Source organism: Flavitalea flava, from assembly GCF_054461575.1.
In genome coordinates, this window is sequence record NZ_JBTLQH010000044.1 from 1 (window position 1) to 52120 (window position 52120).

A 52120-nucleotide genomic window follows, 5' to 3' on the forward strand; every position below is an offset into this window, starting at 1 on the left:
AGGTTTTACCCTGGCCTTCCCAGAAAAATTTATCGCTGAAATGCTCGTTTCGTATTAACTTGCACGTCGCATAAAAGTATTGAATAAACAATAATATGGAATATAATAAAATCATTGCTGTTACCGGATTACCAGGATTGTACGAAATGTTAAACAGTAAAACCGATGGAGCGATCGTTCGCTCGCTGGATGACAAAACCTCAAAATTCGTTTCGAGCCGGATCCATAATTTTTCTCATCTGGAGAGTATCGAAATTTATACGGTCCGCGAGAACGTGAACCTGATCGATATTTTAAAAGCAATGGACAGCAGCAAAGAAAAATTACCGGATGAAAAAGACAACGCTGCCGTAAAAGGATATTTTACGAAAGTATATCCCGATCTGGACTTTGAACGCGTTTATAACAGCGATCTGAAAAAGATGGTGAAATGGTTCACTGTCCTTAAGAACAATAATGTCGAACTTAAGCTCTCCGAAGCTCCGGAAGATGTTCAGGAAAATACGGAGGCAGAAAGTGCCGGAGCAACCGTTGCAGAAAAGTCGGTAAAAACTCCTGCTAAAGCACCGGCTAAAAAGGCCGCCCCAAAGGCTGAGCCGGAAGAGGACAAGGAAGCAGAAAAACCTAAAGCGAAAAAAACGGCAAAGAAAAAAACGTCCGAAGACGATAAAGAAGCGGCCGCAGTAGCAGAGAAGCCCAAAAAAGCCGCTCCTAAAAAGAAAAGTTAGGAACCAGGTCGCGGGTTAAGCGTCAGGTCTCTTTTCCCCTTTTAACATAAAAAATGCAAGTCTGCTGTCTGCAGCAGGCTTTCTGATCTTTTACTATGAACTACTCCGCCGATATCCAAAAGCCCCAAAGACATTTTTTACCGGAGACATTCGTCCTTACGGATTGGACGGGATTGGAGCCCTATTTCCAAAACCTCGAACAACGGAATCTGGATTCCAGTGATGCTCTTGAGAAATGGCTGCACGATATGAGTGAGCTGGAAGCCGTGGTGAGTGAAGATGCCTGCTGGCGTCAGATCCGTATGACCTGCGACACGGAAAACAAACAACTGGAGGAAGCTTTCACTTATTTCTGCATGGAGATCCAGCCAAAGATACAGCCCTATGCAGACCGCCTCAACCGGAAATTGGTAGAAAGCCCGTTTACGCGGGACCTCGATCAAATTCAATATTTTACCTATCTGCGTTCCGTAAAAAAAAGGATCGAACTCTTCCGGGAAGAGAATATTCCGTTACAGGCGGAGTTAAGCGTACTTGCCCAACAATTCGGGGTCATCTCCGCCAAAATGACTATTTCTTTCGAAGGTCAGGAATACACCTTACAACAGGCCTCCAAATTCCTGGAGAACCCCGATCGCCTCATCAGAGAAACCGTTTACCGGAAGATCCAGGAAAGAAGGTTGCAGGACAAAGATGCCCTCGGCGACCTTTATTGCCAATTGATTGCCCTGCGCAACCGGACAGCCCTGAATGCAGGCTTTGCCAATTACCGTGATTACCGTTTTGAAGAACTGGGTCGCTTCGATTATACAAAAGAAGATTGTTATCATTTCCATGACTCCATAAAAGAATATGTATTACCGTTAGTAAACAGGATCAACGAAAAAAAGAAGAAAAAACTGGGATTGGACAGCTTGCGTCCCTGGGATACCGAAGCCGAACCGGTGGGAACCGAACCCCTTCGTCCATTTGCTCATTCGGAGGAGTTGATCACTAAGACGATCTCCTGCTTCGACCAGCTGGATCCATTCTTCGGCAATTGCCTTCGCACCATGAAGGAGATGGGCAGATTCGACCTGGAAAGCAGGAAAGGGAAGGCTCCCGGCGGTTATAATTGCCCGTTAGCAGAAACAGGCGCTCCTTTTATATTCATGAACGCGGCAGGTCAGATGGGCGATCTGACAACGATGGTCCATGAAGGCGGTCATGCTATTCATTCTTTTCTCAGTCATCCGCTTGAATTAAGCGCATTCAAGGAATACCCCATGGAAATTGCCGAAGTGGCGAGCATGGCCATGGAATTGTTCAGCATGGATCATTGGGAATTGTTTTTTACGGATAAAAACGATTTAGCCAGAGCGCGTACTCACCAGTTGGAAAGAGTGATCACTATTTTTCCCTGGATTGCCACTATAGACAAATTCCAGCATTGGATATACGAAAACCCCCAGCACTCTGCCGAAGAAAGAACCCAAAAATGGATGGAGATCCTTGCGGAGTTCTCTTCTCCGGTGATGGACTGGCAAGGCTTGGAGCTAAACCGGCTCTTTGGGTGGCAAAAACAGCTTCATTTATATGAAGTGCCTTTTTATTATATTGAATACGGAATCGCACAGTTAGGAGCTATCGGCCTTTGGAAACAATATAAAGAGAACAAAAAGAAAGCTTTAGAGAATTATACGAACGCACTTAGCCTGGGAGGAACACGTACTTTACCGGAATTATACGATGCTGCGCAGCTGAAGTTTAACTTTTCGAAAGAACACGTTAAACAATTAATGGATTTTGTCAGCGAGGAAATGGAAAAAATTTGATCCTGAAAAAAAACTAAAAATACCCGGAAAGTGGTATGCCTACCTCTTGTTCGTATGCTTTTTTCCGGCTATATTTGCAATGAGCAAGTCAGATACGTTCGGGTGGAGAGCCACCTGTCAACATAAAGAAGCTACTAATCAGAGCCTTAACCAAAAGTCCCGGTGTTTCTACATCGGGGCTTTCTTTTTTTATGGATAGTCTGAAGAACAGCGATCCGGTGAGTTCAGGAGAAATTAAACCGGATTGACAGGGAATTTTGATGGAATATTTTTTTATACACTTCTAATTTATGCGTTTTGCGCATGATATTATGCATTTTACGCATTGCAGCTTTTACACACCCCGCTAACCAGCATTTCTACCTGTTCTGCCGTAAATCCGGCTGGGAGCGTAATAGCGGGGATCACGACCTCTTCCAGGCATACCGTATTACCGCAGGCATTGCAAATAAAATGGACATGCTCATCCCGGTGATGCCCCGCCGAACAATTGTCTTTGCACAACGCATAACGTATAGAATTATCCGCAGTGGGTATGGTATGAATAAGCCCCCTTTCAAGAAAGACCTGTAACGTCCTGTAAACGGTCACTCTGTCAAATTTTTCTCCGGCTTTTTTTTCAATATCGCCATGTGACAATGCCCCCTCCTGGTTCAGAAATAATTCCAGGATTTTTTTTCGCCCGCTGGTTACGCTCAGTTGGTTACGTTTAAGTATATCGTTTATTTGTTTTTCCATAGTTGATCCTTATACGAAGTTGGACATCTCCCCGGAAGAAGAACATTTTTTCCTTTTGAAAAACCGGGTTATCCGGGGTTGTTATTAAACAGGGAGTTGGCAAAACGCGGGGCTGGCGTGGCTTCCCTTAACAGTACTTTTATATCTTTTTCCAATTCGTCCAATTCGTCTTTTTTGAGGCTATCATAGATCTTCCGTACGCGTCCTCCTTTATCTACCAATGCAACAAACTGCGTATGTATGAATTGTTCGTTTATATTTTCCCGGCTGTTCTTTGGATCGTCCAGTAAATAACTTCCCCTTGCCAGATTATAGAGGCTGTCCTTCCTGCCGGTAAGGAACCACCACCTTGCCGGATCGGCACCCAAAGAGTCGGCATAACGTTTCATGCGCGCTACCGTGTCCGTCTCAGGATCCACGGTATAGGACAGGATGCGAAAATCAGGCTCATTTGCATACTCCTGGAATATCTTTTTCACATTACCATTCATTTTCGGGCAAATACCTTTGCAGGTGGTAAAAAAATATTCTGCTACAAATACTTTTCCTGCTACGTCCTTTTCGGTAATCACTTTTCCCTCCTGGTTGGCAAAAGAAAAGGATTGCACGTAGCTGAGCACGGGTAATTTTACCTCTCCAAAACCCGGAATGATCCTGGTCAAAACAAAATAAAAGCCGACAAACAGGATAATAAAGAATCCAATCAATAAAACCCCTGGTTTTTTACTCATATACTGCAAATTTAAGCTTGTATGACCTAAATGCCTCTGTGCCAAAAAAGATAACATTTTTATTGCAACATTGTTGCGTTTAGCGTATTTTTGCCAACTATGCGGATTAAGATTAACTGGGATGCCCTGGGCATAACCACCTCTATACTTTGCGCCATACATTGCGCTATTCTTCCTTTGCTGGTCGCCAGTTTGCCGGTCTTTGGGATAAATATCGTCGATAATACCCTCTTTGAATACGGCATGATCGGACTCGCCTTTTCGATCGGCTCCTGGGCATTATGGCATGGATTCAGCCGGCACCACCGCCGTCTGGCACCCTGGCTCCTCTTTACCGGCGGGATTCTCTTATTACTGGCCAAGCAATTCTGGCATCAATATCAATTCCGTCTTCTCCCTTTTGCCGTCATCCTGATCGTGATTGCCCATATTATCAATTACCGGCTAACCCCCCGCCCCCTAAAGGGGGAGTCCCCGAGCCATTCAAGGCAGAGTCCCCTAACCCCATAAGGGGTCCGGCGTACAAAATTTAATTCCCTCTTTAGGGGGTTAGGGGGCATGAATTAGTTAAATTTGTATCATAAATGGATTTGTTATGATTAAAACAGGTAATCCGGTTATCAGTATTTATACGGAAATGACCCCCAATCCGGAAACGATGAAGTTCGTTGCCAATAAGTTATTGTATCCTGGAAAAAGTATCGATTTCCCAGACGTGGGTAACGCAAAACCTTCCCCGCTGGCAATCGAATTGTTTGGATTCCCTTTTATTAAAAGTGTTTTTATAGCCAGCAATTTCGTGACGCTTACAAAGACTCCCGATACCGATTGGAATGATGTGATCCCCGCGATCCGCCAATTCCTGAAAGAATACCTGGAAGAAGGAAAGCCCGTTATCAATGAGGATGAGGTCGTTATTGTCCGGAAGGAAGGGAATACTATCGATGCGGATGATGATGATGTGGTCAAACGTATTAAAGAATTACTGGAAAACTATGTCAAGCCTGCTGTTGAAATGGACGGAGGCGCCATACAGTTCAAGAGTTATAACGACGGGGTCGTAAACCTTATGTTACAAGGATCCTGCTCGGGCTGCCCTTCTTCTATGATCACGCTCAAGGCGGGGATTGAAGGCATGATGAAACGTATGATCCCTGAAGTGAACGAAGTCGTGGCTGAAGCGGAATGAGTTTACCTGAAATCTACCATCAATTTTTCCTGGATATACTACAAACCTCCTGGCTGGAATTTATTGCCGTTTTTGCAGGTATTTTAAGCGTATGGTTCAGCAGACTGGAAAATATATGGGTATACCCGACCGGCCTGGTCAATACGATCATTTATATCTACCTTAGTTTTAAAACAGCTTTATTGGGTGAAGCCAGTGTAAATTTTTACTACACGGTTTTGAGCGTGTATGGCTGGATCCTATGGAGAAAAAAGGACCAACAACAGCAACACGTTTTACATATCACGTCGTCCTCCGGCAAAGAAATTTTACAACAAATTGTTTTTTTCGGAGCGTTCTATGCCGGCGTTTTTTTTGCCCTGACCTATCTGAAAAAAGATTTTGCACCTCAGGCCATTCCCTGGGCCGATGCCTTTGCCTCTGCCACAGCCTACACAGGCATGTGGCTGATGGCCAGGAAAAAGGTAGAGAGCTGGTATTGGTGGATCGCCACTAATATTGCCTCGATCCCCCTGTATTTTGTAAAACACTTTGTTTTTACCAGCATTTATTATATCATTTTATTGATCATGGCCATATTTGGATTAACCGAGTGGGCCAAACGGGTAAAAAACAACACAAATCCGGCAAAAGAAAAAAACTATGCCGCTTAAAAAAATTGTTGTCCTCGGGCCGGAGTCCACTGGTAAAAGCACAGTTTGCGAACAACTTTCCCTACATTATAAAACCGGCTGGGTACCAGAGTACGCCCGTGAATATTTGCTTACGCATGGGCCCGGCTACCAATACCCGGATCTGTTAACTATTGCAAAGGGACAGCTTGCCCTGGAAGACAAGATTGCCGCGGAAATCCTAAGCAGGGAAAAACAGGGTCCCCTGTTCATAGATACGAATATGGTGGTGATGAAGGTATGGGGTGAATTTGTATTTGGCAAATGCGATACCTGGATACTCGACCAGATCGTCGCCCGGCACTACGATGGATATCTCTTATGTCAGACGGATCTTCCCTGGACACCAGATGAATTAAGGGAATATCCCGATCTTATCTCCCGGGAAAAACTATACCGGATGTACAAGGATTGTATGATCAATCAACATACCCCCTGGACGGAGATCAGCGGAAAAGCCGATCTGCGGCTTGAGATGGCCATTGAAGCCGTGGACAGATTATTGTAATAGTTTCTGAATATCCGGGTCGTCCTGCAAATGGTTCATCTGACCCAGGATCCAGGGATAACGGCTCAGGACATGACGATGTAAGGGCTTGATGGTATAAATCCTGGGGTTCGGGAGACAGGCGGCTATCATGGCGCATTCCTGACGCGTCAGGTTTTTAGCAGGTTTGTTAAAATAATGATGCGCTGCCGCTTCAATGCCATAAATTCCCTTGCCCATCTCGCTAATATTCAGATACATTTCCAGGATTCTTTTTTTTCCCCAGATCCATTCGATCATAAATGTAAAATAGACTTCCAGGCCTTTTCGGAAAAACCCTCCCCCCTGCCATAAAAAGACGTTCTTGGCAACCTGTTGACTGATGGTACTCGCTCCATGCAGGGATTTGCTTTTTTGGTTGTGTTTGATCGCCTTTTCAATGGACTTAAAATCGAATCCATCGTGATCGGGGAACAACTGGTCTTCTGAACAAATAACAGCCAGTTTTGCATACGGCGAAATAGCCGCCATCCCCTTGTAATCCCTCTTTAGGCCTTCCCCCCTGAACACGCTGACCAGTTGAGTAAGCGTAATAGGAGGATTGACCCATTTCAGCAGTAAAATATAAAACAACTGAAAAAAGAATAAAAAAATAAAAATCCGTTTGATCAATCGCCAGGCTCGGGGAATCAGTCCTTTAGTCTTAAGAGGCATCCATTAGTTTTACAATTGCAATATACTGAGACAGTCTTTAAACATCTTAGTGATCTGGTTTATTGCCCGGTCAGGTTCGTTCTTTTCCGGTCGGTTCATTTACTGACCGTCTTTTCTGTTAGGATTCAGGACCAGGTAATCGAGGGTGAATTTATTGCCGATCCGGTAACTGCCCCGTCGGGTTTTGGTGAGTAAATAACCTCCTGCAATCAGGGCCCCGCCCGTGATCAGACCCGACGTAGTGTACCAATCCTTTGATTTGTCACCACGGTACAGCCCATTAAAGGCGCCCAGGACAAACATGCCCGCCCCGGCCACCATCATGCCTGCAGGCAAAACGGTGTTACTAAAATGGAGGTGCATCTCCCGGATCTCGGCAATTTCCCTGTAATGAAAAGGCTGGCCATTGAGAAAAATGCTATCGTGGCGCATATTGGTTATCGTTCCCTGAAACCATTGATTGTAGATCGTTTTCATGGTCAGGTCGCTGCCGGGAGTATAAGTTTTGACTTGCATTCCCTTCTTTTTCAGGATCAGCAGGTCATTTTGAGCCTTCGATAGGAGAGGAATGAAGAAAATAATTATAATTATACGTTTATTCATAGAAAAATGCTGGTACCCAAACTTACAAATACAGAACGAAACCCGGATGTTAATCTCAGGGTATTCCTGGTTTGCTGCTATTTTTTAATCTTAGGATGGAAAAAAATAACGCCCCATAACAAGGCAATACCAAAGCCGATCAGGATCGTTCCTGAGATCCTGTTGATGATGGATAGGGTGCGTAAGGTAAGTTTATTACGAAGCTTGCCGGCCATCATTACCTTGCCAACATCTGCACTCATATTCACCAGCAGACATACGGAAAAAATAATAATGCGTTCCTGTAAGGTGTGTGTAAGCGATAGAACGGTGGCATTTCCCAGCCAGAAGAGAATGACCCCGGGATTAAGGGTATTGATGATGAATCCGGAGGCGAAGATCCTGGCCATGTCCCTTTTACGAAACCTGAGCGCATTTCCTTCGGCGTCCGTAGCGAGATGCACTTTCTTAAAAAACACGAAGTAAAGACCCATAACGATCAGGAAAACGCTGCCGCCAAAAGCAATTCCCCTCGTATATTCCATAAGCTGCGCAACGAGTGCGGTGAACATATTGCTGAGAAAGACCAGCAAAAAATCACTTACCCATACACCGGCAACAAAACTAAAGCCTCCTTTATGGCCGGTATCCAGGCTTTGTTTGATAATGGTAAAAATGATCGGCCCCACGGAGAGAGCAAGAACAAATCCTAACGCCAGTCCTTTCAATATGGCCTCCATCATAAGAATATCTTTTGTAAGGGGTGAATGATCGGTTCACCATTTGTCTTTTTTTTGTCAAAGCGTTCCTGTTTCAAGGAATTTCTGCCAGTCCTCCAGCATTTTGCCTTTGAGTACCCTGGGAAACTTATGTTGCCCCCCTACCTTTCCTTTTAACCGCATGAATTCCATAAAATTTTCCTCGGTCAGGACCTTCACATAAATGTCTTTCAAAGCACTACTCCGTTCCACTGCATAATCGTCATTCAGCTCTTTGAGTTTGTCATCAATTTTTTGACGCAGGATGTCCGGATCGGTCTGGTCATTACTGGCTAACCACCATTGATGTGCAAAGAACAGGCCATGGGGAACTCCCGCCACAGTGAATTCCGGGATCGAAATGTTCAGTTCTTCACTGACCATCTGGATGGCTTTGTTCATATTATCAACGCTAAGATGCTCTCCAACCAGGCTCAGGTAATGTTTGGTACGACCGGTAATTATGATCTGACAACGTTCCTTATCAGTAAATTTTACGGTATCCCCGATCAGATAGCGCCAGGCACCGGCACTGGTGCTCAGCAGGATCGCGTAGTCTTTACCTTCCTCTACCTCGTGGATCATATAAGCCTCAGGGTCCGGGACCAGATTCCCCTCGGTATCGAAATTCCTGTTGTCAAATGGCACGAACTCCAAAAAGATGTGTTCATTGGTCACCAGACGCATTCCTTTTGAGTATTGCAGATCCTGGTATGCGATAAATCCTTCTGAGGCCAGATAGGTCTCGATATAAGTGATGGGCTTACCCAATAATTTCTCAAAGCCATTTTTGTAGGGTTCGAAGGAGACTCCCCCATGTACAAAAAAACCAAGATTCGGCCAGATCTCGTGAATATTCTTAAGCTTGTACTTCTCGATAACCTTTTCCATGCACATCTGTATCCAACCGGGAACTCCGACCACAAAACCAATATCCCATTCCGGCGCAAGCCTTACTACCTCTTCCAGTTTTTCTGCCCAATCTCTGGTCCGGGCGATTTTTTTACCCGGCTTGTAAAAAGGCTGAAACCAAAAAGGCACTTTTCTGGCTGTAATCCCACTCAGATCTCCTGAATAATACCCGGAACCTTTTTGAAGATCAGTGCTCCCCCCGATCATCAACCAGCCCTTTCCGATACTTTTTACGGAAATGTCATGGTAGTTCCGCAGGGTAAGTAATTGTTTGATCATCACGATACGATTCCCACGCAGCAGATCATTCGTAATCGGTATAAACTTGCTGCCAGCCTCCGAGGTCCCGGAGGAAAGGGCATAATATTTTATTTTTCCCGGCCAGCAAACATCGGCTTCTCCTTCCAGGGTCTTGTCCCACCAGGATGCGTAGATCTTGTTGTAATCGAAAGTTGGAACCAGTTCCTGAAATTTTTTTCCGGGATGTTTGCTCATCAGGATTTCATCAAACCGGTATAATTGACCGAATTCAGTGAACCTTGCTTTTTTAAGAAGCTTCCGCAGGACTTTCAGCTGTTGCCGCCTGGGGGATTTTTGGGGCAACCGCAATGCCCTTGCCAACGATTTGGGTAATTGAATTTCAATCAACGCCATGGAGTAACAGGTGCCGTTTGGTAGCGGCCAAAATTAAGGTTTTGGAGGGTATTTTTCCTACATTTATTTAATGAAGATCAAACTAACCCCTCTTTACCTTTTGTCTTTCTTCTCCCTGGTGTTCCTGGTCCATGAATTGCACGATTGGGCACACACTATAACCGCCTGGTCCGTATGTGGCTGCTGGGGTCCAAGGGCTTTCGATTTTTGGGATTTTTGCTCCAAATGCACCGCCACTTTGCCATATCCCCGCGTTCTGGCCTGGATAACAGGGCCGTTGGTCAATTATATCCTCATCTGGGCAGGTTGGGGACTTATGCATCCAGAAAATCCATTAGACAAAAGGTCGTTGGGATTTGCGCTGGTGTTTGCCACCCTTCCCCTTGTGCGAATAATGGGCGCACTCGCCGGAGGAGGGGATGAAACTTTTGCTTTGCGACAACTATTCCAGCATGCAGACGGCAGCAACCGCCATAATGTGGCTATCGCAGGCCTGTTGATCGTGCTGATTCTCAATTTGCCGGCGCTGGTAAGGGCCTTTTTGTTGTTTCCCGGCTGGTTAGGAAAGATAGGCGTTTTTGCAGCCTTCCTTATTCTCCCCGGTCCGATTGACCGATGGGTGAATAAGGGCATGAACCACTTAATTACTCTGCCTTCCCTTTCGCATCAATGGATAACCGGTACTTCCTTTTTAGTAGTTGCATGGTTCTTTATTTTGCTTATCCTGTTCTTGCTCACCTATAAACGGCTGGAAGTACTTTTTGAACATGAGGATCTGCCCCTATAAGCTCATGCCCTTATCAGGCGACTACAGGACGACGATTTCTCCCAACCCGTCTTTTGATCTGCTGCCTACAGCTGAAAAACTTCCTGATGCGTGGACTTTTAGGCTTACCCCTGCAGGAGCCTGCTCAAGGGCGATGAGGCAATCCTTAAATGAAAAATCTTTTCCTTCGCAAAAGATATATTCATTGGCCTTTTCTTTTTCCGTTGCCATTGATCTGTTTTTTGCTGCGCTATTACCTGCACTGTTACCTGCAGCCTTTAAGGCTCCCCGCATCCGTTCTGCAGCCTCCGGATCCCCACCAATCCAGGTTAAACAAGGAACGGCCCCTGCCTCATTTCCGGAAAGTCTGTGGTTCAGCCATTCAGGACTCCAGCCACGTTTTATTTTGTTCAGGATAGCCCTCCAGGCTCCCGTAGCCCGGATGGCAATTTCCAGCAGGGTATTAAAAAAAAGGGGGAGACCACCGCTGAAGTGTTTACGGCGGAATTGGCTCATCGCCTTATAAAACAGTTTTATCCTGTGGGAATCCTTAGGCGTGCTTTCCCCTTTAAAATGAAGGATCGTGGTATCAGCAATATAATAATTGATGAACCCTTCCCGGGTTATCCGGTAACTGAGATCAATGTCTTCGGCGTACATAAAAAATTGTTCGTCAAATCCCCCGGTCTTTTCCAATACTTGTCTTTTTGCAAAAAGGAAAGCCCCTGAAAGAACCGCAACCGGATTGTTTTGATTTTCCGGTAAATGGCCTTCGTAATATTTAGCCAGCCATCGGGAATCCGGGAACAAACGGGTCAATCCCGACATTTTGCAAAATGCTGCCCAAGGGGATGGAAATCCCCGTTTGGATTCTTTCAGATAACGCCCGCTTCCATCTACCATCCTGACTCCTGCCGCGCCGGCATTAGGGTTTGCTTCCAGAAAAGAGATACATGTGGAAAAAATATCCTCCGGAAGGATGGTATCCGGGTTTAAAAATATGATGTAACTCCCTTTTGCCATTCCGAGAGCCTGATTGTTGGCCCGGGAAAATCCGATATTCTCCTGATTGGCCAGAAAATGAATTTCCGGAAAGCCCGGACGAAGGTATTCCAGGCTGCCATCCCTGGAAAAATTATCCACTACAAATATTTCTCCTTGAATATCAGCTATTTGTATGGCTTTTTGGACCGAATACAGACATTGCTCCAAAAAATATTTAACCTGGTAATTGACTATAATAACGGATAGCACCATGCATCTGGGTTGTGTTCGTTTTGTTGGGTTACGAAGTAAGCCCTTTTGCCCAATCCCGCAAAATGTTAAAAAGGACCTTTGCAGGCAGAAAGTTGGGTGGGACGCTCAAAAATTGATACATTTGCATTCATCAATGTATCATTGTGAGTCTAACCATTAAACAAATCGAAAAAATATCTAAGGCACTGGGCGATAAACATCGTCTTAATATCCTTCAGTATATTTCCAGTAATGGAGGATGCGGCCAATGTTCGAAGATCCAGGAAGTGATCGATCTTGCCCAACCTTCCGTCTCACATCATATAAAAATACTTATAGATTCAGGACTTATAGATGATGAAAAAGAAGGAAGGAATCATAAATATAACCTGAACAGTGCTTTAATGAATGATTATATCGGGGCTTTAAAAAATCTTCAGTGCGAATTGGGCAACCCGGTTTCAAAGTAATGGGTAGCCGCCGCCACCCGTTATCCCTTATCTTTGCGCCATGCTTAAATCAACCCTCATTAGGGCAGCAGAAGCAGGCGCTGCCGTCATGAAACAATATTTTCAGGGAGAGTTTACCATTTCCAACAAAGAAGGCATTAATAACCTGGTCACTGAAGCCGATCATGCTTCAGAAAAAGCCATTTTTGAAATGATTAGAAAGGACTTTCCGGACCATTTTCTGTTAAGTGAGGAAGCAGGAGAGATCGTTACCGACTCAACGTATAAATGGATCATCGACCCGATCGACGGCACGGTGAATTTTGCCAATGGGATTCCCCTCTGCTGCGTATCGATTGGTGTTGAACGTGACGGGGAGATCATTTTAGGCGCCGTATACAATCCTTTTATCAATGAGTTCTTTTTTGCTCAAAAGGGATACGGAGCCACACTCAACGATAAAAAGATCAAAGTGAGCGCACAGACTTCCGTAGCCAAATCCTGCCTGGTAACCGGTTTCCCCTATACTTACCTGGACGAGGTCTATGGGCCAATCGAAGTGTTCTCCAAACTCATACGCAGCGGAGTTCCTGTCCGGCGTCTGGGGTCGGCAGCCATGGACCTCTGCTGGGTTGCTGCCGGAAGATTCGACGGGTTTTATGAGCATAAATTGCAGGCATGGGACAGCGCCGCAGGGTTCCTGATAGTGGAGGAAGCAGGTGGAAGAGTTTCCGATTTCAAGGGCAACCGCTATTCTCCGTATCAGCCGCATATCGTAGCCACCAACGGAAAAATCCATGACGAATTGGTTAATGTGATCAGAGATCCGGGTCATATTCTGTAAATTCAAATTGCAAAAATATTCCATTACTATTATGAGTGAAATCAGGACAGAAATATCATCCCTTGGGGAATTTGGATTGATCGAACACCTTACCAGGAATATTGAAATAAAAAATGCCTCCACCATTGTGGGGGTTGGGGATGACGGCGCCGTTATCGATCATTTCGGTAAACAAACGGTGATCAGTACGGATCTTCTTATCGAAGGCATTCATTTTGACCTGATGTATACCCCGCTCAAACATCTCGGCTATAAATCTGTGGTGGTGAACCTGAGCGATATATACGCCATGAATGCCATTCCCACACAGATCACCCTAAGCCTGGGTTTCAGTAACCGTTTCAGTGTCGAAGCTCTGGATGAGTTTTACGAAGGGGTCTATTCTGCCTGTGAAACTTATGGGGTCGACCTGATCGGCGGAGACACCGCCTCATCCCAAAAGGGGTTCATTATTTCCGTCACCGCGATCGGAGAAGTGACCCCGGACAAATTCGTCAAACGGAGCACGGCTAAAAAAGGGGACCTGCTTTGTTGCACAGGAGATCTGGGCGCGGCTTATTTGGGTTTGATCATATTGGAAAGGGAAAAAAAGATCTTTTTGGAAAGCCCCGGGGTTAAAGCCGATCTGGAAGGAGAAAAATATGTGATCGGCCGTCTCCTTAAGCCTGAAGCCAGAAAAGACCAGATCGAATTTTTCCAGCAATCCGCCATTCAGCCCACCGCGATGATGGATATCAGTGACGGGCTGAGTTCGGAGATCATTCATCTCTGCCGTCAAAGTGAACTGGGTTGCGTGTTGTATGAAGAAAAGATACCTGTTTCCGAAGATACCCGGAATGCCGCTTTTAAATTTGAACTGGATCCGACAGCCTGCGCGCTCAGCGGAGGGGAAGATTATGAATTGTTGTTCACGATTTCTCAGGAAGATCATGACAAACTGGTCATGAATGAACAGATCAGCGTGATCGGTTATATGACGGAACCGGAGAAAGGAAAAAAGATCATTACAAAGGGAGGTAACACGTTTGACATCACTGCTCAGGGGTGGAATGCTTTTGCGCCCAAATGACCTCTCCATGAAGAATTTTCTACTTTTCTTTTTTTGCCTTTTCCAGCTTTTTTGTATTTCCTGCCGGACAACAAAAACACCTTTCGATGCCGGAAAAAAATTCACGGCCGGGCAATTAAAAGAAGATTACAGTTTATTCCGGCATATCCTTGAAGATTTACATCCCAGTCTTTATTGGTATACCCCCCGTGATAGTATGGATGTTTTTTTTGAAAGGGGTTATTCTGCTCTGACCGATTCTATGACGGAGCCACAGTTCAAGACGCTGCTCAGTTATGTTATTTCCCGGGTCGGATGCGGACACACCGCCGTCAGGTATTCCAAAGACTACAGCCGGTATCTGGATACGGCCCGGTTACAACAATTTCCCCTGATACTGAAATGCTGGCAGGATACCATGGTGGTTGCCGCCAATCTTAACCGCAGGGATTCCATACTTAAAAGAGGAGTCGTTATCAACAGCATCAATGGCCGGACTGCCAGCCAGCTTCGTGACAGCCTGTTCCGTTTTTTTGTTACGGACGGATATAATTTAACGGGAAAATATCAATACCTCAGCACCGGTCTGAATTTTAGCAACTGGTATAGGAACGTCTTTGGTTATCCCGCTCAATTTACCATCGATTATCTCGATTCGAATAATACGCTGAAGGAGTCGGTAATTCCTGTATATAACCCCCTCGCTGATACGGTTAAACGTCTTTTCCGGCGGCAAGCCCCGGGCCCTGAAACAGAACCCGGCGGGAAGGGTCGCAAAAAAAGAGAGGAGTTCTATACCCGCAACCTGGTGATCGACAGCGCGACGAACACCGCGTTTATGAGCCTGAATACTTTTGAGCATGGCAATCACCTGGTCAGGTTCTTTCGTGAATCGTTCAGGACCCTCGATGAGAAACAGGTGGCCAATCTTGTGATCGATGTGCGGTCGAATGGTGGCGGGGATGCCTCCAATTCCACCCTGCTGACCCGGTACATTATTGATAAAAAATTCAAAATTGCCGACTCTCTTTATGCAATCAGACGCCATAGCGGGTATGACCGGTATATTGAAAAAAGTTTCTTATATCGTCTGCTGATGATCGTGCTGACCAGCAAAAGGTCCGATGGCCGGTACCATTATGGTTATTTCGAACGTCATTATTATAATCCGGTACGAACCCATCATTTTAACGGCCAGGTCTATATTCTGACAGGCGGCAATTCTTTCTCCGCAACGAGCTTGTTTGCAGGAGCCTTAAAGGGTCAGAAAAATGTAACCCTGGTTGGTGAAGAAACCGGTGGAGGATATTATGGCAATACCGCCTGGATGATTCCGGACGTTGAACTTCCTAATACGCATATTCGTTTTCGCCTGCCGCGGTTCCGCCTGGTGGTAAACAAAACCCGGGAGAAGGACGGCAGGGGCGTTCTTCCTGACGTTCCGGCATTGCCTACCGTGGAGGCCATCCGCAAAGGCCTTGATTTCAAAACAGCCAAAGCCAAGGAATTGATCCAAAAAGAACGGGTCCAAAAGGAAGCGATCCAAAAAGAAGCCGGAGAGCTGGAAAGACAGGGGAAAAACAAATAAGGGTGTTTTATTCAGGCAAGGTTATTGTATCTTTAAAAGGCTTTTTACATCGATCTTAAATCGATCTTACTATGAATCGCCTTAAGAAAATGACAACTTGTATTTGCCTGACCCTGCTGGCCTTTCCGGGCTTCGCGCAAACTTCTCTGGATTCTGTAAAACTAAAGACCCTGCGTGGAGCCATCATATCCTTTTCAGCGGCGGCCCAAAAAAATACGGTGATACTCATCTGCTTCTGGTCCATTAATTCTGAAAACAGTATCAATGAACTAAATGCCATCAACGCGCATTATGAGCAATGGAAACAGGGAGCTGCTTTCAAATTAATGGCTGTATGCATAGACGCAGGGAATAATCTGAACAAGATGCGCCCAACTGCCAATATGAATGGCTGGACCTTCGATATATATGCGGACATCGATGGTGATCTGCGAAATATTCTGAAATCGAACAATCTTCCCCAATCTATGATCCTTTCCGGGGGCAAGGTAGTCTATCAGCAATCCGGGTTTGATCCCGGAAGTGAGAATTATCTTTTTACTAAAATCCTGTCTTTGACAGGCGGCCAAAACAAAAGGGAGTGAAATTATACGATCACGGATTGTCCTTTCTTCAATAAGGCCCATTTTTCCACTTTATTGACCAACTCCTCCAGTTTAATCGGCTTGCCGATAAAATCGTTCATTCCGGCATTCAGGCACTCTTCCTGGTCGCCTTCCATAATATTGGCAGTCAAGGCAATGATAACAGGTTGTTTTTTCAGTGTCTTGCGAATGATCCGGGTAGCTTCAAGGCCGTCGGTCTCGGGCATCTGCATATCCATCAGGATAAGGTCATACTGCTTTTGGCCAGCAGCTGTTACCGCCTCTTTCCCATTTTCAACAAGATCCGGCCGGTAACCCAAGTTATTCAAAATATGCAAAATCACTTGTTGATTAACCGGGTTATCTTCTGCAATCAGAATCACCAATGGATGTTTTTCAGAAAAATCAGCTGGAAGCTTTCCCGGAATGGTGTTTCCTTCCGATGAAGATTTCTGCTGCCGTTGGAGTCCGTTAAGGATATGTTTGCTCAGCACGTGCTGTTTAATTGGCTTGGTCAATATGGAACTGAACAGCTGCTGACTGCTTTTGGTGTATTCATCGCCAATCGAGCTAAGCAGGATAACGGGGATTCGAGGGTATTGCTGACCAATGGATTGCGCCAGCAAAACACCATCCATAAAGGGCATTTGCATATCGGTCAAAACCAGGTCAAATTGTGGATCATTGGATAAGATCCGCAGCGCTTCTTCTCCGGAACCAGCCAGCACAGGCTCTAATTTCCATTGTTCCAATTGGCTTTTCAGGATAGCCCGGTTTGTTAAATTATCGTCTACGACCAGTATTTTTTTCCCTTCCTGGTCTGACATATTATAATGTGTATATGGCTGAAGGTCCCTGGTGCCCGCCCTGGTTTTTATGGTAAATGCAAAAACAGATCCGGATCCGGGTTTGCTTTTCACCCTGATCTGGCCTTCCATTAATTTCACCAGCTTCTCAGAGATAGCGAGCCCGAGTCCCGTGCCTCCATATTTGCGGGTAGTGGAAGAGTCAACCTGGGAGAAAGCCTTGAACAGGCGTTCCAATTTATCGGCCGGAATGCCAATGCCCGTATCGCGCACTTCAAACTCCAGTTCTAACCATCCGTCCTGCTCAGGTCTAAGCAAATGTACCCCTACAAAAACTTCTCCATCCTGCGTAAATTTTATGGCATTGCCTACCAGGTTCATCAGGATCTGCCGGAGCCGCAAATTGTCTCCAACGATCTGCAAAGGAACATTTTCATCTATTTTGTAAACCAGGTCCAGACCTATTTGTGCAGCATTCTTACCAAAAATATCCAGTATATCCTCGATGCAGCTGCGCAGGTCAAAATCTTCCTTTTCGAGTTCCATATTACCGGACTCAATTTTGGAAAAATCCAGAATATCATTAAGGACTTTAAGCAGGCTTTCACCACAAGTAGCAATGGTTTCCGCATACATCCTCTGCTGATCCGTCAAATGGGTTTCAGCCAGTAGCGAAGACATGCCAATCACCCCATTCATGGGAGTGCGGATCTCATGGCTCATCGTGGCCAGAAATACATTTTTTGCCTGATTAGCCTGCTCGGCATCCCGCCGGGCCTTATCCATTTCCCAGTTAGATTTTCTTAGCCGTTTGTTCGATCTTTCAAGGCTCTCTTCATTCCGCTTTCTTTCCTTATTAATAAGCGCTTCTTTTTGCATCCTTCCCATTTCCATGGTTTGAGCAATCTGTATTTCGCTGTATTTTTTTAGCTGGTAAGCCCATAAGCCGCATATAAAAAATATTATGGCTGCGAGTATGATATGTATGATGAATGTTTGCAGGTCAAAATAATCCAACCGGGAGAAATATATTTTGTCAAAACCGATGTTCTGCAAATAACCGAAAACCCCATGATGCACTACCACAATTGCCGTTATCGGAATTTGTAATTTCCAGTTCTGGTAGGTGATAAGGGTTGCACTGCCGATAAAAGCAAAAAAATGCATTTCAAACAACCCGTGCATCTGGTAAATGTACTGGGCCATGAAAATGCCTAATACAACACTCAAGACATATTGGTACAATGTTGAATGGGGCAAGGCTATTTTTGCAGTGTAATAGGCAAGCAGAGACAAGCCACCCACTCCACAGGCTATTAACCAGGTATCAAAGTAAAAGGAGAACACCAGCCCTCCCAGAAAATAACTGATAAGAAAATAATTCATTAACTTATCAGATCTAATTTTTACCTCCTTTCTTAAGACTTCCGTATGCTGTTCCCGGTCAGGGTCCAGGATGGTTTTCACGATAGCTTCCATTATTTGCTGCAATTTGGTAACCGGCAACCATATGCCGTTAATGCCTGCCGGTCAAAAACAATATTGGTTTTCTTATTCAGTAATCCACCCAATGCAATTTGCGCGTAATTACTTTTCTTATCCGTACAATAACGGTTTTTGTTATAATTACCCCTAAAATACAATCTGTGGTTTGTGTCAATGATTACGGCTTGCGGAGTAGAATATACACCACAGGAAACGGCGATAGCACTGTCAAAAAAAACGGGAACGTTTAATCCGAATCTTTCCTGTATCTCTTTTCCGGTAAAGGGTTTTTTACTCATGACTATGATCGCAAAATCGACCTCTTTGCCGTATTGTTTTACCAATGATCCGAAATGCGGCATATTGAACCGGGAACAAGGACAGTCCGGATTAAAAAAATGCAGGAATAAAGGTTTATTGTTTTTGCTCTTCATTTTCCAGGCAGACCCGTCGATAACTGATCCGGAATTAACGGCAGCATAGTTTTTGGGGATTGGGGTGGGCAGACTATATACCCATTCGTTGTACCAGAACAAAGCAATTATCCCTATGAATAAAAGAGTCAGCCAAAATATCACTATCGCCTTGACCATTTCCTGATTTTGTCACTTTTAAACGGTTTTTTTCAGGAAAAATTCTGCTTATTTCATAAAACTTTAATTGTTAAACAGACATTTCCAGGAAAGGCAGACAAATAAGCGATTTTTTTGGCGTAACGACGAAGGAAGACAAAACGAATGAAGGTTATCTACCCTTCTCCCTCCACAATCACCTGCATCAGGTTCAACTGTTCGTCCAGCAACACGAAATCGGCCTGGGCACCGGGCTGTATACTACCCCATTTTTTATCAAGGCCCATTAACGCAGCAGGATAAAGCGAGGCCATTCTCAAGGCTTCGGGCAAAGGAATCCCTACTTTTTCCACCCCGTTCTTTACTGCCTGAAGCATTGTCAGGGCCGAGCCGGACAGAGTTCCATCAGGCAGCGTGTATCTGTCTCCTTTAAAGACATGGGAATATTCGCCATATTGAACTTCAGCTACCGCATCCGTTATAAAGAACAGGCGGTCCTGCATAATTTTTTTACTGATCCTGACTGAATTAAAATCGACATGGACCCCGTCACAAACGATACTGGCCCGGACATCATTGTGATCATAAATTGCTCCAACCATTCCGGGTTCACGCCCCTGAAGGGGAGACATGGCATTGAACAGGTGAGTTGCGGCGGGGATTCCCATATAAAACCCATCTGTGGCCTGCCCATAGGTGGCATTACTGTGGCCGGCGGAAACGACGACCTTATTTTGCAGCAGCAATTCGATACATTCTTTTTCACACTGTTCCGGCGCGACAGTCATCATTTTGAAAACGCCTTTCCCTTTTTCAAGAAGCATCCTGATCTCTTCGGTTACAGGTTTCTTAATGAATTTTTCCAGGTGCGCCCCTTTTTTCACCGCGTTAAGATAGGGGCCTTCCAGGTGTACTCCCATCAGACCCTTACCGCCTGCTGCCTGGTATTGTTTAACCACTTCTATTCCCTGAACAAATTTTTCAATGGAACTCGTGGCCATGGTGATCAGGAATTGTGTACAACCTCCCTGCAGACAATATTCATAAACGGCTTCCAGGGAATCGGTGGTCATTTCCGCGGAAAATAATTTACCGTTTCCCCCATAGATCTGAAGATCCATAAATGCCGGTGCCAATAAGCCACCCCGGAGTTCCTGCCGTCGGTAACCCGCCGGGATCGCCGAAGCCTCCACTAACGCTGCTATCTTTCCGTCTTTAACCAGGACTGCCATTCCAGTCTTTATTTCCTGTCCCGTAAAAATTTCACGGGCGATAAATGCCGTTGCCATAAAGTTGTTTTAATATCAGGGTTCTATTGAAAAATGATCGGCATCCTGCCAGAAAGGAAACCGGGTCCTTATTTCCTCAAGGTCCTCTTTCCGGAATGTATGCGTATAAACGGCTTCTTCTCCTGAATCCTGGTGCAGCACTTCTCCAAGGGGATCAACGATCAGGGAATCACCAGAGTGAAGGATATTATTTCCATCAATTCCAACCCGGTTCACGCCTATTACATAAGCCTGATTTTCGATGGCCCTTGCCTGCAACAACGTTTTCCAGGCATGACTCCGGCGTTCCGGCCAATTGGCAACATAAAGAAGCAGATCGTATTCCAGACTGGAAGTCATCTCCGGTAGGGCTGCCGGCGGAACCGCTGAAGGAGTATGATGTTCAGGACCATTCCTTAACGCTGGCTCTGCTCCCTGCGTCTGCCGGCTCCATACGGGAAAACGCAAATCATAACAAACCATTAGGTTGATCCTCCATCCTTTTACCGAGGCGATCAACCTTTTGTGCCCGGCCGTATAGTGTTCGTTCTCGCCCGCGTAAGCAAAACGATGACGTTTATCATAATAACCGAAGGAGCCATTGGGCAGCATCCAGATGAGGCGATTGTAATAATTTCCCTTTTCTTCGATGATCATACTCCCGGTAAGAACAGCCCTTTTTTGGGCAGCCATTTTTTTCATCCATGCCAGGGTTGGGCCGTTCATTGGTTCTGCGAGGGTCTCCGGCCGCATACTAAATCCAGTACTGAACATTTCGGGCAGAATCACTACCTCCGTATTTTCCCGGATGTTACCAATCTTTTCTTCAAAACGGCGCAGATTAACCGCCTTGTCTTCCCAAACAAGATCTGCCTGTATGGTTGTTATGGTGAGTGTGGACATTCCCGTGCAAAATAAGAAGGATAATGTTACCTGAATATAAAGCAGTCTGATTTATTTTCCTTTCCTTATGAAATGTTTTGTAATGTCTTGCTTTTCCCGATTTTTTACTAAGAAACAATTACGTTTCGTTATTTCATGAAACTAATCCGGTATGTTGATCTCTTTTAAAACCGCTCCTGTCAGGCTGGATTCATATCCCTTCTGCAATAAATAGTCCTGTAATTTCCGTTTTCGTAAAAAAATCGCCTCCTCCCCTTTTAATGTTTCCCATTTTTCATCAGCCAACTTCTCCAGGGTTTTGATATAGTCCTCTTCCGGTATGGCTGCCAGGGCTTTTTTGATACAATACTCCCCTACCTGTTTTTGCTTCAGTTCATAACGTATTTTGACCCGCCCCCATTGTTTCATCCTGAATTTGCCTCCGGCAAATTGAATGGCAAACCGCTCCTCATTGAGATAATTCTCTTCAATCAGGGTAGAAATCGCCTCTTCCACGTCTTTTTTCCAAAGACCGAAAGAGTAGAGCTTTTCCTTTACTTCGCTGTGACAGCGCTCCTGGTAACCGCAATAGTACCTGGCTTTCTGCAGGGCCTGTTCTTTGGTCAGGTTTTGTTTGCGGATCATCATTTCGGGTCCTGATTTTTGTCTGAATAGCAAATTTACGAACAAACAGGGGGAGGAAACAGGGTTTAGTCACAAGAAATTAACAATTAGAGCGGGGGAAAATAATAGCTGTCCTTAATGTCTTGGCGATTACCCAATGAATCAGTAGTTTCGCCCCAAACACACATTCCATGAAGTTTATCGTTTCGTCCTCGGCTTTATTGAAACAATTGCAACAAATCAGCGGTGTGATCAATGCCAATACCGTTCTGCCCATTCTGGAAGACTTTTTGTTCGAAGTGGAAAAAAATAAACTGACTGTGGTCGCCACCGATCTCGAAACCGTGATGAAGGTGCATATGGAAGTAGAAGCCAAGGAGAGCGGGAAGGTCTGTATACCGGCCAAGATCCTGATCGATTCTTTGAAGAATATTCCTGATCAGCCGCTCACCTTCAATATCGATAAACATTTTGCCGTTGAACTGACCAGTGATAACGGAAAATATAAGGTCATGGGAGAAAACCCTGATAACTTTCCCAAGGAGCCTGCTACCGATGAAACGACTTCTTTCACGATGACTTCTGCGGCTTTGGTAACAGCGATCAATAAAACCTTGTTTGCCGTCAGCAGCGACGATCTCCGTCCTGCCATGACCGGAGTTTTCTTTGAAATGGATAAAAAGGGGCTTCAGTTCGTGGCTACAGATGCACATCGACTGGTCCGTTACAAACGTACAGATGTGAGCTGCCCTAAAAACGATACCCTGATCGTACCAAAGAAGCCTTTAAATCTCCTAAAATCTGCCCTTCCCTCCAATAACGACGAGATAACGATCAGTTATAACAGCAATCACCTTTTTGTAAGCCACGGCACCACCCAGATGAGCTGCCGGCTGATCGATGCCCGTTTTCCGGATTATAAAGTGGTCATTCCTGCAGACAATCCGTATAAACTACTGGTTGGCCGGAGCGATTTTCAAAGCGCCTTGCGTCGTGTCAGCATTTTCAGTAATAAAAGCACTAACCAGGTCGTCCTGAATATTCAGGGAAGCGAATTACAATTAGCCGCCCAGGACGTCGACTTCTCTTTTGAAGGGAACGAACGCATGAAATGCCAGTATGACGGCGAAGATCTGGCCATTGCTTTTAACGCAAGGTTCTTAATTGAGATGCTGGCCTCTACGGATTCCGACGAAGTCAGGATGGAACTCTCCACCCCTACCAAGGCAGGTATCATCAAACCTACCGAGCAGGACGAGAATGAAGAAGTCCTGATGCTGGTAATGCCGCTGATGCTCAATAGTTAAGTGTGAATTAATAATTATGGTGCTGTTGTAAATGATTTAGTATCTTTCTGAGAGGACCGGACTATTTTCAAAACCGGAAATCCTATGCAACAGCTTGTCCATTATTTCAACCAGATCCCCTCGTGGCAACGAGCAGCGATTCTGGCAGGAGGGATTCTCTTCTTTTGGATCCTGGAAGGGTTTCTTCCCCTATTCCGGTTTCGCTATAAAAAGATCCGTCATGCGGGATTAAATCTGTTCTTTACGTTCACCACCATCCTTATCAATTTCGGGTTTGCGATCCTGATCGTACGAACGAGTCAATATGCCAGCTTGCACAAAGCCGGCCTTTTATATTTGTATTCCATGCCTCTCTGGCTTTTCGCCTTGCTGGGGCTTTTATTGATGGATCTGATCGGAGCCTGGTTCATTCATTGGTTACAACACCAGGTTAAGTGGATGTGGAAATTCCACCTGATCCATCACAGCGATACCTGGGTGGATACAACTACCGCCAACCGGCATCACCCCGGCGAAAGCGTGTTTCGCGCCTTGTTTACGCTCCTCGCGGTTGCCATAACCGGTGCACCTCTCTGGCTGGTTTATCTTTATCAGTCCTTATCCGTCGTATTTTCACAATTCAACCACGCCAATATTTCTTTGCCAAAATGGCTTGATTCGGCAATTGCCTGGATCATTGTCTCACCGGACATGCACAAGGCCCATCACCATTATACACAACCACTTACGGACACGAATTATGGCAATATTTTTTCTTTCTGGGATCGGCTTTTTGGGACTTATGTATTTGTAATGGACACCCGGGAGCTACACTATGGGATCGACACGTATCCGGACGAAACAGAAAATAACCGTATGGGCCCTTTATTAAAAATGCCTTTCGGGCAGTACAGACCTCCTGTTAACGGGAAATTCGGAGATTTGGGTAATAAAGGTTAGGTCCTACTGTTGCTGCTGTTGCTGCTGTTGCTGCTGTTGCTGCATCATTTCCTGGTAACGCCGGTATGAGTTCTGTTCTTCCCCGTTCTTTTCCGGCTGAGGAGAAAGGACGGTTTCCGAAACCTCTTCATTTGTTTTTCCGTCTTCATAGGAAACCGATACCCCTACTTCCAGTTTCTGTCCGGCCGATCCTTTATAGGTACCTTTTACCGGCGAGCAGTCATAGAAATTGCGTCCTACAGCCAACCGGACATAAAGATCGCCGGCGAGACAATTATTGGTGGGGTCCAATCCGACCCATCCGTTGCCAGGAATATACGCTTCAATCCAGGCATGGGTCGCACCTTCACCCCTCATTCCATTCCTGTTTGGGCAAATATATCCGCTCACATATCTTGCCGGCATCTGGATCATACGCAGGAAGGTCAATAATATATGGGCAAAATCCTGGCAGACCCCTGCCTTCCCTTTCCAAATTTCATCGGGAGTCGTTTCTACCGTGGTGACTCCTTTGATATACTGGAAATTATCATAAACATACGTTTTTAATTTTTTTGCGGCTTCCAGTGGAGTGAGGGTCTTTATTTCATCCAGGCGGACCTCTCCCAGCACTTCTTTTATGGCCTCGAAGGGTTCCTGTTTTAAAAAGTCAATATAGGGTACCTGGAAACGGATCTCTTTGAGATGTTCCCATTGTTCGGCGGCACCGGATTCATCGACAGGCAATGGTCTGGGTTTGGTGATCACTTCTACTTTTGAATCGATAATCAGCAAAATATGAGGTTCCGCATGCGTAAAGGACCCCGCTTCATTGCCATAATAATCCTTGTGTATATCGACCAGCGGGTCTCCTGTAATCGATAACTCCTGTTTCAATACCTCCTGAAAGGCATCTTTGATCGGGAACAGAACGATCTGGTTCGCGCTGTCCCTCACAGGGCCTTCGTATGTATATTTTGTAATATGATGGATATTAAAGCGGGGCATCCGGTTAAATTAAGGAGTGAAAAGGATCATGGAAGGGGTAAATATATGGATTATGAATAGGCAAAATAACCCTGGTTAAAAGCAACCCCCACCCCGTAAAGATCCTCTTTTATTCCTTTCAGGAAAGAATGAAGACCCTGTTCCAGGATGGATTCCACCGTCGAATATTTCACCTTGCTTTTTATCTTCCCGATCATAAAATCAATTTCCCGGTAGGCTTCTTTATTCCGTTCCCCTTTCAGCCGCTCAAAATAATGATGCATCTGGTTGACAGAATAGATCACCGAGCGAGGGAAATCTTCATTCAGGATCACCTGTCCAATGACATTCTTTGCATCAAAACCACTCCGGTAGGTTTTCAGATATAACTCATATCCGGAAATGGATAAAAGGAGATACTTCCAATAGGTCGTATCGGTTTTGGTAAAATCATAATTCCGGTCGCTGAATTTTACGTCGAGTATGTCTGCCGACTGAACTCCTCTTTCCAGGAATTTACCAATATTAATGAAGGCATATCCCTCTCCTCTTGCCATAGTCACATCCGTGATACCGTAATACAATAGACCCTGGCGGATCAAAATATCCAGGATCGTCACCGGATCTTCTTTATCCAGTTCACGAACCAGTTGTTCATCCCGGATCGTATGATAAAAGTCGTTCAGACATTGCCAAAGCTCCTTGGTGATATGGTCCTGTACACTCCTCGCATTTTCACGGGCCAGGGTGATGATATTCAGGACCGAGTTGCTGTTCTCCTTATCGGTGACCATATACTGAAGAACAGATCTGGAATACCGGGCAATGCTGGCTGCTTTTTCTTCATCCAGATAGGTAAAGGTCCGAAGGACCGGTTTCCAGGAAAACTCCTGTACATCATCCTGGTAAGATGCGTAATTTATTTTGAGCATTCGCAAAATCCCATCCGTCCGTTCAAGATAACGGCTCATCCAATATAAACTGTCTGCGACCCGGCTTAACATGCTTTCTTAATTGATTTAATTTTCAAATCCTGTCATGACTCTTTTTAATTCGCCCCGTCATTCATGATTTACCCGGCCAGTACCCAGGTGTCTTTACTTCCGCCTCCCTGTGATGAATTAACGACCAGGGACCCTTCTCTCAGCGCCACCCGGGTCAGACCTCCCGGTACGATCTGGATTCCGTCGGGGCCGCAAAGGGCGTATGGCCGAAGATCAACGCGGCGGGGTTTTAATCTGCCATTCATATAACAGGGGGCTGAAGAAAGATTGATGATCGGTTGGGCGATATATTGACGAGGGTCTTTTACGATCTCTACCTGGTAGCGCCTGATCTCTTCCTCACTGGCTGTATGTCCCATCAGCATGCCATAACCGCCGCTCTCATTGGTTTTTTTGATGACCATTTTATCCATATTCCCAAAGACATGCTCGCGCTCATCCAAATTTCCCAATTGATAGGTGGGTACATTCTTGAGGATGGGCTCTTCATTCAGATAATAACGGATCATGGCAGGAACATAAGTATATATAGCTTTATCATCCGCCACACCATTTCCAACGGCATTGACAATAGCCACATTGCCTTTCCGGTATGCGCTCATGATTCCCGATACGCCAAGCATGCTTTCCGGATTAAAGACGAGGGGGTCAAGAAATTCATCATCCACCCGCCGGTAGATCACATCAACCTGCTGTAATCCTGCGGTCGTTTTCATGTACACCCGGTGATTGTCCACTACCAGGTCTCTTCCTTCCACCAGTTCGACTCCCATTAATCTCGCCAGGGTGGTATGTTCGAAATAGGCAGAATTATAAATTCCGGGTGTCAGTAAAACTATTGTTGGGTTTGCCGTCTGCCGGGGAGACAGCGAGACCAGGTTACGGTGAAGGATATTGGGATATTCCATTACCGTCCTTACATTATTCCGGGGCAGCAGATCGGGAAAGATCCGTTTGGTGATCTCACGATTCTCCAGCATATAACTTACTCCGCTGGGGGTGCGGAGGTTGTCTTCGAGAATATAGAAGGTCCCGTCATTGTTACGGATGAGATCGATCCCTGCAATATGCACATATATATCATGCGGGACAGGCATCCCATGCATTTCCCGCAGAAAATGGGGGCAGCTGTAGATCATCTCCGTCGGAACGATCCCGTCCTTCAGGATAAACTGTTCATTGTATACATCTTTGAGAAAAAGGTTCAGCGCTTTGAGCCTCTGACGTATGCCGGCTTCAATATAACTCCATTCGGCGGCCGTAATGATCCTGGGTATGATATCGAAGGGGAATATTTTCTCGATGCCCTCTCCGCTGCTATAGACAGTAAAGGTTATGCCCTGGCTCATAAAAAGCCTTTTGGCCAGTTCTTCCTTTTTGTTCAGCTCCTCTATGCTCATTTGCTGCATAAAATCCACCACTCCTTTATACTGTTCCCTGACGGCGTGGTCCGTGTACATTTCGTCCCAGGTATTGGGATCGGCCGGATAACTATTAAGCAGTTCACTGGTATGCATAAATAAGGGTTTTGGTAGCAGGGAAATAATGCAGGCAAACAGAGAACGTTAGGTACTTTAAATATAAATAAAAATGCCGGTTAAAAATGACAGCTGCGGTTAAAAAACTATTTTTACGGGCATATTCAGTAAATAAACATAATTATCCCAAGCCCAACACGTTATAAATCCAGTTTTCCCTGAAAAAGATTTACTAAATGAAAAATAGCCATATGAATGAAAAGCCTGTCCGGAGAATCTGTTTGATCCCCGCCCGTTATGATGCCAGCCGCTTTCCTGGTAAACTGCTGAAGCCCTTGGCCGGCAAAACGGTCATCCGCGCTACTTACGAAAGGATCGCATCCTATAAGCTTTTTGACGAGGTGGCCGTTGTGACGAATAGTGAAGAAATAAAACAGGAGATTGAAAACTACGGAGGAAAAGTCTTTTTTTTCAAAGAACAACATACGAGCGGTACAGACCGGATCGCCCAGGCGCTAAAAACGATCGACGCCGATGTCATCGTGAATGTTCAGGGGGATGAGCCTTTCGTAGATAAAAAGCCCCTGGAAGATCTTTTGGCCGCCATCGATCCTAAAATAAATCTCCGGATGGTCGGCAGTCTTATGCGACCCATGGACGACAAGGCCCAGATTGAAAGCAGGGATTTTGTAAAAGTGGTTTGTGATAAAAACAATTTTGCCCTCTACTTTAGCAGGAGTGTGATCCCTTTCGTAAGAAATCAAACGCCGGCTGCCATTCATTATGAGCATATAGGCGTGTATATTTTTACAAGAGCGGCCCTGTTGGAGTTCGCTGGATTGGCGCCCACAGCCCTGGAACAGACCGAGAGTGTCGAATGTCTGCGGTTCCTGGAGAACGGTATCCCTATAAAGATGATAGCGACCGATTACCTTGCCCTGGAGATCGACACGGAAACAGATCTTAAGAACGCAGAGGAGCTGATCAAATCCGGAAAGTTGTCTGTTTAAAAATTGCATTTGCAGACGAGTCGCGTTACCCGGATCATAGTCGTATTAAAAAATATTATTTTTTCAATCCCGGCTGAACTTTTTAAAAATGCTAAAAAGGGGATTTCTTACATTTAGCATCATAATGATACCTGAGCATCATAATCAGGTATCATTATCCGGTTTTTGTTGTTTTGAACATATTCATTTTTCATTTCTTTATTCTTTCCTGCATGAATCAAGCATTATGGGGCATTGACCTGGGTGGTACCAAAATAGAAGGTGTTATCCTGGAGTCCATCGACAGGCCCGTTCCTCTTGTCCGTACCCGCGTCGATACCGAAGCATCCAAAGGTTATGATCATATTTTGGGGCAATTCGCCAAACTCGTGACCGAGCTGGAACAACGATCCGGTCTGAAGCCAACCGCTATCGGTATAGGTACTCCCGGCGTACTGGACCCTACGCTCCAAACGATGAAAAACTGCAATACCACTATTCTGAACGGAAAACCCCTGCAAAAAGACCTGGAAGCGGCTCTTCAATTACCGCTTGTCATGGCCAATGATGCTAATTGTTTTGCACTGGCAGAGGCGCATTGGGGCATCGTGAAGGAAAAAGCACCCCTGGCGAAAATGGTTTTCGGCATAATCATGGGTACTGGCGTCGGCGGAGGCATCGTTATGGACGGAAAGATCTGGAACGGACGGCATGGCATCGCCGGTGAGTGGGGACATAACTTCCTGGATGAATCGGGAGGGCCATGTTATTGCGGTAAAACGGGCTGCGTAGAAACCGTCATATCCGGTCCTGCATTGGAAAGATTTTATGCCGGACTTACGGGCACTCCGGTTAAGCTTAAAGAAATAACCGCCAGGCATCTTTCAGGTACCGATGAGGCTGCCACCCAAACGATCCGGCGGCTCTCCCATTTTTTTGGCAAGGCCGTTTCCGTGATCACGAATCTGCTGGATCCGGATGTGATTGTAGTTGGCGGAGGTGTGGGCAATCTGGATATCCTTTACTCCGACGGAGTGGATTCCCTCGGGAAATTTATTTTTAATAACCGGGTGGAAACTCCCTTGTTAAAACCCAGTCTGGGTGACAGTGCCGGTGTTTTTGGCGCCGCAGCCCTGGTAAGTTAACAATCCCTTATTTTTGCATCTTATTTAACGTAGCTGATAGCTGAAAGTCAAGGTTTGTGCGTTTTACCGGACCAGATGTTGGTGTACAAAAAAAGACAATTATGAGCGTGAATAAGTTTCGCAATTTTAAGATGGTTGGTTATGTCATCTATGGCAGGGGAAGTTTTAACCAGCTGGATGAAATTTTAGCTCCCAGACGAAAAGGGGATGCTCCTGTTATTTTTCTCTTAGACCATTTTTTTAAAAATAAGCCCCTGGCCGATCGTATTCCGCTGCGCGGAAAAGATAAGCTCATTTTCGTGGATGTCAGTTACGAGCCCAAAACCACCTATGTCGATAAACTTGCCGGAGATCTCAAACAGGAGTTCGGTACCGTTAGCGGCATAATCGGCATTGGTGGTGGGTCTACCATGGACCTCGCCAAAGCCGTTTCCCTGATGATGACCAATCCGGGTTCTTCAGCTGATTATCAAGGCTGGGATCTGGTGAAGTTCCCTGGAGTTTATAAAGCCGGCATTCCCACGCTGAGCGGAACCGGGGCGGAAGTTTCCCGCACCACCGTACTTACCGGGCCAACAAAAAAACTGGGGATGAATTCTGATTTTACCCCATTCGATCAGATCGTACTGGATCCGGAATTGACAGCTAATGCTCCTGCGAACCAACGGTTCTATACGGGTATGGATTGTTATATTCATTGTATTGAAAGCCTGCAGGGAACCTTTCTTAATGAATTCAGTAAATCCTATGGTGAAAAAGCCCTGCAATTATGCCAGGAAGTCTATGTAAAAAAACAGGGATGGGATGATGCAAGTGATGATAAACTGATGATGGCTTCCTATGCCGGTGGTATGAGCATCGCTTATTCACAGGTGGGGGTAGCTCATGCGGTAAGTTATGGTCTTGCTTATCTGCTGGGCACCAAACACGGGATCGGGAATTGTATCGTATTCGATAAACTGGAAGAGTTTTATCCCGATGGGGTCTATGAGTTTAAGAAAATGGTTGAAAAAAACAAGATCGATATTCCTCAGCATATTACAAAAGGGCTTTCAGACGAACAATTCAATGCCATGATCGACGTTTCTTTTGTAATGAAGCCTTTGTGGGAAAATGCGCTGGGAAAAGACTGGGAAAAGACCATGACCCGCGAAAGGCTGCGTGCTTTATATGAAAAATTATAATCTTAAAAACCGCTCTTTTTCTGCAGCCTGTTTTTGCAGGCTGGCAGGATGCCTAAGCCTTTTATTGATGGGGGTGGTTTCCTGTACACCAACCAGCAACCCGGAGAATGTCAAACTCACGCCTCTCCAAACCCTTGTCAACACGGATACGACGCTGAGTTTTTTTCACCGGATGCTCTTGCAGGGAAATGACGCCGCATTGCTGGCAGATAAACCCATTACCTGGTTAATGCCCACCAATACCGCTTTTCGTGCAGCTGGTTATACCGACGCCGGTATCGATACGCTTAAAGCCAATTTTGCTAATAATCTGATCCGCTATCACTATATTCTTACCCTGATCACCCTGAACAACGGCATCTATACTGGCTTCATGACCAGCCGGGGAGACTCCGTTTACGGGATGCCTGACAATGGTCAGATCTGGTTCAATGGAATTCCGGCTGCAGGCGACCCTGCTACGGTTGGTAACGCTCTTGTATACCGTTTGAACCAGGCCCCTCTCCCGTCTGCGGCGGATTCGCTGGATCCTTTATTGGCCGGGGATTCCAGCCTGAGTCTGCTGGCCCAGGTTGTCCGGCGTCTTCCGGCGATCGACAGTCTTCTTTCATCCGGCGGGTACACTTTGTTCGCCCCGGTAAACAGCGCTTTTATGGCTGCCGGTTATGCCGATACCAGCATGATCAATGCTGCAGACTCAGCCAGTCTCGTTTTATTGGTTAAGAACCAGGCCAGCCAGGGAATATATTTTTCCAATACCCTGCTTGGCCTGACAAGCCTTACAAATCTGGAGGGCGGAGTCATCGGGATAAGTACCCAGGGAGGCACAAATTTACAGTTCAAGGGCAGTAACAATGCGGTGCCGGCTAATTGGCTTAGCGGTAATCAAACAGCCGGTAGTCGGCTGGTTGTCCACCGGATCGACCAGGTATTGTCGTCTGCACCTTAGCGCCTTAGCCCCCCAACTCCCTAAAGGGGGAGTAATAATCCTGGAAGAAATTTATATAACAAGACCCGGTTCTGTACTTTTGACGTATGCTAAACCTGAACGATATCAAAAACCTGCTGCAACATAACCGCATCACGGAGTTTGTAAAATTGAACAAACTTACTCCGAGGGATATTGTTGATTTTACCAATCGTTATAGCAAATTAGCCGTTCAATTATTCCAGCATCTGGATACAAAAACTGCGGCCAGGGCCTTTAAATTTCTCCGCAGAAAAAAGCAGGAAAATATAATAAAGTCCCTGCCTGAAGAAAAAGCAGCCGAGTTGTTAAACGCCCTTCAGCCGGATGACCGTACAGCTTTTCTTTCTATGTTGCCCGGTAATGCGGTAAAGGAATTGCTGAAAGTCCTTACTCCTGAACACCGGGCAAAAACCCTGGAATTACTGGGTTATGACGAAGGATCGGTAGGTCGTTTGATGACACCGGACTACGTGGCAATAACACCGGCTGAAACCTGTCACCAGGTATTGGACGTTATCCGGCAACGCGGAAAGGCTACGGAGAACCTGAATTTTTTATTTGTGGTGGATGAAAAGGGAGTTTTGGTCGATGATATCAATATCAAAGATTTTTTAATTGTCGATCGCGGGACCTCCGTTGCCCAGATAATGGATTACCAGTTCATTGCCCTGAACGTCAATGACGCCCAGAAGGAAGCGATCAAGGTATTCCGCAACAATAGCCGTTTTGCCTTGCCGGTCATCGATAACAACGGAGTACTGCTCGGTGTTGTGACTGCGGATGATGTATTAAGACTTGCAGAAAAAGAAGATACGCGTGAAATGCAAAAGATCGGGGGTTCCGAAGCATTAGACGAACCCTATACGACTATTCCTTTTGCCAGTCTGATGAAAAAAAGGGCGGGCTGGCTGATCATTCTTTTCCTTGGTGAGATGTTAACTGCCACGGCTATGGGCCATTTCGAAGGAGAGATCAGTAAAGCCGTCGTCCTCGCTCTTTTTATCCCCCTCATCATTTCCAGCGGTGGTAACTCAGGAAGCCAGGCTTCTTCCATAATCATCCGCGCCATGGCACTTGGCGAGATCGGTTTCAGAGATTGGTGGCGGGTTATGGCCCGGGAAATCCTTTCCGGACTTACCCTGGGCCTCATCCTGGGTATAGTTGGTTTCCTCCGGGTATTTCTTTGGCAAAAATTCCATTTATATAACTACGGTGAACATTGGATCCTGGTAGCCCTTACCATTTTTTTCTCGCTGATCGGGGTGGTTTTGTGGGGTACAGTTTCGGGCAGTATGCTTCCGCTGATCTTAAAAAAGCTGGGGGCGGATCCCGCCGCCTCTTCTGCCCCTTTTGTGGCAACACTTGTAGATGTCACGGGGTTGATCATTTATTTTTCCGTTGCTTTTCTCATCATGCAGGGAAAATTACTTTAAGCCTTCCGCCTAATTCCTGTAACCCAAACTCCTTTTATTTTTTCAGGCTCTAAAAGCTATCCTGTTTTTTCTTGTAGACCGGGACAGTGCTGCACGGTTCTCCATACATGATGCTTTTCACTACCGGCCTCAATCGTTTGGCTATTTCCATATAGGCATATCCTCCGATACCAAAATCTCCGCATCCTTTTATGACAACCCTCTTATCGGTATATTCTTCCAGATTTATGGCTGCCAGCCTGGCGAGAAATGTTTGTTGAAGAGCCGTCTGTTCATCTCCCATAATTATATCCCTGGCGAAGGGTTGCAAATAAACAGCTATCAGCATATAGGCCCATAAAGGAATAATGGCTTCGGTCGAACAGGTGACGGCAACTATCTTATCCTGGTATATGGACCAATCCGTATTTTGAAGGGCAGCACGAAATTCTTTTTCCTTCAGGATCATTTCCATGAATAAATAATTCTTCAGGTCAAATACCAGAATTTCCTCCTTCGGGTAATAATCTTCGAGATCAAGTGAAAGCAGGGCGCTCTGCGCTACCTTATTTATAATTTCATCGCTCATGTTTTTTTCCTCCCAAAATGGCAATTGATTAATAAAGCCTTTTCTCTCCGGAGATTTTGCCGAAGGGGGTATAAAGCAATACAAAGATAGTTAATTGCCGGGAATGGTCTTTTTCCGGGTAAATGCAAAAGCCCCTCCTGGGCGGGAAGGGCTTTTGTCATAAAATGCTATAAAAAAATTTGCTATATTAGAAAAATTTGCCTCTTTCGTCCTTCACTACAGCCGATTTTTTCAGGGCGTCTACAAGACGATAGCTGATCAATGATTTCTGCTGCTGCTCCTGGGTAAAACGTTGTTGTTCCAGATCTGCATTAGGATTGGATCTTGCACTCACATTTTCAACCTTTACTACAAATACTCCTCCGTTTCCGGGAATGGGTGAGGATACCGGCTTACCTGCCAGTTGTTTGTTGAAGGCTGAACCGATTACCTTTGCTTCCTGGCCAGCATTCGGGATGAAAGGTGAAGAGAACAACAGGCTATCCGCTTTCTGAATATTCTGACCACTGGAAGTAGCAGCTACTTCCAGACTGGCGAGGTTACCCAATTTCTTAATGATCTGTTCCGCTTTCTTTTGATTTCGCAATATTGGTTCTACCTGTACCCTGGCCTTTGCCGGTGTCATTGTTCCTTCCTTATTTATTTCAGTTACCATGGCTACTACATATTTGTCACCAACGGAAAAAGGTTCGGAAACATTTCCGAGGTCTGATTCATAGATCCAACGGACTAGTGGGCGACTAGCGCCGAGACCCGGGATCATCACCTCTGCAGGCTGTATGTCCGGAGCCAGCAATTTCTGCAGATTCCCTTTTTGGATATTCTGATCGAATGCTTTTTGGTTGCGGCTTTCCCCGGCAAACTGGTTTGCTTTTCCGGAAGCGGCCTGATCTGTTTCCGGACTGGTTTCTATCTTTTTGCTTAAGTAGGCAACTTTATACGAGGGCTCGAAATTTTTCTGATCGAGGATTTCTTCATAATGATATCCAAATTGCGTCTTTACCACTTTTCTTTCTCCCTTCTTACCATCAAAAGCAAAATCAGCAAATTCCTTTACCATCCGGTCGTGTGTAAAGTAGCCTACATCTCCTCCCTTTTCTTTACTTCCCTGGTCATCGGAAAATTTAGCGGCAATGCTGTCGAAACTTGCTCCTCTTTCTACTAATCCTTTGAGGCTATCTATTTTCTTTTTAGCGGAGCTATCGTCCATGACCGGTTGCTGAGTCTGAGGATTGACGGTAGCTACCAGGATATGGCGTGCCCTTGCAGAATCCGGTAAAATTTTTTCATCAACTTTTTTCGCAATTACATAATTTCCCGCATCCTGGTAAGGTCCAAACAGACCTCCTTTAGGTAAAGCAAAAATGGAATCTTTATTGGGAACCTGTATTCTGGACTTCCCCATATAAGAATCAAAATAGGGTAATTCCGTTCCAATACGGGCCAGAAAGGCTTCCGGATTTGTTGTGGCCCTGAAATCATTTTCCTGATCAACAAGCTGCTGGCGAATCTTTGCGCTGTCGCCGGCAGTTGGGGCCGCATCAAATACAACATAGGCTATGCTCCGGCTCTGGTCCTGTTTGAACTGATCTTTATGCTTGCTGATATAATCATTGATCTCTTCATCGCTTACTTTTACAGTACTATCAGCAATGGTAAAATAAGGCGTATTAACATAAGAGATCGAGGCAACCTGGCTATTATCAGCATTAATTTTTTCAATCATCCATTTTGGAACGTATGCACTATTAGCAAGCAAGGAAGTGTATTTCTCCCTTTGGCGCATCTTTATGATCTGGGGTACAGATTCTTCAAAAAACCGGCGGGCGCCTTCATAATTTTTATCATTCTTGCTTTTCCCGCTTTTATAGGCCGTTCTTAACTGATTGATCTGCGCAGCGGCAGCCTGGGCATCGAACTGACCCGTCTTAGGATCAGTGAATGCCTGCTTCACGTCCGGAATCGCATTTGCCCCTACCAGCATGTCATTAAGTTCTTTGTCGCTTACTTCAAGCCCAAGAGTGGTATAATTTTCGGAGAGCACAGCATCTTCTATCATTTGTTTCCATACATTATCCCGGATATTTTGCTGAAGTCCTTCATTTACCTGGTAGCCTCTTGACTTGTATTGTTCTTCCTGCATGGCAACCTGTTTCTGAAAATCGTTGTATTCGATTTTCTCTCCGTTTATTGTACCGACAGCAGTAGAACGGTTCCCAAAAATCTTATTTCTTCCTACAAAGGCATCCATTAAGAGAAAGCCTACCAAACTTAAAGCGATCAGACCAAAGACTAACCAGGCTGCTCTTTCTCTTATTTGCTGAATAATTGACATAGCTGTATTATATTATTATATGCGTTTTTTGACGGATGGCAAAAATAGGGGGAAAAATTATTATGAACAAATTGTGGAAAATAAGCGAAATAGGCTTCTGCTCTAGGTTTTAAAAGATCATACCCCTTTTTGAACTCTAAAGAGCAGGGCCTTAATTGGAATAATTCAGTAAAATAGACGCCGAATAATAAAAACAGAAAATTTATTTTTTTACTATATAGATTATAAAAAATCATTATATTAAAAATAGTTGTAAATCCGTGAAACATGGCAACACACTACCGTGAAACTCTAATCAACACCATCTATGGATAAGTTTAAAATTCGGTGGATAACCCATGTTTTTGGGGCTCAGATTTTGGGGGTAGATAGAATAAAACTTTTACTTCGAGGTAAGGGGTAATGTATCTGGTGTACAAGTTCACAGTTATTCGTCGTGAATTAACACAAACTTGAAAAATTAGTTTTCCGCATAGTATTTTCATCCACATTGGTGGAAAAGCTTAAAAAACACTGATCCAAGCAGGCTCTTCAATTGTTAAGTATTTGTGGATTACTGTGGATAACCATCTATTTTTGATTTTAAAAAACAGTTGCACAATATCTTATCCACTAATTCACCATCCTAATAGTAATAGTTAATTTTATAAAATAATAAATACTATTAAATACTATGGTAGATATAAACATTTTGGCCGCTAAGGGGAAATTAAATGAAAACGGATTTCTTGATATAGATATTTCACCGGAGCTGGATTTATTTCGCGAGATTGAGGCCTTGAAGAAAGAAAAGAACGCGGTTATACTGGCCCACTACTATCAGGAAGCAGACATTCAGGACGTGGCCGATTATATCGGAGACAGTCTGGGGCTGGCCCAGGAGGCTGCCAAAACAAATGCAGACCTGATTGTTTTTGCCGGTGTTCATTTTATGGCTGAAACAGCAAAAATTCTTAACCCTGATAAAAAAGTTTTACTTCCCGATCTGAAAGCTGGCTGCTCGTTGGCTGATTCTGCACCAGCACCTTTATTCAGGGCGTTCAAGGAAAAATATCCTGATCATCTCGTTATTTCCTACATCAATTGTTCGGCAGAGATCAAGGCAATGAGTGATATCATCTGTACTTCTTCTAACGCGGAGAAGATCATTGAAAGTTTGCCGGTGGAACAAAATATTATTTTTGCGCCGGACCGGAATCTTGGTGCCTATCTTGTTAAGAAAACAGGCCGTGATATGGTGTTGTGGAATGGCGCTTGTATGGTCCATGAGATTTTTAGCCTTGAAAAGATTACCAAACTCAAAATCAGGCATCCAAATGCAAAATTGATTGCTCACCCGGAGTGTGAAGAGCCCATATTGCGTGTAGCCGACTTTATAGGCTCAACAACAGCCTTACTTAAGTTTTCCCAGACCAACCCCTCCCAGGAATTTATAGTGGCTACAGAGGCCGGTATTTTGCACCAGATGCGATTGGCTTCACCGGAGAAAACATTCATTCCGGCGCCCCCCACAAATAATTGCGCCTGTAACGATTGTCCTCATATGAAATTGAATACATTAGAAAAAATTTATCTATGTATGAAGTATGAGCAACCGGAATTAATCATGGATGAAAAACTTATGGTGGCTGCTAAGAAGCCTATTGAACGCATGCTGGAAATTAGCGCCAGATATGGTTTATAGCCGTTTAAGGTTTTAGCTCAAAGACTTCTTAATCATCCTTTTTTTATTGGGCTTTATTTTAACGACCCATATAAACCATTAGAATCTGAACGTCACTTGGATTGACACCACTTATCCGACTTGCCTGGCCAAGTGTTCTTGGTCTTATGCGTCTGAATTTTTGCAGGGCTTCGTTTGAAAGTGAGGTTATTTTTTCATAATTGAAATTATCGGGAATCAGGAGATCTTCTAATTGTGACATTTTTAAAACCAGGTCTTTTTCTTTTTCAATGTATACGGCGTATTTTAATTGGATCTCTGCCTGTTCAATTGTTTCGAGGTTAAATTCCAGCAAGGATTCTTTTAAGCGGGATACCCCTTTGATCATTGATGGAAGATCCAGGTTCGGACGAAGTAATACCTGAGCTGCTTTTTGTTTTTGTGTTAATGGCGCGGTTTTTTTTTCCAGAAGATATTCTTCGGATTCTGCTGGTTCAAGTGAGAATTCCTTTAATGTATTTTTTAATTTTTCTACGGCCGTTTTTTTAGTCTGTACCTTGTTCATTCTTTCCTGAGAAGCAAGACCTAAGCGATAACTTAATTCAGTCAACCTCAGATCAGCATTATCCTGGCGGAGAAGGGTGCGGAATTCTGCTCTTGAAGTAAACATTCTATAAGGTTCTTCCGTACCCTTGCTGATCAGATCATCGATTAATACGCCTATATATGCTTCGCTTCTTTTTAAGATTAATGGTTCCTGGTTAGTTATTTTTTGGTGTGCATTTATGCCCGCCATTAACCCTTGGCAGGCCGCTTCTTCATATCCTGTTGTTCCATTTATTTGTCCTGCGAAGAACAGGTTTCCCAAGAGCTTTGTTTCCAGAGAATGGTTGAGTTGGGTTGGTGGAAAGTAATCATACTCTATTGCATATCCCGGACGGAATATCCTGACGTTTTCAAATCCAGGAACCTGTTGAAGTGCTTTATACTGAACTTCCTCCGGTAAGGAGGTAGAGAATCCATTTACATAAATTTCTACGGTGTTCCATCCTTCAGGTTCAATGAATAGCTGATGACGATCCCGTTCGGCAAAACGATTTATTTTATCTTCTATGCTTGGACAATAACGGGGACCTACTCCTTCTATTCGGCCGGTATACATTGGACTTCTATCGAACCCTGTTTTTAAAATATCATGTACTGTTTGGTTTGTGTAGGTTATCCAGCAGCTTCTTTGCTTTTTTGGTTTTGGCAGATCAAGGTAGGAGAACCCTACGATTTCATCATCTCCTTTTTGTTCTTCCATTTTTGAATAATCCAGGCTTCTTCCGTCAATTCTTGGAGGGGTACCTGTCTTTAAACGATCACTTTCAAGACCGAGGGATACTAATTGTTCTGTGATTCCTGTGGCTGCTTTTTCAGCTACTCTCCCACCACCGAACCTTTTCTCGCCTATATGAATTACTCCATTTAAAAAGGTACCGCTGGTTACAACTACTGCTTTTGATCGTATGGTATGGCCCAAGCCTGTTATTACGCCGCATACTTTATTGTCATTTATGAGAAGGGAGCTTACCATATCCTGGTAAAAATCTACATTGGAAGTTTTCTCCAGCATCTCTCTCCAGGTAGCTGCAAATAACATCCTATCACTTTGAGCCCTTGGACTCCACATTGCAGGGCCTTTTGACTTGTTTAACATTCGAAACTGGATCATACTTTGATCTGTTACAATTCCTGAATAACCCCCCATTGCATCTATTTCGCGAACTATTTGACCTTTTGCTATACCTCCCATGGCCGGATTGCAAGACATTTGGGCAATTGTCTGCATATTCATGGTTATGAGAAGAACCTTTGAACCTAAATTGGCTGCTGAAGCTGCGGCTTCGCATCCAGCGTGCCCAGCCCCTACTACTATTATATCGTATTGTGGAAACATATTGCTTGCAAAATTACCGTAGATGATTCAACTTAGAACTTATATTTTGTCCTGTTTCTCTGTGGAATGCAAGGAACCCTAGTTTTCTTTGTTCCACGTGGAACGAAGAGTTTCTGTTTATAGTATTAACGTGAAAAGGTTCCACGTGGAAACAATCTTATGATTTGAGAGGAGGTAATTAAAGTAGTATTAGCGTAATAAAAAAGCACTAGCTATTTAAAGAAGAAAAGTATAGCCCCAGGTATTTATCCTCCATCTTGCGCATGATGGCCTGCTCCTCCTTCTTTTTGTCTTTGTATCCACACAAATGAAGAGCTCCGTGAAAAATAACCCTGTGTAATTCCTGTTTGAAAGAGACGTTGAATTGAATGGCATTATCTTTTACCCGATCTATACTTATATATATTTCAGCAGTTACTGGTTGACCTGGAGTTGATAAACCAAATGTTATGATATCTGTATAGAAATCGTGCTGCAGATGTTGCTTGTTTATTTCCAATAGGTACTCATCCGAACAAAAAACATAGCTAATTTCTGAGACCCTGTTTTTTTCCTTTTTAAAAAGAATAGGAATAAAAGCCTTTAAGGTACTGCGATTTGAAAGGGTGAAACGCTTATGTAAAAAATGAAGATGAACCATTGATAATGTTAAAGATGTAGGCATTTCCGAAAATCGTAAGCCTATTTGAAAATACAAAGACTAATTTTGTTCCCAGGCAAAATAAGGTTTGCCTATGCTAGTAAATAAGAAAAACAGCCCGGGGAAAGCCCTGCTTTAGGGGCCTTTTAAGAAGCAAATTTATAACAAGATGAAGAGATTATCAGAATTAGAACCCGGAACGATAGCAAGAATTCATTCGTTTGAAAAGAATGATTTATTCCTTAAACTCATGGAAATGGGTTGTGTACCTGGTGAACTGGTAAAAGTGGAGCAAATAGCTCCCTTAGGTGACCCAATATCTATATCAGTTGCTGGCTATAACCTCAGTCTCAGACTTGATGAAGCTGATAATATTTACATGGAGGATAAATAGAGGGTAAACTATATGCAAATAGGCCTGTACTTTGGTTCATTTAATCCTATTCATCACGGTCACTTACTAATTGCCTCTTTTATACTTGAAAATACAGATCTTGACCAGGTTTGGTTCGTCGTTTCTCCACAAAATCCTTTAAAACCATCCGGCACCCTGTTGAATGAATATCACCGGCTTTTTCTGGTTAACGCAGCCATCGAAGGCGAAAATAAGATGAAGGCTTCTGATATAGAATTTAAATTGCCCAAGCCATCTTATACTGCCGATACCCTGGCGTATTTAAAGGAGAAATATCCCCTCTTTACTTTCTCGATTATTATGGGAAGCGATAGTTTTCAAAACCTGTCTAAATGGAAGAATTACAAGCATATCCTTAATAACTATACGCTATACATTTACAGACGGCCGGAACACGAGGACTTACCTGATTATAAAGAGGCAAAAAAAATTATATTCCTCAAAGCTCCCCTATTCCCAATTTCGGCTACACATATCCGCAAAAATGTTAAGGAAGGAAAGGCTATCCGGTACCTGGTACCGGATGCAGTTCGGGAAGAAATTGAAAGAAACGGTTATTATAAATGATTGTGACTATAATCCTTCCTGCATTTTCTTTGGAAGGGATGCTACAACCAGACGGTAGGAATCATCGATCATTTCCTTTAAAATCTTTGAAGAGATACTTCCATCTACGATCACCGTATTCCACCATTTTTTATTCATGTGATAGCCGGGTATAACCGAAGCAAATTGTTCCCTCCATTCTATTGCCTTTTCGGGATCGCACTTAACATTGAATTGCAAAACAGGATTATCTAATCCGGCTAAAAAAAAGATCTTTCCTTTTACTTTAAACACGAGGGTAGTCTCTCCAAAGGGAAACCCTTCAGAAACCTCTTTTTTAGCCAAACAATAATGACGGAGACTTTCAATATCCATGAATTAAAATTAGGCTATTTTGAATCTGAATAATCAAAAACCAGATTACAAAAAGCCTTTACTCCCAGAGAAAACCCGGATTCGTCTATATAAAAATCAGGTGTATGGTGTGGAAATGCCGTTGCAGGATCCTGACCGGGTTTCATTCCCCCCAGGAAAAAAAAGAAGGAGGGAACTTTTTCGCCAAAAAAGGAAAAATCTTCAGATCCTGTCATGGCATCCATCCACAGTACATTTGTTCCACCGGCTGTTTTTTGAAGAGAAGGCAACATCTTTTTTACCAGGCCGGGATCGTTATAGGTAATCGAGGTTTTTTTATCAATGATTACTTCGGCCGTTGCTCCGGCGCTCTCTGCAATTTTTGCGGCAGTTCTACGAACTCTTTCGTGAATATCGCGTTGCATGGCTGTATCAAGTGTTCGAATGGTTCCCTGCATGTCAACTTCCTCCGGGATTATATTGGGCCGAACTCCCCCATTGATTACGCAAACAGAAATAACTGCTGCATCCCTGGTCAATTCGGTTTGACGGCTGATGATGGTTTGCAGCCCTTGAATGATCTGGGCGGAAACAACGACGGGATCGATACCAGCCCAGGGCTGGGAGCCATGTGAGCCTTTCCCTTTTACTTTTATGGTGAACCAATCCGAAGCAGCCATTGCGCCTGCACTCCGGTATTTTATTTTACCCGATTCTGTTGAAGAATTAATGTGTAATCCGAACACAACATCAACATGGGGGTTTTCTAAAACGCCCTCTTTTATCATTAAGGCAGCTCCCCCTTCTTCACCTGCAGGAGGACCTTCCTCGGCCGGCTGAAAAATAAACTTTACCGTACCCTTCAAATCCTTTTTGAAACCTGCTAATACTTCTGCAACACTCATTAGAATGGCCATATGTGAATCATGTCCGCAGGCATGCATAGCCCCTACTTCCTGACCGTTATACGTTGTCTTTATATGAGAGGCGAAAGGAACCGGTGTTCTTTCCACCACCGGAAGACCATCCATGTCTGCCCGTAAAGCAATAACAGGACCGGGCCTGGATCCTTTTAATATACCGACAACCCCTGTTTTACCCACGCCTTCCTTTACCTCCAAACCTAATGACCGGAGGTGATCGGCAATGATCTTCGCCGTCCTGAATTCATGGTTGCCTAATTCCGGGTTCTGGTGAAAATCCCTTCTCCAGGCAATTGTTTTAGGCTCTATCTTATCAGCCGCGGCATCTACGAGCGAACGAAGAGAATTTTTTTGACCGGAGGTTTCCAATACGGTAACAAAAAAGCAGATCAGGAAAAATATTGTTTTTCTCATGTGAGGGATAGTTTATTCAATATACAAAATCATTGGCCGATAATATATTGTGTTGATCGATTCCTTTTGTTCATGTTTTCAACAATCGATAAATTGTAGTTTTTTTCCAAGTTGACCATTCTGCTCCGTCATATTCCATTTTTAAAGGCAGTGTTCCTGCACAGTATTTCTGCTTTTGGCGGACCCCAGGGTCATTTAGGGATGATGATGAAGACCTTCGTCAAGAAAAGGAAGGACGTCACTGAAGAAGAGCTAATGGACTATAATGCGTTCTGCCAGTTGCTCCCCGGAGCATCTTCCACCCAAACCCTGACGCTGATCGGGTATAAAAGAGGTGGTGTGGTGCTGGCCATGCTAACGCTGGTGATCTGGACCTTACCAGCCTGTATTTTGATGGGAGCATTTTCGTTTTTTATTGGATATATCAACGAACGGACGCTGAAGACTTCCGAGCTTTTTCGTTTTATCGGTCCTATGACCGTAGGGTTTCTTGCTTATGCGGCACAAAAAGCATTTAAAATCTCTATTCACAATACGATCACGCGGGTAATCCTGGCAGTAAGTGCGATCGCGACGTTTATCCTTTTTAAAACACCCTGGATATTTCCCATCCTAATAGTGCTCGGGGGCTTTGTTACGAACCTTAGTAACCGGCGTATCCCTCAAAAAGAATTGTTACCTAAAGAAATCCGTTGGGGTAATATCTGGCTGTTCGCGATCATTTTTCTTCTGGCAGGAGCGGGCAGTGAATTGGCTCATAAAAACAACTGGCGAAGCCGGCCTGCGCTGAATCTTTTTGAAAACACCTATCGTTTCGGTAGCCTGGTCTTTGGAGGCGGCCAGGTGTTGATCCCGATGATGTATGAACAGTTTGTAGCCCGGCCTGAATCACAAAGACTGATCCAGCGGAATCCCAATATCATCCGGATAAGCAAGGAAGATTTTTACGCAGGTGCAGGGATGGTCCGCGCCATACCAGGACCGGTTTTTTCCGTGGCGTCTTTTATGGGAGGAATAGCCTTGAAAGACAGAGGATCTGCCATGCAGATCCTTGGCTGCTTTATTGCTACAACGGGTGTGTTCCTTCCCAGTGCTTTGTTGGTATTATTCTTTTTCCCTATATGGCATAATTTAAAGAAATATGCGATCGTTTACCGGGCCCTGGAAGGGATTAATTCGGTGGTAGTAGGAATAATGATTGCTGCTGCCCTCTATATGATGAAAGACCTTTCCCTGGTTAACTGGCAGATTGTACTACTGAATATAGGAGTAATAGCAGGGACATGGTCCCTCCTGAACTATTCCAAACTTCCCTCCCCTATGATCGTATTGATCTGTTTGCTGATGGGATGGGGCTGGACATTTTTTTAACCGGGTTTTTTTAACAAAGGAAGAAATGATCAATTTCGTTTTTTCCCCGGATGACTGTATCGCCGGCCTCCGCCTCCACTGCTGCTTCCGCCTCCATTCCCTCCCCCGCCTCTTCCACCACCACTACTGTGATGACCACCGCCGCCACCGCCACCATGTTTGCGGGGGCTCCTTGGATTATATTCCGGAGAAGGTCCGAATTGTTCGGGAACAGGAATTTTAGTTACCGGACTGCCCAGCAGTTCTTCGATGCTCCTGAATTTATTCTGCTCTTTTTCACTGATAAACGTGTAGGCCATTCCGTCTGTCTCTGCCCGCGCTGTACGACCGATACGGTGAATATAGTCCTCTCCGTCATTAGGGACGTCATAATTGATCACCAGATCGATATTGTCAATATCGATACCCCGCGAAAGTATATCCGTAGCAATCAATATTGGCAGCCTTCTGCTTTTAAATTCGAGAAGAACGTCTTCTCTTCCCTGCTGATCCAGGTCCGAATGAATTTCCTTTACGGATAAATGCGCTCTTTTCAGATCCATCGTCAATTGTTTGACGGTGTGTTTTTTCGAACAAAAGATCAGGATGCTCTTAAAATCCAGGGATTTGAGCAAATATTTGATCAGGGGGATCTTTTGGGTATCGTATACTACAAAGGCCTGTTGAATGATCTTCGCCGGCGGTTTGGATATGGCAATATTGATTTCAGCCGGATCGTGAAGGATCTTTCTGGCCAGATCCCGGATTTTTACCGGCATCGTTGCAGAAAAGAGCAGGTTTTGCCGTTTGCCTGGCAGGAAAGAGATTATTTTCATGATATCATCATAAAAACCCATATCCAGCATCCGATCGGCTTCGTCCAGCACCAGGTATTGCAAACCCTTTAACTGTACGTAACCCATATTCAGGTGTGCGATCATCCTTCCGGGCGTACAAATGACAATATCCGCTCCTTTGGAAAGAGCCTGTTTTTCATTCGAAAAACTGCTGCCATCCCCGCCCCCATATACCGCAATGGAACTGATCGGGGTAAAATAGGAAAGGGCTTCCAGGTTCTGGGCGATCTGTACAGCCAGTTCTCTCGTCGGCACAATGACCAATGCGTTGACCTGGTCATCGATCCGCGAAGCTAACAGCTTATGAATGATGGGAAGCAGGAATGCCGCGGTTTTACCCGTTCCGGTCTGTGCAGAAGCAATAATATCCCTGCCAGACAGTATGATGGGAATTACCTGTTCCTGAACGGGGGTGGCATTTTCGTAACCAGAGGCATCGATTCCTTCCAGCAGGCTTTCATTAAGGCCAAATTCTTTAAAAGTCAAAATAGAAAAAGTTATGAAACCGGCTGCAAAATGCGGAATGACCGGTTATGTTGGTTAAAATAATGTGCAAAAATAAAGTAAAGGACGCACAACTTGTTTTTTTTAGTTTATTTCCGTATAAAGTCCGCAGAATGAGGATATGCGGGTAAACATTTAATGTAGACCCCGTAACTTAGCAACTTACCAGCGATTGTTTGCCAGTAACAGATTTTAACAAGACTAACATGACGGCGGAACATCAACGACTGGCAGTAAATGCTGCTAAAAAGATACCCTTAGAACAGTGGGGACCATATTTGAGCGAACGGCAATGGGGGACAGTAAGAGAAGATTATAGCGCACACGGCGATGCCTGGCATTATTTTCCTTATGACCATGCCCATTCCCGGGCATATAAGTGGGGCGAGGACGGGCTGGCGGGTATTTCCGATTTTTTCCAGAATCTTTGCTTTGCCGTTGCCTTGTGGAATGGCAAAGATCCTATTTTAAAGGAACGGCTTTTCGGTCTGGGGAATAAAGAGGGGAATCATGGGGAAGATGTAAAGGAACTCTATTATTATCTGGATAATATACCGACCCATTATTATATGGATTACCTGTATAAATATCCACAACAGGAATTCCCCTATAAAGCCCTGCTGGAGGAAAACCGCAAACGATCCAAAGAAGAACCAGAGTATGAGATCCTCGATACGGGGGTTTTTGATAACCAGGAATACTTCGACGTCAATATTACTTACGCCAAACAGCATTCAAAGGATATTTTTATCCGGATCAATATCCACAATGTACATTCCCAACCGGCAGAAATTACGGTTTTGCCGACTTTATGGTTCTATAACCGGTGGAATAACGATGGAAATCCCGATGTCCTGGAAAAAAAACCGGTGATCACCAGCCGGGACAAAACCTCGGTAAAAGCCAGCCATAGCCGTCTCGGATCTTATTATTTATATTTTCAGCAGCCACAGTATTGCCTTTTCACAGAAAATGAAACCAATACAGAGAAGGTCTCCGGAGTTCCCAATAAAACGCCTTTTGTAAAAGATGCGTTCCACGATGCCATCATTCATAATAAAAATCAGGAGGCATTGCGGCAAAAAAAATCAGGAACCAAGTTTGCCCCGGTCTATCATTACCATTTAGCGGCGGGCGAGACAAAATCCATTTATCTGCGGCTTAGTAATAAGATAATGGAAAATCCATTTTCCGGCGGAACCGCAGGACTCTTTTCCAACCGCAAGGAAGAGGCGGATGCCTTTTACAAATCTATCCTTCCTGCATCAAGCACACCGGAGATGGCGGCCGTCCAGCGACAGGCTCTCGCGGGACTTTTGTGGAGTAAACAATATTATCATTTCGACGTAGAAAGATGGTTGACTTCGGGCAATGAGATCACCCCAGCCAGTACCGAAAGACTCACCGGCCGCAATCATGACTGGAAACATTTGAAAAATCAGGATATCATAGCCATGCCGGATAAATGGGAATATCCCTGGTATGCGGCTTGGGACCTTGCTTTCCAAAGTATATCCATGGCCCTGGTAGACCCGGTCTTTGCCAAACACCAGTTGCTGCTTATTATGCGGGAATGGTATATGAAACCGGACGGTCAGATACCTGCATATGAATGGAATTTCAGCGATGTGAATCCCCCCGTACAGGCCTGGGCAGCATTGCAGGTTTACCGAATCGAAAAGGAACGCAATGGAGGTAAAGGCGACATTGCCTTTCTTAAAAGGATCTTTCAGAAATTACTGATCAATTTCACCTGGTGGACCAATCGTAAGGACGCGAACGGAAATAATATGTTCGAAGGGGGCTTCCTTGGGCTGGATAATATAGGAGTTTTTAACCGGAGTCATCAGTTGTCCAATGATATGCAGCTCGAACAGGCGGACGGAACAAGCTGGATGGGCATGTATGCACTGAACATGATGGATATGGCACTGGAGATCTCCATGAAGGATGAATCTTTTGAGGATACTGCCACCAAGTTTTTTGAGCATTTCGTACTGATCGCAGAAGCGCTTAATGAACAAGGCATGTGGAATGAGGAAGATAAGTTCTTTTACGATACCCTCTCCATTGCGGGCTCTCCCATCCACCTGAGGATTCAGTCCATTGTCGGACTGACAACCCTGTTTGCGGTTTCCATCATTGAAAGAAAGACGCTGCACAAGCTGGGGGATTTTAAAAAACGCATCAGCTGGTTTGAAAACTATCGTCTGAAAAATAAACGGTATTGGCCAAACGAAGAACATAGCGACGGGGAGCAGATCCTGCTGTCGCTTGTCCCGCAAAAAAGAGTGGTGAATTTATTGGAACGTTTGTTGAACGAAGCGGAGTTCCTTTCCGGAGGCGGGATCCGGGCCTTGTCAAAATATCACGAAGAACATCCGTACACGATCAATATAAGAGGGATCGATTATACGATTAAATACGATCCGGGAGATTCCACCTCCGATTTTTTTGGTGGTAATTCCAATTGGAGAGGCCCGGTATGGATACCTATAAATTATCTTATTATACAGTCTATCCGCCAATATGGAAAATTTTATGGGCAAAATCTGCTGGTGGAATATCCTGCGGGCAGCGGCAAACAGCTGGATCTGGAACAGGTCGCCGATGAACTGACCAGAAGGGTGATCAGCATTTTTGAAAAGGATAAAGAAGGCAAACGTCCTTTACATGGTAAATACAACTGGTTTTATCAGCAGCCAGGCAATCAAAATCTCTTATTATTTTACGAATACTTTCATGGAGATACCTCGCATGGGCTGGGAGCTAGCCACCAGACAGGCTGGACTTCGCTGATCGCCGAATTGATCAGTGAACTGGCCGGCAGGAAAGGATAATCTTTAGAGAATACAGACCGTTTTCCACGGATAAAAATTCCCAAAAAACCAAAGGCGGTCCCAAAACCGGAATAAACCAAATTCGGGAATTGGCATTGGCCCTTGAGTATTAAGTACTTAAGGAATGGCATCTAATTGGTATTCATACAGAGGAAAAAAACACGCATTCAAATAAAAATATAGAAGGTTCAATGGTTATGGTTTTAATAGTAAGAGCCTCCATTTTTATGGAGGTTTTTTTATTGGCAGAATGCGGGGGTATCCTAAAAACACCGAAGCGAACGTTAACGTTCGCTTCGGTGAAAAACGCAGAGCCTTTATAATTTAACGATTTACAAATAATTTCACCTGTTCCGGTTTAATTCCATCAAACCATTGCAGTATATAAACACCAGTAGGCAAATTCCTGACGATTTCCAACGGTACGAAATTCTCACCGATGTTAGCATGGTACTGTTGCTGACCGACCTGGCTTCCGTTCAGGCTGAAGAGACGGAGGCTGATATTGGCCTGCACAGCGGATGTAAAACTGACTGTGGCTGCACCTTTGGTTGGGTTGGGGAAGACGGATAATTTGCTGGCCGGTGAGCCACTAACTCTTACTGCAACGACTTTACTATACATAAAGGAGCCGGAAAAATCGATTTCTTTGATGCGATAATAAGCCACACTGCTTACCGGTCCGGAATTATCATCGTATTGGTAGTGATTGACGGCTTCCGCACTCACCCGATAAGGCGTACTACCAATAGCAGCATAATTTTGCCCGTCCTGGCTTCTTTCCACCACATATTTAGATACCTCGACTTCCTGGCTGACCTCCCAATTAATGGTTACTGCGTCATTCTGTAAACCGGCAGTAATACCCAGAAAATTCAGGGAAAGGATAGAACAAACAACAGGAAAAGCAGTAGCAGGAGGTTGTGAAATATTTTGATTTAATGTGCCAGCGGAACCGCTAATCGCTCCATAATTGGGAGAACTACCGAAAGTTGTACCGGCAACACCTCCCGAAACTGTGCTGGCTGCATTCAACGTCGTATTGGAATAAATAACACCTCCACCTCCTCCACCTCCGGGACCATGTGGACTACCGCCGCTGGTTACACCAGAATAATTAATGCCTCCATTACCTCCTTTGGCCGTTATCGTTATATTGGTTAGGCCACTACTGCTAAAGAAAACCATTACACTTCCACCTGCCCCACCTCCTCCAGCACCATCATTGCTTATAGTGGTATTTCCATCAGCCCCGTTTGCATTTATAGTACCTATGCCTTTGGCATTTTTGGCAAAAATAATCACAATTCCACCGCCTGCCGCGCCGCTGCTGGCGACACCACTGTTGGGCGTTCCTGTTCCATCATTGGTTGTTCCCGCGCCGCCGCCGCCGCCCATTATCATCCTGGATACAGAACCTTGGGCAAAAATTGCACCGGGTCGCCCGCCGGTGGTTTTTGAACTACTCCATGCATTCCCCCCATTTCCTCCCGGTCCACCATTTCCACCCCCACCTCCACCGGTATTCTGATCGTTTGAGGAAGGGTTTCCATCTGAACCGCCCCCTCCTGCATTGCCCGGAGCTCCCTGTGCAAAACTGCCTCCAGGGTATCCCTCTACACCAGTGGCATATAGTACATTGTTCTTATTCACATAATTCGGAGTTCCGGAAATTCCTTCTCCTTTGGACCCATTTGCATTTAAACCGGACTTAGAAAGATAATCGGATGATAAAAGTGACGTGGAAGAGCCATCTCCACCTAACTTTCTTCCTCCTCCGCCTCTGAAACCCATACCGGCAACGGAGATAGTCTTTGAATTAAAATCGATAGTATCTGTAGAATAAAGAACCAGTACGCCTCCGGTGTAAACGCCTCCTGAGTTCAGATTCCATGCCGGGGCCGTTATCGATGAGGTTAACTTGACACTATTATATAAGGGAACCCGGATAATCTGAAAAGTATATTGACCGTATTTGCCGGAAGGAGCGTTTTTATAACTATTTATTAATGGCTTGACCAGGTTTAAAGTACCTCCTGTAACAGGAACAGCATTCGACGCCACCACGAATTCCATATTTCCCGCCATCATATTACTGTTGTTCAGATAACCGCTGCCATAAGGGCCCTGTCCGCCATAATTAACTGTATTTGTTGAATCGATCTCTGCTCCCTGCATTTGGATCACCAAAAGAATATCACCGCTGCTGATCGCATCCGTGCCATTGGTAGCTTTACCAATGGATATGGAAGTGCTGCCGCTATTCAAGGTGTTTTGAGCTGTTGGAAAATAAGTATTGGGGAAGGATCCGATTTGAGTTGTGCCGTAAGCCGGGCAACTTTGTGCGTTAGCCGTATCAACCTGAAAGAAAATACCAGCTAAACCAGCAAAGAATAAAAGGAATCTTGTGCGTCCTTTAGAGTATATATAATTCATAAGTACAGATTGAGAGTAACAGATCAAATAAGGGTTCGTCTCGGTATAATACAGAGCTAAATTGATACCAATGAGTAAAGCGGTTGTTTGTCAAGGCTATATATAATTCTGTTTTTTATGCTTTTTCTCCCTGATGGAACTTTATTCCCTTTCTGAGACTGGCCTGGAACCTATTGCTGGCAGCGGAAAAGACTGAAGTGTATGGAATGAATGATTGTCCTTGAGTAACGTTTTTTCCTGTACGGAATTGTCCCGCAGCCTTGTATTGTCTTATCTGCCAGGGAGGATAAAAAAATGTTTATTGTAAATGGAGATGTATGCTCAGTCCTGCGTTATAGGCCAGTCCATATTCGCTGACCCTTTGCTGATCGGAAGGCTTGTTTATCTTCGAAAAGTGTCTGTAACTCCCATGACTACTGTCATAATAGCCAAGCCTCCATCTGGAATTAAAATCCATATCCAGGCCAAGACCGGCAAAAAGCCCCAGTTGCAATCGATGAAAGCTGACCGGATACCAGAAGCCACGAAGAGAAGGTTCTAAAAAAAGCCCGTTCCTGTGAAGGGATAATTCTTTGTTGTATAGGTTGGCCAACTGCCGGTATTCAGGGGGAAGACCGCCGTTAAGGGTAATGATATCTTTATGGTATCCTGCTCCCAGCCCGGCCATTACCAGGAAATGCTGATTTTTGACAAGGACCCGGTATAACCCTCCAAGTATATTAAAGGAGCTCAGGTTCTTCCCTGAATTGATTGTTGATACTTTGATGCTGTACAAGTATCGGGAAGAT

The 52120-nt window shown here is 44.6% G+C and carries 48 protein-coding genes; 24 read left to right on the top strand and 24 right to left on the bottom strand.

Features of this window, described 5'->3' with window-relative positions; genetic code table 11:
* Nucleotides 1–95 precede the first annotated feature (95 nt).
* Nucleotides 96–728, top strand: a complete 633-nt coding sequence (locus ACX0G9_RS25970; protein ID WP_459067889.1) for a DUF5606 family protein — start codon at nucleotides 96–98, stop codon at nucleotides 726–728.
* A 95-nt stretch (nucleotides 729–823) separates the two neighbouring features.
* A complete protein-coding gene (locus ACX0G9_RS25975) occupies nucleotides 824–2542 on the top strand; it encodes a M3 family oligoendopeptidase (RefSeq protein WP_459067890.1) in 1719 nt (572 codons plus the stop codon).
* Nucleotides 2543–2860: 318 nt separating this feature from the next.
* Here ACX0G9_RS25975 and ACX0G9_RS25980 read toward each other — a convergent pair whose 3' ends face one another.
* Entirely contained in the window at nucleotides 2861–3280 is a 420-nt protein-coding gene (locus ACX0G9_RS25980) for a Fur family transcriptional regulator (RefSeq protein ID WP_459067891.1), read from the bottom strand.
* Between the two features lie 68 nt (nucleotides 3281–3348).
* The gene (locus tag ACX0G9_RS25985) at nucleotides 3349–4011 is read right to left on the bottom strand and encodes an SCO family protein (protein ID WP_459067892.1); all 663 of its coding nucleotides are present in this window, start codon (nucleotides 4009–4011) and stop codon (nucleotides 3349–3351) included.
* A gap of 99 nt (nucleotides 4012–4110) precedes the next feature.
* Between ACX0G9_RS25985 and ACX0G9_RS25990 the strand changes: the two genes are divergently transcribed.
* The 4 genes from ACX0G9_RS25990 (at nucleotide 4111) to ACX0G9_RS26005 (ending at nucleotide 6379) form a co-directional block, all read left to right on the top strand.
* Nucleotides 4111–4521, top strand: coding sequence for a MerC domain-containing protein (locus ACX0G9_RS25990; protein WP_459067893.1), 411 nt, complete (start codon nucleotides 4111–4113; stop codon nucleotides 4519–4521).
* 85 nt (nucleotides 4522–4606) lie between these two features.
* Entirely contained in the window at nucleotides 4607–5200 is a 594-nt protein-coding gene (locus tag ACX0G9_RS25995; RefSeq protein WP_459067894.1) for a NifU family protein, read from the top strand.
* Nucleotides 5197–5853, top strand: coding sequence for a nicotinamide riboside transporter PnuC (pnuC, locus tag ACX0G9_RS26000; protein WP_459067895.1), 657 nt, complete (start codon nucleotides 5197–5199; stop codon nucleotides 5851–5853). The genes ACX0G9_RS25995 and pnuC overlap by 4 nt, the downstream gene beginning before the upstream one ends.
* Complete coding sequence (locus ACX0G9_RS26005) at nucleotides 5843–6379, top strand: AAA family ATPase (protein WP_459067896.1); 537 nt, start codon at nucleotides 5843–5845, stop codon at nucleotides 6377–6379. The genes pnuC and ACX0G9_RS26005 overlap by 11 nt, the downstream gene beginning before the upstream one ends.
* On the opposite strand, the gene mtgA is transcribed toward ACX0G9_RS26005, so the two are convergent.
* The 4 genes from mtgA to ACX0G9_RS26025 all read right to left on the bottom strand — a co-directional run bounded on the left by mtgA (nucleotide 6371) and on the right by ACX0G9_RS26025 (nucleotide 9978).
* Entirely contained in the window at nucleotides 6371–7072 is a 702-nt protein-coding gene (mtgA, locus tag ACX0G9_RS26010) for a monofunctional biosynthetic peptidoglycan transglycosylase (RefSeq protein ID WP_459067897.1), read from the bottom strand. The two genes, ACX0G9_RS26005 and mtgA, sit on opposite strands and share 9 nt — an antisense overlap.
* 99 nt (nucleotides 7073–7171) lie before the next feature.
* On the bottom strand, nucleotides 7172–7588 hold the full coding sequence (locus ACX0G9_RS26015; protein ID WP_459067898.1) for a hypothetical protein: 417 nt from the start codon (nucleotides 7586–7588) through the stop codon (nucleotides 7172–7174).
* A gap of 164 nt (nucleotides 7589–7752) precedes the next feature.
* Entirely contained in the window at nucleotides 7753–8397 is a 645-nt protein-coding gene (locus ACX0G9_RS26020; protein WP_459067899.1) for a LysE family translocator, read from the bottom strand.
* A 54-nt stretch (nucleotides 8398–8451) separates the two neighbouring features.
* Nucleotides 8452–9978, bottom strand: a complete 1527-nt coding sequence (locus ACX0G9_RS26025; protein WP_459067900.1) for a GH3 family acyl-acid amido synthetase — start codon at nucleotides 9976–9978, stop codon at nucleotides 8452–8454.
* Between the two features lie 70 nt (nucleotides 9979–10048).
* On the opposite strand from ACX0G9_RS26025, the gene ACX0G9_RS26030 reads away from it, so the two are divergent.
* Complete coding sequence (locus tag ACX0G9_RS26030) at nucleotides 10049–10765, top strand: hypothetical protein (protein WP_459067901.1); 717 nt, start codon at nucleotides 10049–10051, stop codon at nucleotides 10763–10765.
* A 21-nt stretch (nucleotides 10766–10786) separates the two neighbouring features.
* Here ACX0G9_RS26030 and ACX0G9_RS26035 read toward each other — a convergent pair whose 3' ends face one another.
* Nucleotides 10787–12001 (bottom strand): glycosyltransferase family 2 protein, encoded by a 1215-nt coding sequence (locus tag ACX0G9_RS26035; RefSeq protein WP_459067902.1) that lies wholly within the window; start codon nucleotides 11999–12001, stop codon nucleotides 10787–10789.
* A 143-nt stretch (nucleotides 12002–12144) separates the two neighbouring features.
* Here ACX0G9_RS26035 and ACX0G9_RS26040 point away from each other — a divergent pair, with 143 nt between their 5' ends.
* The 5 genes from ACX0G9_RS26040 to ACX0G9_RS26060 all read left to right on the top strand — a co-directional run bounded on the left by ACX0G9_RS26040 (nucleotide 12145) and on the right by ACX0G9_RS26060 (nucleotide 16493).
* Nucleotides 12145–12450, top strand: coding sequence for an ArsR/SmtB family transcription factor (locus tag ACX0G9_RS26040; protein ID WP_459067903.1), 306 nt, complete (start codon nucleotides 12145–12147; stop codon nucleotides 12448–12450).
* A gap of 40 nt (nucleotides 12451–12490) precedes the next feature.
* Nucleotides 12491–13273 (top strand): inositol monophosphatase family protein, encoded by a 783-nt coding sequence (locus ACX0G9_RS26045; RefSeq protein ID WP_459067904.1) that lies wholly within the window; start codon nucleotides 12491–12493, stop codon nucleotides 13271–13273.
* 31 nt (nucleotides 13274–13304) lie between these two features.
* On the top strand, nucleotides 13305–14342 hold the full coding sequence (thiL, locus tag ACX0G9_RS26050) for a thiamine-phosphate kinase (RefSeq protein ID WP_459067905.1): 1038 nt from the start codon (nucleotides 13305–13307) through the stop codon (nucleotides 14340–14342).
* 7 nt (nucleotides 14343–14349) lie between these two features.
* Entirely contained in the window at nucleotides 14350–15909 is a 1560-nt protein-coding gene (locus ACX0G9_RS26055; protein ID WP_459067906.1) for a S41 family peptidase, read from the top strand.
* A 71-nt stretch (nucleotides 15910–15980) separates the two neighbouring features.
* Complete coding sequence (locus ACX0G9_RS26060; RefSeq protein WP_459067907.1) at nucleotides 15981–16493, top strand: hypothetical protein; 513 nt, start codon at nucleotides 15981–15983, stop codon at nucleotides 16491–16493.
* Between the two features lie 2 nt (nucleotides 16494–16495).
* Here ACX0G9_RS26060 and ACX0G9_RS26065 read toward each other — a convergent pair whose 3' ends face one another.
* The 5 genes from ACX0G9_RS26065 to ACX0G9_RS26085 all read right to left on the bottom strand — a co-directional run bounded on the left by ACX0G9_RS26065 (nucleotide 16496) and on the right by ACX0G9_RS26085 (nucleotide 22154).
* On the bottom strand, nucleotides 16496–18778 hold the full coding sequence (locus tag ACX0G9_RS26065; protein ID WP_459067908.1) for a response regulator: 2283 nt from the start codon (nucleotides 18776–18778) through the stop codon (nucleotides 16496–16498).
* Nucleotides 18778–19377 (bottom strand): TlpA family protein disulfide reductase, encoded by a 600-nt coding sequence (locus tag ACX0G9_RS26070; RefSeq protein WP_459067909.1) that lies wholly within the window; start codon nucleotides 19375–19377, stop codon nucleotides 18778–18780. Before ACX0G9_RS26070 ends, ACX0G9_RS26065 begins: the two co-directional genes overlap by 1 nt.
* A 155-nt stretch (nucleotides 19378–19532) precedes the next feature.
* Nucleotides 19533–20645: an N-acetylglucosamine-6-phosphate deacetylase gene (gene nagA / locus ACX0G9_RS26075; protein WP_459067910.1), complete on the bottom strand. Its 1113-nt coding sequence runs from the start codon at nucleotides 20643–20645 to the stop codon at nucleotides 19533–19535.
* A gap of 15 nt (nucleotides 20646–20660) precedes the next feature.
* The gene (locus ACX0G9_RS26080) at nucleotides 20661–21527 is read right to left on the bottom strand and encodes a nitrilase family protein (RefSeq protein ID WP_459067911.1); all 867 of its coding nucleotides are present in this window, start codon (nucleotides 21525–21527) and stop codon (nucleotides 20661–20663) included.
* Nucleotides 21528–21668: 141 nt separating this feature from the next.
* Complete coding sequence (locus ACX0G9_RS26085; RefSeq protein ID WP_459067912.1) at nucleotides 21669–22154, bottom strand: regulatory protein RecX; 486 nt, start codon at nucleotides 22152–22154, stop codon at nucleotides 21669–21671.
* Between the two features lie 167 nt (nucleotides 22155–22321).
* On the opposite strand from ACX0G9_RS26085, the gene dnaN reads away from it, so the two are divergent.
* Both dnaN and ACX0G9_RS26095 read left to right on the top strand, forming a co-directional pair.
* Nucleotides 22322–23437 carry a DNA polymerase III subunit beta gene (dnaN, locus tag ACX0G9_RS26090; RefSeq protein WP_459067913.1) on the top strand — a complete coding sequence of 372 codons (1116 nt, stop codon included), beginning with the start codon at nucleotides 22322–22324 and terminating at the stop codon, nucleotides 23435–23437.
* A gap of 84 nt (nucleotides 23438–23521) precedes the next feature.
* Nucleotides 23522–24376 carry a sterol desaturase family protein gene (locus tag ACX0G9_RS26095; RefSeq protein WP_459067914.1) on the top strand — a complete coding sequence of 285 codons (855 nt, stop codon included), beginning with the start codon at nucleotides 23522–23524 and terminating at the stop codon, nucleotides 24374–24376.
* 3 nt (nucleotides 24377–24379) lie between these two features.
* On the opposite strand, the gene ACX0G9_RS26100 is transcribed toward ACX0G9_RS26095, so the two are convergent.
* The 3 genes from ACX0G9_RS26100 to ACX0G9_RS26110 form a co-directional block, all read right to left on the bottom strand.
* Complete coding sequence (locus tag ACX0G9_RS26100; RefSeq protein WP_459067915.1) at nucleotides 24380–25363, bottom strand: transglutaminase family protein; 984 nt, start codon at nucleotides 25361–25363, stop codon at nucleotides 24380–24382.
* A 50-nt stretch (nucleotides 25364–25413) separates the two neighbouring features.
* Nucleotides 25414–26346: an alpha-E domain-containing protein gene (locus ACX0G9_RS26105; protein WP_459067916.1), complete on the bottom strand. Its 933-nt coding sequence runs from the start codon at nucleotides 26344–26346 to the stop codon at nucleotides 25414–25416.
* Nucleotides 26347–26414: 68 nt separating this feature from the next.
* On the bottom strand, nucleotides 26415–27863 hold the full coding sequence (locus tag ACX0G9_RS26110; RefSeq protein WP_459067917.1) for a circularly permuted type 2 ATP-grasp protein: 1449 nt from the start codon (nucleotides 27861–27863) through the stop codon (nucleotides 26415–26417).
* A 212-nt stretch (nucleotides 27864–28075) separates the two neighbouring features.
* On the opposite strand from ACX0G9_RS26110, the gene kdsB reads away from it, so the two are divergent.
* The 5 genes from kdsB to mgtE all read left to right on the top strand — a co-directional run bounded on the left by kdsB (nucleotide 28076) and on the right by mgtE (nucleotide 33545).
* Nucleotides 28076–28834, top strand: coding sequence for a 3-deoxy-manno-octulosonate cytidylyltransferase (gene kdsB, locus ACX0G9_RS26115; protein WP_459067918.1), 759 nt, complete (start codon nucleotides 28076–28078; stop codon nucleotides 28832–28834).
* 212 nt (nucleotides 28835–29046) lie between these two features.
* Nucleotides 29047–29958: an ROK family protein gene (locus tag ACX0G9_RS26120; RefSeq protein WP_459067919.1), complete on the top strand. Its 912-nt coding sequence runs from the start codon at nucleotides 29047–29049 to the stop codon at nucleotides 29956–29958.
* Nucleotides 29959–30059: 101 nt separating this feature from the next.
* Nucleotides 30060–31142: an iron-containing alcohol dehydrogenase family protein gene (locus tag ACX0G9_RS26125; protein ID WP_459067920.1), complete on the top strand. Its 1083-nt coding sequence runs from the start codon at nucleotides 30060–30062 to the stop codon at nucleotides 31140–31142.
* Nucleotides 31129–32091 carry a fasciclin domain-containing protein gene (locus ACX0G9_RS26130; protein WP_459067921.1) on the top strand — a complete coding sequence of 321 codons (963 nt, stop codon included), beginning with the start codon at nucleotides 31129–31131 and terminating at the stop codon, nucleotides 32089–32091. Before ACX0G9_RS26125 ends, ACX0G9_RS26130 begins: the two co-directional genes overlap by 14 nt.
* 86 nt (nucleotides 32092–32177) lie before the next feature.
* Complete coding sequence (mgtE, locus tag ACX0G9_RS26135; protein WP_459067922.1) at nucleotides 32178–33545, top strand: magnesium transporter; 1368 nt, start codon at nucleotides 32178–32180, stop codon at nucleotides 33543–33545.
* Nucleotides 33546–33594: 49 nt separating this feature from the next.
* On the opposite strand, the gene ACX0G9_RS26140 is transcribed toward mgtE, so the two are convergent.
* Both ACX0G9_RS26140 and ACX0G9_RS26145 read right to left on the bottom strand, forming a co-directional pair.
* Nucleotides 33595–34113 carry a DUF2480 family protein gene (locus ACX0G9_RS26140; protein WP_459067923.1) on the bottom strand — a complete coding sequence of 173 codons (519 nt, stop codon included), beginning with the start codon at nucleotides 34111–34113 and terminating at the stop codon, nucleotides 33595–33597.
* A gap of 187 nt (nucleotides 34114–34300) precedes the next feature.
* Entirely contained in the window at nucleotides 34301–36448 is a 2148-nt protein-coding gene (locus tag ACX0G9_RS26145) for a peptidylprolyl isomerase (protein ID WP_459067924.1), read from the bottom strand.
* Between the two features lie 673 nt (nucleotides 36449–37121).
* Here ACX0G9_RS26145 and nadA point away from each other — a divergent pair.
* Nucleotides 37122–38132 carry a quinolinate synthase NadA gene (gene nadA / locus ACX0G9_RS26150; protein WP_459067925.1) on the top strand — a complete coding sequence of 337 codons (1011 nt, stop codon included), beginning with the start codon at nucleotides 37122–37124 and terminating at the stop codon, nucleotides 38130–38132.
* A gap of 58 nt (nucleotides 38133–38190) precedes the next feature.
* On the opposite strand, the gene mnmG is transcribed toward nadA, so the two are convergent.
* Together mnmG and ybeY are read right to left on the bottom strand one after the other, a co-directional pair.
* On the bottom strand, nucleotides 38191–40053 hold the full coding sequence (mnmG, locus tag ACX0G9_RS26155; protein WP_459067926.1) for a tRNA uridine-5-carboxymethylaminomethyl(34) synthesis enzyme MnmG: 1863 nt from the start codon (nucleotides 40051–40053) through the stop codon (nucleotides 38191–38193).
* Nucleotides 40054–40261: 208 nt separating this feature from the next.
* Complete coding sequence (gene ybeY / locus ACX0G9_RS26160; protein WP_459067927.1) at nucleotides 40262–40693, bottom strand: rRNA maturation RNase YbeY; 432 nt, start codon at nucleotides 40691–40693, stop codon at nucleotides 40262–40264.
* Nucleotides 40694–40862: 169 nt separating this feature from the next.
* On the opposite strand from ybeY, the gene ACX0G9_RS26165 reads away from it, so the two are divergent.
* Both ACX0G9_RS26165 and nadD read left to right on the top strand, forming a co-directional pair.
* Nucleotides 40863–41087: a FeoA family protein gene (locus tag ACX0G9_RS26165; protein WP_459067928.1), complete on the top strand. Its 225-nt coding sequence runs from the start codon at nucleotides 40863–40865 to the stop codon at nucleotides 41085–41087.
* Nucleotides 41088–41099: 12 nt separating this feature from the next.
* Entirely contained in the window at nucleotides 41100–41675 is a 576-nt protein-coding gene (nadD, locus tag ACX0G9_RS26170; RefSeq protein ID WP_459067929.1) for a nicotinate (nicotinamide) nucleotide adenylyltransferase, read from the top strand.
* Nucleotides 41676–41681: 6 nt separating this feature from the next.
* Here nadD and ACX0G9_RS26175 read toward each other — a convergent pair whose 3' ends face one another.
* Together ACX0G9_RS26175 and ACX0G9_RS26180 are read right to left on the bottom strand one after the other, a co-directional pair.
* A complete protein-coding gene (locus ACX0G9_RS26175) occupies nucleotides 41682–42029 on the bottom strand; it encodes an MmcQ/YjbR family DNA-binding protein (protein WP_459067930.1) in 348 nt (115 codons plus the stop codon).
* 14 nt (nucleotides 42030–42043) lie between these two features.
* Nucleotides 42044–43345, bottom strand: a complete 1302-nt coding sequence (locus tag ACX0G9_RS26180) for an amidohydrolase (RefSeq protein ID WP_459067931.1) — start codon at nucleotides 43343–43345, stop codon at nucleotides 42044–42046.
* A 111-nt stretch (nucleotides 43346–43456) separates the two neighbouring features.
* Between ACX0G9_RS26180 and chrA the strand changes: the two genes are divergently transcribed.
* Nucleotides 43457–44716, top strand: a complete 1260-nt coding sequence (gene chrA / locus ACX0G9_RS26185; RefSeq protein ID WP_459067932.1) for a chromate efflux transporter — start codon at nucleotides 43457–43459, stop codon at nucleotides 44714–44716.
* 29 nt (nucleotides 44717–44745) lie between these two features.
* Here chrA and ACX0G9_RS26190 read toward each other — a convergent pair whose 3' ends face one another.
* A complete protein-coding gene (locus tag ACX0G9_RS26190; protein ID WP_459067933.1) occupies nucleotides 44746–46038 on the bottom strand; it encodes a DEAD/DEAH box helicase in 1293 nt (430 codons plus the stop codon).
* A gap of 224 nt (nucleotides 46039–46262) precedes the next feature.
* Between ACX0G9_RS26190 and ACX0G9_RS26195 the strand changes: the two genes are divergently transcribed.
* Entirely contained in the window at nucleotides 46263–48896 is a 2634-nt protein-coding gene (locus ACX0G9_RS26195) for an MGH1-like glycoside hydrolase domain-containing protein (RefSeq protein ID WP_459067934.1), read from the top strand.
* Between the two features lie 324 nt (nucleotides 48897–49220).
* On the opposite strand, the gene ACX0G9_RS26200 is transcribed toward ACX0G9_RS26195, so the two are convergent.
* Both ACX0G9_RS26200 and ACX0G9_RS26205 read right to left on the bottom strand, forming a co-directional pair.
* Nucleotides 49221–51332 carry a T9SS type A sorting domain-containing protein gene (locus ACX0G9_RS26200; RefSeq protein ID WP_459067935.1) on the bottom strand — a complete coding sequence of 704 codons (2112 nt, stop codon included), beginning with the start codon at nucleotides 51330–51332 and terminating at the stop codon, nucleotides 49221–49223.
* Between the two features lie 298 nt (nucleotides 51333–51630).
* The coding region (locus ACX0G9_RS26205; protein WP_459067936.1) for a hypothetical protein at nucleotides 51631–52120 on the bottom strand (490 nt) is incomplete at its 5' end.

What these genes read in the sequence shown, in the direction of transcription:
- ACX0G9_RS25970 (WP_459067889.1), top strand. Translation starts at nt 96, where the DNA reads ATGGAATATAATAAAATCATTGCTGTTACCGGATTACCAGGATTGTAC.
- ACX0G9_RS25975 (WP_459067890.1), top strand. Translation starts at nt 824, where the DNA reads ATGAACTACTCCGCCGATATCCAAAAGCCCCAAAGACATTTTTTACCG.
- ACX0G9_RS25980 (WP_459067891.1), bottom strand. Translation starts at nt 3,280, where the DNA reads ATGGAAAAACAAATAAACGATATACTTAAACGTAACCAACTGAGCGTA.
- ACX0G9_RS25985 (WP_459067892.1), bottom strand. Translation starts at nt 4,011, where the DNA reads ATGAGTAAAAAACCAGGGGTTTTATTGATTGGATTCTTTATTATCCTG.
- ACX0G9_RS25990 (WP_459067893.1), top strand. Translation starts at nt 4,111, where the DNA reads ATGCGGATTAAGATTAACTGGGATGCCCTGGGCATAACCACCTCTATA.
- ACX0G9_RS25995 (WP_459067894.1), top strand. Translation starts at nt 4,607, where the DNA reads ATGATTAAAACAGGTAATCCGGTTATCAGTATTTATACGGAAATGACC.
- pnuC (WP_459067895.1), top strand. Translation starts at nt 5,197, where the DNA reads ATGAGTTTACCTGAAATCTACCATCAATTTTTCCTGGATATACTACAA.
- ACX0G9_RS26005 (WP_459067896.1), top strand. Translation starts at nt 5,843, where the DNA reads ATGCCGCTTAAAAAAATTGTTGTCCTCGGGCCGGAGTCCACTGGTAAA.
- mtgA (WP_459067897.1), bottom strand. Translation starts at nt 7,072, where the DNA reads ATGCCTCTTAAGACTAAAGGACTGATTCCCCGAGCCTGGCGATTGATC.
- ACX0G9_RS26015 (WP_459067898.1), bottom strand. Translation starts at nt 7,588, where the DNA reads ATGCAAGTCAAAACTTATACTCCCGGCAGCGACCTGACCATGAAAACG.
- ACX0G9_RS26020 (WP_459067899.1), bottom strand. Translation starts at nt 8,397, where the DNA reads ATGATGGAGGCCATATTGAAAGGACTGGCGTTAGGATTTGTTCTTGCT.
- ACX0G9_RS26025 (WP_459067900.1), bottom strand. Translation starts at nt 9,978, where the DNA reads ATGGCGTTGATTGAAATTCAATTACCCAAATCGTTGGCAAGGGCATTG.
- ACX0G9_RS26030 (WP_459067901.1), top strand. Translation starts at nt 10,049, where the DNA reads ATGAAGATCAAACTAACCCCTCTTTACCTTTTGTCTTTCTTCTCCCTG.
- ACX0G9_RS26035 (WP_459067902.1), bottom strand. Translation starts at nt 12,001, where the DNA reads ATGGTGCTATCCGTTATTATAGTCAATTACCAGGTTAAATATTTTTTG.
- ACX0G9_RS26045 (WP_459067904.1), top strand. Translation starts at nt 12,491, where the DNA reads ATGCTTAAATCAACCCTCATTAGGGCAGCAGAAGCAGGCGCTGCCGTC.
- thiL (WP_459067905.1), top strand. Translation starts at nt 13,305, where the DNA reads ATGAGTGAAATCAGGACAGAAATATCATCCCTTGGGGAATTTGGATTG.
- ACX0G9_RS26055 (WP_459067906.1), top strand. Translation starts at nt 14,350, where the DNA reads ATGAAGAATTTTCTACTTTTCTTTTTTTGCCTTTTCCAGCTTTTTTGT.
- ACX0G9_RS26060 (WP_459067907.1), top strand. Translation starts at nt 15,981, where the DNA reads ATGAATCGCCTTAAGAAAATGACAACTTGTATTTGCCTGACCCTGCTG.
- ACX0G9_RS26065 (WP_459067908.1), bottom strand. Translation starts at nt 18,778, where the DNA reads ATGGAAGCTATCGTGAAAACCATCCTGGACCCTGACCGGGAACAGCAT.
- ACX0G9_RS26070 (WP_459067909.1), bottom strand. Translation starts at nt 19,377, where the DNA reads ATGGTCAAGGCGATAGTGATATTTTGGCTGACTCTTTTATTCATAGGG.
- nagA (WP_459067910.1), bottom strand. Translation starts at nt 20,645, where the DNA reads ATGGCAACGGCATTTATCGCCCGTGAAATTTTTACGGGACAGGAAATA.
- ACX0G9_RS26080 (WP_459067911.1), bottom strand. Translation starts at nt 21,527, where the DNA reads ATGTCCACACTCACCATAACAACCATACAGGCAGATCTTGTTTGGGAA.
- ACX0G9_RS26085 (WP_459067912.1), bottom strand. Translation starts at nt 22,154, where the DNA reads ATGATGATCCGCAAACAAAACCTGACCAAAGAACAGGCCCTGCAGAAA.
- dnaN (WP_459067913.1), top strand. Translation starts at nt 22,322, where the DNA reads ATGAAGTTTATCGTTTCGTCCTCGGCTTTATTGAAACAATTGCAACAA.
- ACX0G9_RS26095 (WP_459067914.1), top strand. Translation starts at nt 23,522, where the DNA reads ATGCAACAGCTTGTCCATTATTTCAACCAGATCCCCTCGTGGCAACGA.
- ACX0G9_RS26100 (WP_459067915.1), bottom strand. Translation starts at nt 25,363, where the DNA reads ATGCCCCGCTTTAATATCCATCATATTACAAAATATACATACGAAGGC.
- ACX0G9_RS26105 (WP_459067916.1), bottom strand. Translation starts at nt 26,346, where the DNA reads ATGTTAAGCCGGGTCGCAGACAGTTTATATTGGATGAGCCGTTATCTT.
- ACX0G9_RS26110 (WP_459067917.1), bottom strand. Translation starts at nt 27,863, where the DNA reads ATGCATACCAGTGAACTGCTTAATAGTTATCCGGCCGATCCCAATACC.
- kdsB (WP_459067918.1), top strand. Translation starts at nt 28,076, where the DNA reads ATGAATGAAAAGCCTGTCCGGAGAATCTGTTTGATCCCCGCCCGTTAT.
- ACX0G9_RS26120 (WP_459067919.1), top strand. Translation starts at nt 29,047, where the DNA reads ATGAATCAAGCATTATGGGGCATTGACCTGGGTGGTACCAAAATAGAA.
- ACX0G9_RS26125 (WP_459067920.1), top strand. Translation starts at nt 30,060, where the DNA reads ATGAGCGTGAATAAGTTTCGCAATTTTAAGATGGTTGGTTATGTCATC.
- ACX0G9_RS26130 (WP_459067921.1), top strand. Translation starts at nt 31,129, where the DNA reads ATGAAAAATTATAATCTTAAAAACCGCTCTTTTTCTGCAGCCTGTTTT.
- mgtE (WP_459067922.1), top strand. Translation starts at nt 32,178, where the DNA reads ATGCTAAACCTGAACGATATCAAAAACCTGCTGCAACATAACCGCATC.
- ACX0G9_RS26140 (WP_459067923.1), bottom strand. Translation starts at nt 34,113, where the DNA reads ATGAGCGATGAAATTATAAATAAGGTAGCGCAGAGCGCCCTGCTTTCA.
- ACX0G9_RS26145 (WP_459067924.1), bottom strand. Translation starts at nt 36,448, where the DNA reads ATGTCAATTATTCAGCAAATAAGAGAAAGAGCAGCCTGGTTAGTCTTT.
- nadA (WP_459067925.1), top strand. Translation starts at nt 37,122, where the DNA reads ATGGTAGATATAAACATTTTGGCCGCTAAGGGGAAATTAAATGAAAAC.
- mnmG (WP_459067926.1), bottom strand. Translation starts at nt 40,053, where the DNA reads ATGTTTCCACAATACGATATAATAGTAGTAGGGGCTGGGCACGCTGGA.
- ybeY (WP_459067927.1), bottom strand. Translation starts at nt 40,693, where the DNA reads ATGGTTCATCTTCATTTTTTACATAAGCGTTTCACCCTTTCAAATCGC.
- ACX0G9_RS26165 (WP_459067928.1), top strand. Translation starts at nt 40,863, where the DNA reads ATGAAGAGATTATCAGAATTAGAACCCGGAACGATAGCAAGAATTCAT.
- nadD (WP_459067929.1), top strand. Translation starts at nt 41,100, where the DNA reads ATGCAAATAGGCCTGTACTTTGGTTCATTTAATCCTATTCATCACGGT.
- ACX0G9_RS26175 (WP_459067930.1), bottom strand. Translation starts at nt 42,029, where the DNA reads ATGGATATTGAAAGTCTCCGTCATTATTGTTTGGCTAAAAAAGAGGTT.
- ACX0G9_RS26180 (WP_459067931.1), bottom strand. Translation starts at nt 43,345, where the DNA reads ATGAGAAAAACAATATTTTTCCTGATCTGCTTTTTTGTTACCGTATTG.
- ACX0G9_RS26195 (WP_459067934.1), top strand. Translation starts at nt 46,263, where the DNA reads ATGACGGCGGAACATCAACGACTGGCAGTAAATGCTGCTAAAAAGATA.
- ACX0G9_RS26200 (WP_459067935.1), bottom strand. Translation starts at nt 51,332, where the DNA reads ATGAATTATATATACTCTAAAGGACGCACAAGATTCCTTTTATTCTTT.